Consider the following 57,250-nt stretch of genomic DNA (forward strand, 5'->3'; position numbering starts at 1 on the left):
GGCCGAACTGTTCGACCCCCGCTGGGCGAGCTACGAGGCATGGGCCAATCCCGACTGGCCCTTCCTGAAGCCCCTCGCCGCCGGCCTCAAGCCGACCTGGGAGTACAGCACCCCACTCCGCACCGAGCACGAGCGCCGATCCGCATTCGTCGAACTCGACGCCCTCGTCGCCGTCTGGCTCGGCATCACCGCCGATCAGCTCGTTTCGCGATCTTCAAGTCGCGCTACCCCCAGCTGCATGACTACGAGTCGGCGACCTACTACGACGCCAACGGCCCCAAGATAGCTGGCCCTCTACAAGGCCGAGGTGAGACCGCACACGCGCACTTCCAGTCCCGGCTGGACGCGGAGATCGCCGCCGGGCGCTGGACTCCGTCCGCCCGCGAAGCCGTACAGGCGTAGTCGGCGAGCCCTGCCGGACACAGGTCTGCCCCTGACACCTTCCAGGGGCAGACCCGACGCCCTATCGGACGGCGAAGCCGACGAACGCGGTCCAGGCGTCCGCATCGACCGCTAGGCCACGACGGGCTATGCCTTTGGAGTCTCGTACGTGGACGACGTCAGGGCAGACGGCGACCTCGACGCACTCGCCTCCATCGCCCGTGCTGTAACTGCTCTTGAACCAGGCCAGTTCGGGCTCAGAGTTCATGTCTCTCCCAGCAACTTCTCTACGTATGCCAGTGACTCAGCTGGAGTGAGGGCCTGCGCTCGGAGGATCCCGTAACGGGCCTCAAGCTCCCGGACCTTCGACTGCCCTGAGTACAGGCGGCTGTCGCCTTGCACCTCTGCATAGGCGATCCTCCGCCCTTCAGGTGTATCGATCAAGGTGAACGGGCCACCCAGCGCACCGTGATCTTCTCGGCTGACTGGCATGACCTGGATCTCGACGTTCCGCATATGGCCGATGAGCAGTACCTGCTCCAACTGGCCCCGCAGTACGTCCCTACCCCCGATAGGCCTCTGGAGCACGCACTCTTCCAGGACGAAGCTCACCAGCGGCGCGGGCTTGCGCGCGAAGATCTCCTGCCTCGCCAGACGTGCGCTCAGCCCTTGCTCGATCCGGTCCTCGTCGAGCAGGGGGCGGCGGACGGAGAACACCGCTCGGGCGTAATCCTCCGTCTGCAGCAGGCCCGGGACGGCGTACATCGCGTACACATGAAGCTCAACCGTCTCCCCCTCCAACCGCGCCGCATCCCGGAAGAACGCCGGATACTGCGCCCGCGCAACCTCCTCCTTCATCTCCTGGAGGACCCCACCCGCGTCCAGCACCTCATCCGCCTGGTCGATGAACCTCGGGGGCGGCACCCGGCGCCCCTGCTCATACGCGGCGATGGTCGACACGGAGTAGCCCGTCATCGACCCGAACTCGGCCCGTTCCAGCCCCGCCCGTACCCGAAACCTCTTCAACTGGCGCCCGAACACGCGCAGGATGCCAGAGCCCGCCCCTAGCTCGCGCTCGTCCCCCTCCGTCCCGGTCTCCTCCTCGGCCAATCCAGCCACCTCGCTCATGCTCCGCACCCGCCTCCCCGGCCAACGCGGCCCCGCGCCGACCGTCACGCACTGCCCCGCCTACACGCGTCGACCCATCACCTACAGCGACCGCCCGTGTGCACGTCGTATCTCGTCACGGTAAAACCGGCACGTCAGCGTGGACCACATGAACAACGAAACTTCCCCCACACTGGGGGCCGCACCGTGCCCGGTCCGCCGCGAGTTCGCGATGCGCTTCACCTCGTCCACGCGCGGCGCGCGCCTCGCCCGTCGCCTCATCTCGCACCGGCTGGACTCCTGGGGCCACCCGTACACCGGTGACGTCAACGAGACGCTGTCGCTGATCACTTCGGAGCTGTCCGCGAACGCCGTACGGCACGGGCACGTCGCCGGGCGGGACTTCCACGTACGGCTGTCCGAAACCGCCGGCAGCCCGCGCACCCTGCGCGTCGAGGTCACCGACACCCGAACCGAACGCGTACCGCTGCTCACCACCCAGGAGCCGCCCGGTGACGACGAGTCGGGACGGGGTCTGCTCATCGTGGCGCGGCTGGCGTCCCGTTGGGCGGTCGGGCCACGCGTCGACGGGCCCGGCAAGACCGTGTGGGCGGAGCTGTGGCTGCCCGGGGAGACGCCCGCCCCGTCTCCAGTCAGGCATTTTCCCGCCAACGCCTGACGGGTTTTCGGAAACACGGGCGCCCACTGTCAGACCCGCCGACTATCGTCGTCCGCTCACGCCTCCATCAGGCGCACACGGCAGATCGAGGGGACGCGCGCTGTGACCACCACGCCCGAGGAACGGACCGGGTACCGGATCTCCATCGTCGACGAGGATCCGTTGCGGGCGCGCAAGGAAGCGCGTGAACTGCTCGCCGGGATCGCCGACGTCGATCCCGGAGCGGCTCTGCACATTCCCCGGCGGGGCGCGGGCGCGGCGGCCGACGGGGCGCTCAAGGGCGGGATCACGGTCGACACCATCGGCGTGGTGATCAGCGCCGGGTCGCTGGTCGCCGCCGGGGTGCAGATCTGGCTGGCCCGGGTACCGCAGCGGACGATCATCGTGAAGCGGCCGGACGGGGCGACCCTGCACATCACCGGGAAGGAGGCCCGCGAGGACGACGCGCGGATCGAGCGGTTCCTCGCGGGCAGCGGTGAGACGGTCCGCCGCACGGACAGCGACGGCGACGGTGACGGGGTCGGCGACGTCCCGGCGGCGGGCTGAGCGGGCATGACCGACAACGACCGGTTCGCCATGCTCGTGGGCGTGTCGACGTACGACAGCGACGCGTACCGCGATCTGCCGCCCGTGCGCGCCGACCTGCACTACATGCGGGCGGTGCTGGAGAACACCGAGATCGGCATGTACAACGACTGTGCGATGGTCGCCGAGCCGACCCGCGCGGAGATGCTGCACGCCGTCGAGACGTTCCTGAACGCGCGGCAGCCCAGCGAGACCGCCCTGCTGTACTTCAGCGGGCACGGGGAGTTCTGCGAGGACGACAACCAGCTGTACTTCCTGACCCGGGACACCGACCCGGGCGATCTGCCGGGGACGGCGGTCCCGGCGGAGTTCCTGGAGCGGATGCTCCAGTCGTGCCGGGCCGCCTCGAAGCTGGTGCTGCTTGACTGCTGCTCCAGCGGCTCCGTCGTCCAGGGATGGACCGCGAAGGGCCCGGCGGATGAGCCCGCGCGGCCCGCGCCGAGCACGCTGCTGCGGCCGACGGGCGTGTACTTCATCACCGCGTCCGACGCCCTTCAGTCCGCGTCCGCGATGGCGCCGGACGGGTCGAGCCTCGGTACGTCCCGGTTCACCGGAGAGATCGTGGAAGGGCTGCGCAACGGGCGGATCAAGGAGGGCGGCTGGATCACGCCGGACGACCTCTTCGAGTACCTGACGGCGCAGATGAGGCGCGATGGCGTACCGGAGGAGCAGCGCCCCACCAAGTCCACGATCAGGGCCACGAACCAGCTGCCCTTCGCCCGATCGGTGGCCCGCCCCGTACACCTTCCGGCACTGCCGCGAGACGCGGCCGAGGCCGCCCAGCGGTCCCCCGCCCTGCTGAAGGCCCGGGAACTGGCCGCGCTCGACGCGCGGGACGGCATCGACTGGGAGCGGCTGCTGCGGTACTACGCGCACTGCCTCACCGCTCAGTCGGCGGCCGGCATGCGGCCCGACCGGGACAGCGGGCGCGGCTCGAAGTACTTCCTGCTGGGCCAGGGCGAGGAGACCATACAGTCCGGGCGGGGTTCCGCCTTTCCCGCTCCCGGCAATCTGCCCAAGCCACAGGGTGGGTCGACGGGTAAGGGCGGCGGTGGTGACGCGGGGGCGCAGCAGGAGTACTGGTACGGCTATCCGGCGATCACGCTGCCTGTGCGGGACGGCGGGGCCCGGGGGCGCCGTACGGCGGTGGAACTGGCGCCGCTGCTCATCCAGCAGATGGAACTGGCCCCGGACGAGGAGGGCCGGGACGTGCTCAGGCCCAGTGGCGTTCCCTCCCTGCACACGGGTGTCGTCTCGGAACTCCTGGACGCGGGCGACGCGGCCGACCTCGTCGCCCGCTGGCAGCCGTCCTGGCAGGAGGGCAACGACGCGCAGATGCTGCGCGCCGTACGTGAGTTGCTGGACGAGCTGGGGCTGCCGGAGCTGGAGCCGCTCGACCCGTCCGCGCTCAGCGAGCGGACGGTGATGCAGGCGCTGCGGCCCGGCGCGCACAACGCGGCCGTGTTGCTTGTGCCTTCGGGCGTGGAGGCCAAGGCCACCGAAGCCCTGGTGGACAACCTGTTGCAGATGTCGGCCCGGACCGGGCAGATCCCCGGCACCGCCCTGGACGCGCTGCTGAGCGGTGGCGAGGGCGGTGCGCGGGGCGCGTCCGTCGCCGTGGTGGCTCCGGGACCGTGCAACGAGAGCCAGGAGTCGGTCATCTCCTCGGCGATGACGCGGCCCCTGACGGTGGCGACCGGGCCGCCTGGCACGGGCAAGAGCGAGGTCGTCACGGCCGTCGTCACCACCTGTGTCGCCGCCGGGCAGTCCGTGCTGGTCGCCTCGACGAACAACGAGGCCGTGAACGTCGTCGCCGAACGCTGCGACGACATCGCTCCCGGGCTGCTGATGCGGACGGGCAACACCGAGGCACTGGTGCGGGAGGCGGCCAAGCTGGAGCGACTGCTGGGCGAGCCCGTCCAGGCTCCGCGCCGCGGATCGGCCACTGTGGGCGGGCAGTTGCGCAGTGCGCGCAAGACCGCCGACGGGTTGCGGGCGGAGGCCGCGCGACACGTCGGCGAGGAGGGGCGACTGCTGGAGCTGCTCCAGGACCGGGCGGAACGGGCGGAAGCGCTGGAGCTGCCGCTGCCGCTCTTGGAACGTGTCTGGGCGGCGGCCGGCGAGGACGGCACAGCCGCGCTGGGGCGCTGGGAGGACCGGGCGCGGAAGGTGGCCGGTGCCCCCTGGTGGCTGCTCGGCCCGTGGCGCCGGGGACGGGCGCTGGCCGCGCTCGTCTCGGCGGTGACCGATGACGCGGAGGAGAACCGACAGGGTCTTCCGAACCGACCGGATCTTTCGAACCTGCCGGACCGGCCGTCGTGGCCGGAGTGGGCGACCGGGCGGCCGGTGCCGGCGGAGCTGCTGGAGTCGCTGGCGGACACGGTGGCCGTGGAACGGGAGGTGCGTGCGCTCGCCCCCCGGAACACGGGATGGGACGAGGACGGGCTGCGACGGTCACGGCTGGAGGCGGCGGGCACGCTGTCCGAACTGTCGGCGGAGCTGTCGCGGGCGGTGTCCGCCGAGGCGCTGACGCGGGCGCGCGGGCTCATGCAGCAACGACTCCAGGCGCTGCGGAGCCGCTCGGGCTTTCAGCGCAGCCAGAAGAACCTGATGGCACACATCAAGGGATGGGCCGTCAGCACGCACTCCGTGCGACAACTGGAGCTGACCCCGAAGCTGTTCGACCTCGTCGTCATCGACGAGGCGAGCCAGTGCTCCATCCCCTCGGTGCTGCCGCTGCTGTTCCGGGCCCGCCGGGCGCTGATCATCGGCGACCCCATGCAGCTGGGGCACATCCCCGGCGTGTCACCTCAGCAGGAACAGCAGGCGCGGGTCCGGGCCGGGCTGAGCGCGGCGCAGTTGGAGGACCACCGACTCACCTACCACGTCTACTCCTCGTACCACGCGGCCGAGCAGCACGGTGACTCCGCGCTGCTCCTCGACGAGCACTACCGGTGCCATCCCCGGATCGCCGACGTCGTCAACGGCTACTGCTACGCGGGCCAGTTGCAGGTGCTCACCGACGTGCGGCGGCAGGTCCCGGCCCTCGACCCGGTGGGGGCGGCCGATCCGGCGCCGGCGCTGGGCTGGGTCGACGTACCGCGCGGCGCGTCGGCGCGGGGTGGCAACGGGCGGTCCTGGCGCAACACGGCGGAGGCGGAGGCGGTACGGCGGGTAGTGGACGAACTGCTGGCCCGGCTGCCACAGGACGCCACGGTGGGCGTGGTCACGCCCTTCCGGGCACAGAAGGAGGCGTTGGCGCGGGTGTGGCGCGACGACGACCGCGTCCGGGTCGGCACCGTGCACGCATTCCAGGGCGGACAGCGCGACGTGATGGTGCTGAGCCCGGTGGCCACGCACAACACGCCGCCGAGGACGACGCATTGGGTCGCGAGCCAGGTCAACCTGTGGAACGTGGCGGTGACCCGGGCCAAGTCCCAGCTGATCACCGTGGGCGCGCACGCGTTCTGGCAGGGGCAGAGCGGCCTGCCGACCCTGCTCGCGGGGCGCTCGACGCTCCTGGGGGCGGACGCGGACGAGGCCGACGGGCCGGTGGTGACGGCCACCCCGGCGACCGGGTTCCGCGAGGAACTCGCCGACCGGCTCCAGCAGTACCTGACCGAGCGCGGGATCACCGACCTGGAGCGGGCGGCGGTGGTCGGCGGCCACCCGGTGGACCTGCTGTTCACCGAGGCCGGGGAGAACACGGCGGTCCTGATCGACCTCGGCCCACCGCCCGGCATCGACCCGGCGCGGCACCTGCGGCTGACCCACACCCGAGGCGGCCTCCTGACCGGGCTGCCGTCCGGGGGCTACGGGGCGAAGGCGTGCCCGGTGGGCCGCACGGTGCGGGTTCCGGCGTGGCGGATCCTGGCGGGCGCCGAAGTACTGACGCCGCTGTTCGACTGAGCCCCGGGGGACACCACCGCCGGGGCGGTTCAGGTGCCGGGCAGGGACCGGACGACGTACGTCATGTGCTGGACGTTTCCCGCCCAGAGCCACTGGGTGTGGGTGCCGGTGCCCTCGCTGTCCGTCTCGGGCCCGTTCGCGCAGTCGCGCAACCAGGTCTCCCCGGCACTCGCGACCGCTGTCCGGAAGTCGGGCAGATCACGGATCCGGCGGGCGGCGGCCCGGATGCCCGCCGTACGGTCCGGCCCTCCGTTCAACACCTTGCACAGCACGAACGAGCGGTCGGTGGTGTAGCGGAGGACGCCCCAGGGCGGGCCTCCGGCCCCAGGCTCCGTGGCCAGGGCTTCGGGAGGCTGCACTCCGTAGTCGCCGTATCTGAGCCGCGAGAGGCCTTCCCGGTGGCCCGCCCGAATCTCGTGCCACATGTCCCAGTCGGCGCGGGGCTCCTCGTGCGGCTCACCGAACTGCATCATGTCGTCCGTGACGTGGGGGAATGCCCCGCCGAGTACGGCGACTGTCCGCCAGTTGTCGGCCACTGCCGCGAGAGCGTCCAGAGCGCGCAGCGCCTCCTTACCCGCGTCGGGGCGGCCGGGCAGAACGCTGCCCAGGTCCAGCAGCAGATCGACGGACACCTCCCGGCCGACCCGGTCCAGCAGTGCGCCGACGGCCTCGGCGACGGCACCGTCCCACTCCCCGGCATGCGGACACGCACACCGACCCCGCAGCCGCAGCGGCGGGCGGTCTCCACCGCGGCCGTCTGCTGGGCCTCACTGCGCTCGGGACCGGTCACCGGACGGAGCAGGGGGTTGATTGCGGTGCACTCGGCCAGGATCGCGGCGAGTGCCGGTATCTGTGCGGCCTCGGCGAACGAGGCATCGATCCAGCCCGGATGGCGCCGGTGCACCCCCCTCACCCGGCGCAGTTCCTTCTGCCAGTGGGCCTTCTTGAGCTGCTCCGGAGTCGTCCCCGGAGAGGGCGGGAGGCTCCAGAGGGGCGCGACCGCCGCCTGTATGTCGGGCCGGAGGCGCTCGTAAGCCATCCGGGCATGCTGCCGGACCGGCAGAACGGGAACGTAAAGCGGTTCGGACATCGCGGCTCCCCCTCGGTACTGCCCGCGCGCTTTCCGTTCCCCCCAGGGTCCGCGTACGTCACGGCCGTGAAAAGAGAGCCCTTTCAGTCCGAATGGCTGAAGTACGCAAGTACCTGGTAACGGTGTGACGCAAGTTGCACGCTTCGTGATGCTGTGTGGTCGGACTGCACCAAGTGGACGGCGCTCCTGGGGAACTGAGCGGCACTCAGGTCTGCCTCAGGGATACGTGCAGAGTGGGCGTTCACCGGCACACAAGCCCCCCATCTGGGCAGCAGATGTGCCGTCCGCATCGACCAGGCCGACCGACCGGCACGGCTTCTTGAAGTGGCAGCCGTGGATGAAGACGGTGGCCATCGTTCCATTGCTGCGTTCGCGCGCGACGAAGAAGACTCCAAGCGCAGCCGCTCGCCCCTCCGGCCGGCAGCCAGCTCCGTCGCTGAATGTGACGCCTCTTGCCGACGGGATCACGGGGCACTTCGGAACCTTCACCGTGTGGCTGAGGCGAGACAAGTGGAGCGTCGTACTGCCCTGTTCCGGAGCTGTAGCGGCTGTCGGAATTGCCATCGAGCATGTTTCCGGGTGCATCCCACTGACTGGCGTCCGAAGCCTTTGCGATCCAGCCCGTCCGCGGCAGCGCAGGACCTAGATCTATGACGTCGAACGAAGATCCACCTGCATCCACTCCGCTGGTGCCCTTCACGAAACCGTGACCTTCTCCGCCGGGAGCCCCCTCGGAACGTAGGCTGATGCTCGTGTCCGACCAGGTCTCTATTACGGCATAGCTTGAGCCGAAGTACACCGTGCCCAGCCCCTGGGCGTCACCGAAACCAGAACCGCGAATCGTGAACTTGGAGCGGCATTCATCGTTCCGGCTTCAATTCGCTGAATGTAGGCGACGGGAAGCTCGACAGCTTCTTGGTGGTGAACATCGCCGAGGTGCCGCTCGGCGGCGTATAGGTGCACGAGCCGTCGACCCGAGCCCGCCACGGCCAACGGGTCGGCGCGGTTCGCGACGACCGGCGACAGCCGATGAACTGCCGGTCATACCGGAGCAATCGCGCCGGGACCGTTGACGCGGAGACCGCATTGGGCTTCATAATCGGGCACTCGCTGTCATCGATGACACAAGTCAACGATGACACCCCGAGCCGACGACGCGGATGGTCGACCTAGGCCCGGGGTGCACTTTTCGGTCCGCCGCGCAGAAGCCGCAGTCACCGCTGCGCCGACGGCCGCGGGACAAGGAGACACCATGAGCTCTGTACGCGTATCCCGGAATGCCCGCATACGGATGATGGCGGCGGTGGCGACCGTCTGCGCCCTGTCCGCCGCGCCGCTCGCCCCCCAGGCCGTCGCCGCGGACACCCCGCCGTACACCGAGACCTACAGACCCCAGTTCCACTTCACCCCGCAGAAGAACTGGATGAACGATCCCAACGGCCTCGTCTACTACAAGGGCGAGTATCACCTCTTCTACCAGTACAACCCGAACGGCAATACCTGGGGCGACATGTCCTGGGGGCACGCGGTGAGCAAGGACCTCGTGCACTGGGAGGAGTTGCCGCTCGCCCTGTCGCACGACGACGAGGAGATGGTGTTCTCCGGCAGCGCGGTCGTCGACTGGAACAACACCACCGGCTTCGGCACGCAGAAGAACCCTCCCATGGTGGCGATCTACACCAGCGCCTACAAGAACGGGGGCAAGCAGGCCCAGTCACTCGCCTACAGCACCGACCGCGGCCGCACCTGGACCAAGTACCAGGACAATCCCGTGATCGACATCGGTTCCACCAACTTCCGTGATCCCAAGGTCCAGTGGTACGCGCCGACCAAGAGCTGGTTGATGACGGTGTCACTGTCCGCCGAGCACAAGGTGCAGTTCTACTCGTCCAAGAACCTCAAGGACTGGAAGCTGCAGAGCGAGTTCGGGCCGGCCGGCGCGACGGGCGGCGTGTGGGAGTGCCCGGACCTGTTCCCCTTGGCGGTCGACGGGGACAAGAAGAAGATCAAGTGGGTTCTGGTCGTCAACATCAACCCTGGTGGCATCGCGGGCGGTTCGGCCGCCCAGTACTTCGTCGGAGACTTCGACGGCAAGAAGTTCACCGCGGACGACAAGGGCACCTACACACCGCCCACCGGCAAGGTCGTGCAGGACTTCGAAGGCACCGGCTTCGGTACGTGGACGAGCACGGGCACCGCGTTCGGCCAGGGACCGGCAGCCGGGGCGGTGGACGGGCAGGGAACCGTCGACGGCTTCGACGGCAAGGGCCTCGCCAACAGTTTCCACGGCGGTGACGGCACCACCGGCATCCTCACCTCCCCCTCCTTCACCGTCGACAGCCCTTACCTGAACTTCAAGATCGGCGGCGGGCGGCATCCGCACGAAGCCGGAACCGTCATGGTCAGCACTCCGCCCGAGGGCACGGTCCTCACCGACTTCGAAGGCGGAACCTACGGCGACTGGACGGCGACCGGAGACGCCTTCGGCACCGCACCGGCCACCGGCACCCTCCCCGGCCAAGGACAGGTCTCCGGCTACCTGGGAGACGGTCTGGCCAACACCTTCCTGAACGGCGACTCCACCACCGGCACCCTCACGTCACCCGAGTTCACCATCGACAAGAAACACATCAACTTCCTCATCGGCGGCGGCAATCACCCGGCCGGCTCCGACAACCCGACCGCCGTCGAACTCCTCGTGGACGGCCAGGTCGTCCGCAGCGCCACCGGAAAAGACGCCGAGGCACTCAACTGGGCCTCCTGGGACGTCAGCGACCTCGCAGGCAAGAAAGCGCGGATCAAAATCGTCGACGACAACACCGGCGGCTGGGGCCACCTCAACGTCGACCACATCATGCTGTCCGACACCCAGGCCCAGCGCGTCTCCCAGGAGACCTCCGTCAACCTGATCGTCGACGGCCGAGTCGTCCGCAGCGCGACCGGCGCCGACAGCGAGACCCTGGACTGGGCCTCCTTCGACATGCGCCCGTACGCCGGCAAGAAGGCACAAGTCCAGATCGTCGACATGAACACCGGCGGCTGGGGCCACGTCCTGGCCGACCAGTTCACCGCCGCCGACAAGCCCGCCAAGTCCGTGGTACAGCGCGCCGACTGGGCCGACTACGGCAAGGACTACTACGCGGCGGTCTCCTGGGAGAACGCACCGGGCGGCAAGCGCTACATGATCGGCTGGATGAACAACTGGGACTACGGCCAGTCCATCCCCACCTCCCCGTGGCGCAGCGCGCAGAGCCTTCCGAGGGAGATGGCCCTGCGTACCGTGGACGGCCAAATCCGGCTGACCAGCAAGCCGGTGGGCAGCCTGGAGTCCCTCCGGGGGAAGCGCCCGGCGACGGCGTCCGGCATCACTGTCAAGAGCACCTCCAAGCCCCTGATCGGCCCCACGGCCAAGGGCAAGGCACTCGACATCGAGGCGACCTTCTCCCTCAAGGACGCCGAACGCTTCGGCCTGAAGGTGCGCACCGGAGCAGGCGGCGAGGAGACCGTCATCGGTTACGACACCACGACCCAGGAGTTGTACGTCGACCGCACCCGCTCCGGAGCCGGGGACTTCAACAGCACCTTCCCTGGCGTCCAGACCGCACCCCTGAAGGCAGAGAACGGCAAGGTCAAGCTGCGGATTCTGGTCGACTGGTCCTCCGTCGAGGTCTTCGGCGGCAACGGCGAGGCCGTGATCACCGACCAGATCTTCCCCGACCCCTCCAGCACCGGCGTCGGGGTCTTCGCCGAGGGTGGCACCGCCACCCTCGACGACATGCGGGCGTGGCAGCTGAAGTCCATCTGGCGGTGACGAGCCCGGGTCCGTGCGCCGGTTGCCGGAGCGGCTTCCGGCGCGCGGGCTCAGAAGTGAGCAGGACTTCCCAGCTACTCAGCGTCCCAGAACCCCGTCCTGACGACCTGCAGCCCTTCCCCCACCGCTGGAGCCCGCAGCCGACCTGCGGCCAAGGGAACGTCATTTCCGCGCCGCGCGGACTCGCTGCTCCGTCTCGCGAAGGCATACACATCAATCCGCTGAACGAACGGATCCCAAGAGAACGGGATCAGTCCGCCCGGCGGAATGCATGGAGCCAGCACCGCTTGCGGAAACTCATTCCGTCCCCCACCGCACGACGTCGAACGTTAGGAAATGGGGAACCAGGTCGAGAGGCGCTTGGCGATGAGCGGTACATCGATGTTGTCCTGCGCAACTTCCTCGACGAACGGGCCGGCAACGGAGACGGGTGGCGGGTCGGTACTGGCGCTGACGCCGTTGAACCGCAGGAAGACACGCATGGCGAGCCAAGCGGTGCGCTTGTTGCCGTCGATCAGCGCGTGATTACGGGCGACGGAGTGCAGAAGTGCCGCAGCCTTCTCGTGCAGCGTGGGATACAACTCGGCCCCGAACACGTTGGTCCGGGGCCGCTCGATCGCCGACACCAGAAGACCCATGTCACGCACGCTGTGCTCGGTACCGTTGACCGTGCGTGCGATGGCCAGGATCTCGTCGATCTGGATGTAACGCACGTCCGTCACTTCAGGTAGTCCAGGATCTCCGCATCGCTGTCCATGAGCTCGGCCAGAACGTCATCGACCTTCAGCTCGGCCCGGTTCTGGGCGTCACGGATGGCCTCAATGGCAAGTTCCTGCTTGCTGCGGCCCTCACGACGAGCCCGCTCGCTGAGCTTCGCGTCAAGGTCGTCGGGGAGCCGGAGTGTCATCGCCATACGGGAATGATACCAGGCAGGTATCAATGTGGCGCGGTCGGGCCACGTTCTCAACTCCGAGGATCGTGGGCCGGACAGTCGCTCGCACCGCAATTGCGGAGCTGCGGCAGAGACGTCCGCTTCGAGCGTCATCCGTGCGTCAAGAATCTCCGAAAGAGTCTCTGAAGGCGTCGCCGATGCAAACGTCTCGCTCACGAACCCGCAGGTCACGGGGCTCTCAAAGAGAGAGCCGTTCCGCTCGGACCGCTACAAATGTCGAGCAACCCACCCGAACAACAAAACCGCAGGTCAGACGCCCTTTACCGCAGGTTCCAGAATCGCCACGCACTCCACATGATGCGTCATCGGAAACAGATCGAACGCCCGCAACGTCCGCACCCGATACCCCCCATCCCGGAAGTACCCCAGATCCCGAGCCAACGCAGCCGGATCACAAGCCACATACGCGATCCGCCGCGCCCCGAGCGACGCCAGATGTTCCACCGTCTTCCGCCCCGCCCCGGCCCGCGGCGGATCCAGGACGATCAGGTCGACCTCCGTGATCCCCGTGCGCGGCAGCACGCTCTCGACCTTGCCCTGCTCGATGCGGACGCGGTCGAAGTCGGCGAGGTTGTGCCGCGCGTCCTCCACCGCCCGCTTGCCGGACTCGATGCCGAGGACCGCGCCCTGCTCGCCCACCCGGTCGGCGAGTGCGCCCGCGAAGAGGCCGACGCCGCAGTACAGGTCGAGGGCCATGTCGCCCTTGCGGGGCAGGAGGCCCTGCATGACGGCCGTCATCAGAGTGTCCGCCGCCTGCGGGTGGACCTGCCAGAAGCCGCCGTTGCCGACGCGGTAGGTCCGGCCGTCCGCGCGCTCGCGGACGAAGGGGCGGCCGTGGACGCGGTGGACGCCGCCGGAGCGCTCGTCCACGCGCAGCACCGACACCGGGCGGTCGAGCTCGACCAGCGGGAGGCGCGCGCCCGGCTTCGGCGTGAGGATCACCTGGCGGTCCTGCGAACCCGTCGCCGCGATCGCCTCGACGGAGTCCATGCCGGTCCACCCCCGCTTCTCGATGCCCAGCTCGCTGACCCCCTCCGCGGCGATCATGCAGTGGTCGATCGGCTCCACCTCGTGGGAGCGGTGCCGGCGCAGGCCGGCGCGGCCGTCGGCCGTGACCGCGTACTGGACGCGCGTACGCCAGGACGGGACCTGGCCCGCGGGCACCTTGTCGCCCTCGGCGGGCATCACCGTGCCGTCCCAGCCGGCCTCCTCCGGGGTGAGACCGGCGAGGTGCTGGAGCTGCTCGGCGATGACGTCGGCCTTCAGGCGCCGCTGCGCGCCCGGCTTGGCGTGCTGCCAGTCGCAGCCGCCGCAGCGGCCGGGGCCGGCGAACGGGCAGGGCACGTCGATCCGGTCCTTGGAGGCGTCCAGGATCTTCACCGCGTCCGCGCGCAGGAACCGGGCGCCCTGCTCGCCCTCCGTCACCCGCGCCACGACCCGCTCACCGGGCAGGGTGTGCCGGACGAACAGCACCTGGCCCTCGGACGTACGGGCGATGCAGTGGCCGCCGTGGGCGACGGGGCCGATCTCGACCTCGTACTCCTCCCCCACCAGCGACTTCCTCGGTTCTGCCTGCATGGTGGGGTGACTCCAAAACACGTGGGGGCAAGGGCCGAACGGAAACGGCCGGACAACAGCCCACCAGTCTACGTGGGTGTCACCCGGCCGCTTCACACGAGCCGTCATCTCACGACTTGTGCTCGTTGGACTCCTTCGACCGCACCTGTGCGGGCCCCCGCCGCACCGAACCCGGCGCACTCCACTCCGCCTGCCTGCGGGCCCGCCGCTTGGCCGCTTCGGAGGACTGGAGCTGGTACGGCACCGAGGTCACCATGATCCCCGGCGTGAACAGCAGCCGGCCCTTCAGCCGCAGGGCGCTCTGGTTGTGCAGCAGGTGCTCGTACCAGTGGCCGACGACGTACTCGGGGATGATCACGGACACCGCGTCCCGCGGCGACTCCTTGCGCAGTCCCTTGACGTACTCGATGATCGGCCGCGTGATCTCGCGGTAGGGCGAGTCCAGGACCTTCAGCGGTACGTCGATGCCGCGCCGCTCCCACTCCTCGCGCAGCGCCTTGGTCTCCGCCGGGTCGACGTTGACGCTCAGGGCCTCCAGGCTGTCCGAGCGCATCAGCTTGGCGTAGGCCAGGGCGCGCAGCGTCGGGCGGTGGATCTTGGAGATCAGGACGACGGAGTGGATGCGGGACGGCCGTACGCTGTCGTCGCTCGGGCCCTCGGGGGCGGCGATCTCCTCGGCGACGCGGTCGTAGTGCTTACGGATCGCCGTCATCGTCGCGTAGAAGATCACCATGCCGAGCAGGGCGACCCACGCACCGTGCGTGAACTTGGTGACGAGGACGACCACCAGCACGAGGCCGGTGAAGAAGGCGCCGAAGGCGTTGATGGCGCGCGAGCGGATCATGTGGCGGCGCTTGGCCTGGTCCTGCTCGGTGGCCAGGTGGCGATTCCAGTGCCGGACCATGCCGGTCTGGCTGAGCGTGAAGGACACGAACACGCCGACGATGTACAGCTGGATCAGGCGCGTGGAGTCGGCGCCGTAGACGCCCACGAGCAGTCCGGCGGCGCCCGCGAGGAGCACGATGCCGTTGGAGAAGGCGAGGCGGTCGCCGCGGGTGTGCAGCTGGCGCGGCAGGTAGCGGTCCTGGGCGAGGATCGAGCCGAGCAGCGGGAAGCCGTTGTAGGCGGTGTTCGCGGCGAGGAACAGCACGAGCGCGGTGGCCGCGGCCAGCACGATGAACAGGAAGCTGCCCTTGCCGAAAACGGCCTCGGCGACCTGGGAGATCACCGGGTTCTGCACGTAGTCCGCGCCGAGCGGGACACCGTTGTGGACGAGGTCGCGGGCCGGGTTCTCGGCCATGCGGACGTCGGTCGCGGCGGCCAGCGCGATGATGCCGCAGAACATGGTGACGGCGAGCAGCCCCATCATGGCGAGGGTGGTCGCGGCGTTCTTCGACTTGGGCTTGCGGAAGGCCGGGACGCCGTTGGAGATCGCCTCGACGCCGGTGAGGGCGGCGCAGCCGGAGGAGAAGGCGCGCAGCAGCAGGAAGACCAGGGCGAAGCCGGCCAGGCCCTGGTGCTCGGGCTTGATGGCGTAGTCCGCCGTCGGGGCCCGCATGGTGTCGTCCAGGACCAGTCCGCGGAAGGCACCCCAGGCGATCATGGTGAAGACACCCGCGACGAAGATGTACGTCGGGATCGCGAACAGCGAGCCCGATTCCCTCACCCCGCGCAGGTTCATCAGGGTCAGCAGCACGATCACGCCGATCGCGCAGAGCACCTTGTGCTCGACCACGAACGGGATCGCGGAGCCCAGGTTCTCGATGCCGGAGGAGATCGACACGGCGACGGTGAGGACGTAGTCGACAAGCAGCGCGCTGGCGACCGTCAGGCCGGCCTTGGGGCCGAGGTTGGTGTTCGCCACCTCGTAGTCGCCGCCACCGCTGGGGTAGGCGTGCACGTTCTGCCGGTACGACGCCACCACGGTGAACATCAGCACCACGACCGCGACCGCGATCCACGGACTGAAGTGGTACGCCGTCACACCCGCGATCGACAGGACCAGCAGCACCTCCCCCGGCGCGTACGCGACGGAGGACAGCGGGTCGGAGGCGAAGACGGGTAGTGCGATGCGCTTCGGCAGGAGTGTTTCCCCCAGCCGGTCACTGCGCAGTGCGCGCCCGATCAGGATCCGTTTGGGCACGTCGGTCAGTTTGGACACAACAGTGGATCGTAAGCGTTCGATTGCGGGCTCGCCCACCCGCCACCCCTCATCGGCGTTCCGTCTGCTCTCCGAGTGAATTCAGAGGCTGCTGCGGCTGCGGATTCGGCAGGTCACCCGGATCCCATGCCTATATGACTAAGCCCCGCCCGTCTCCCGGCCGTCGCCGCCTCTGGAGGTCCCATGCACCCCACCGCAGAACTGATCGGCGCCGCGGCCACACTCTTCGTCCTCGGAATCCTCACCGCGGCGAGCGTGCGGAGCATCAGCCGCCGCAAGAACGTCTCGCCGGACACTCCCTAGAGAGCCGGACACTCCCTGGAGATACGAGCCTGGCGCCCGCTCCAGTTCCGCCACCCCGGCCAGCAGTTCCTCCCGCCCGATGCTGTCCGTCCGGGTCGACGGGACCGTGCAGGCGTATGCCCCGGCCACCGTGCCGTGCAGGGCGCAGTGGTGGGGCGGGGCGCCCTGCAGCCAGGCGTGGAGGAACGCGGCGGCGAAGGCGTCGCCCGCGCCGTTGGAGTCGACGACCGGTGCCGGGGGCGGGGCGGCGGGTACGTGGGTCAGCTCGCCGTCGGCCAGCAGGTACGCGCCCTCCGCGCCGGCGGTGGCGACGACGGTCCGGGCCCGGCCCCGCTCGGTGATCCGCCGCATGGTCCGCTCCGGGTCGGCCAGTGCCGTGCAGGAGAGGAAGACCAGGTCGGCCTGGTGGGCGAAGGTCTCGTGGTAGAGGTCGGAGCCGTCCCAGTCGTGCAGGTCGGTCGAGATCGTGATGCCCGCCTCGCGCAGGACCGGCAGCGCGTGGGCGCACGGCTGGGTGATGACGACATGGGCGTGCCGGCTGACCGCGGCCAGTTCCCGCAGCACGGCCTCGGGCAGCCGGTCCGTCTCCGCCGAGCGCGTGGCGTCGTACAGCGACAGCCGTCTGCCGTCGGGGCCGACGAGGTTGACGGCGCGCTTGGTGCCGAGCGGCTGGGGGACGGCGGTCAGCGCGATGCCGCGGTCCCGGTGCAGGGCCCGGACCAGGTCGCCCTCGGGGTCGTCGCCCAGCATGTCGACGTGGTGCGTGCGCAGCCCCAGCGCGCTCGCGGCCAGCGCGACGAAGTCCCCGCTCTGGCCCGCGCGCGTCACGATCCCGGGCCGGATCATGTGGCTGTCTGCGAACGGCACGGGCAGCTCGGGCACGTGCACGATCGTGTCCACGCCCGCGCCGCCCAGGACGAGGACGTCGATCTCGGTACTCATGTCGGTTCCCTCCCCGCCGGGGCCCGGCAGGGCCCTCGGCAACCCCCTCGACTTTGCCGATACGTTGGACTCGGGCAGTCGAACGCGGCACCGCCCCCGGAAGGCATCATGGCGTGATTCCCCCGGCATGATGTTGCCTGGCGGCCCGCACTCAGGCCGCGACTGGTGCCTGGCGAGCCGAAAGAGAGACATGAGCAGGACATTGTTGACGGTCAGAGGGCCCGTAGGAAGCACGGTGTGACGCGATGCATATTGTGATCATGGGTTGCGGAAGGGTGGGCTCCGCCTTGGCCCAGAACCTGGAGCAACAGGGCCACACGGTCGCCGTGGTCGACCAGGACCCCACCGCCTTCCGCCGCCTGGGGTCCTCCTTCGGCGGCCGCCGGGTCACCGGGGTCGGCTTCGACCAGGACACCCTGCGCGAGGCGGGCATCGAGGAGGCCGGTGCCTTCGCCGCCGTCTCCAGCGGCGACAACTCCAACATCATCGCCGCGCGCGTGGCCCGCGAGATGTTCGGCATCGAGAACGTCGCCGCCCGCATCTACGACCCCCGCCGCGCCGAGGTCTACCAGCGCCTGGGGATCCCCACCGTCGCGACCGTCCGCTGGACGGCCGACCAGATGCTGCGCCGCCTGCTCCCCTCGGGCGCCGAGCCGCTGTGGCGCGACCCCACCGGGGGCGTCCAGCTCGCCGAGGTGCACACCTCCCCCGCCTGGGTCGGTCACAAGATCAGCCGGATCCAGGAGGAGACCGGCGTGCGCGTGGCGTTCCTGACCCGGCTCGGCGAGGCGGTCCTGCCCACCTCACAGACGGTGTTGCAGGAGGGTGATCTGGTGCACGTGATGATGCGCACCGACGAGGTCGACAAGGTCGAGGCTGTGTTCGCCAAGGGTCCCGAAGAGGAGGGCGGTCACTGATGAGGGTCGCCATTGCCGGTGCCGGCGCGGTCGGCCGCTCGATCGCGGGCGAGCTGCTGGAGAACGGCCACGAGGTCCTGCTGATCGACAAGGCACCGACCGCCATCTCGGTCGAACGGGTCCCGCAGGCCGAGTGGCTGCTGGCCGACGCCTGCGAGATCACGTCCCTGGACGAGGCGGCGCTCCAGCGCTGCAACGTCGTCATCGCCGCGACCGGCGACGACAAGGTGAACCTGGTCGTCTCGCTCCTCGCCAAGACGGAGTACGGCGTTCCGCGGGTGGTCGCCCGGGTGAACAACCCGAAGAACGAGTGGCTGTTCAACGAGTCCTGGGGCGTGGACGTCGCCGTCTCCACACCGCGTCTGATGTCGGCCCTGGTCGAGGAGGCGGTGAGCGTGGGCGACCTGGTCCGCCTGCTCCGCTTCAGCCACGGCGACGCCAACCTGGTCGAGCTGACCCTGCCGGAGGAGTCGGCCCTGGCCGGCACGCAGGTCGGGGACGTCGAGTGGCCCGAGGACACGTCCCTGGTCACGATCATCCGCGGCACGCGCGTCCTGACGCCCTCCCGGGAGGACTCCCTGGAGGCGGGCGACGAACTCCTCTTCGTGGCCGCGCAGGCCCGTGAGGAGCAGCTGGAGGACCTGCTGTCGGTACGCCGGGACAGCGCGGCGAGCTGAGCGGGTCCCCGCGGGGAACAAGCAGGAAGGGGCGTCCCGGATCTCCGGGACGCCCCTTCCGCTTGCTTCACCTCTCGGCCGACCGCGTCGGGCGGCGGATGGGCATAGGCCCTGGGGGTCTGAGGGCGGAGCCCCCAGGAAGTCCGGCACAAACGCCGGTCACTACTCGGCGGACCGAGCAGCAGCTCCCCGTTCCCTCTCCTCCGCGGCCTTCTCCTCCGCCTCCATCTCCGCGAACACGTCGATCGGCGCGGGCGCCTTCGCCAGGAAGACCCAGGTCAGCCACACGGCGAGCAGGAACGGCGGGATCTTCAGGGCGACCAGGACCCAGCCCAGCTGTGTCGTGTCGGCCCACCAGTACAGCGGGAAGAGGATCGCGCACTTGGCGAGCAGGATCGCGCCCCACGCGTAACTGGCCTTCGCGTACGCCTTCTTGCGACCGGGGTTCCGCGTGCGCCAGGAGAGGTTCTCCTTGAAGACCGGCCCGAGGATCAGCCCGATCAGCGGGACACCGCACAGGGTGGTGATGATGTAGGCGAGTCCCAGGCCCAGCGTGTAGAGCATGCCGGGCAGGTAGAAGTCCTTGGCGTTGCCGGTCATCATCGCGAAGACGACACCGAAGGCCACGCCGAAGACTCCGCTGAAGGCGTGCTTGACGGTGTCCTTCATCACCAGCCGGACCACGACCAGCACCAGCGACACGGCCAGCGCCGCGATCGCCGACAGGTGCAGATCCTTGTTGATCGTGTAGATGGTGACGAAGAGCAGGCCGGGCACCACCGTCTCGACCATGCCCCGCACGCCGCCGAACGCTTCGAACAGGGCGGCCTCGGTCACCGCCCGGGCGTCGTCCGCAGATGTCTCTTCGGTCGGCTTGTCGAGCGACGTCACCGGCTACTCCCGTCCGAGGGGTCTCAGTTCGTACTTGGGATTGAACAGCACCCGGCGGCCCCGGCTCATCGAGATCCGGCCCGATGCGATCAGCTTGCGCCCCGGTTCTATGCCCACGATGGAGCGCCTGCCGAGCCACACCACGTCCAGCGCGGCGGAGCCGTCGAACAGCTCGGCCTCCAGGGCCGGGACGCCGGCGCGCGGCCGCAGGGTGACCGTGCGCAAGGTACCAGTAACCGTCACTATCTGCCGGTCCTGGCAGTCTCCGATCCTGATACAGCCCGTGGTCTCGGTGTCCTCGCGCAGCTCCTCGGACTCCAGGTCCTCCTGTGACGAGGAGAGCCGGTCGAGCATGCGCCGGAACCGGCCCGCAGGCTTCTGCGAACGAGGAACAGCACTCATGTCTAGAGGGTACCGGGGGCGGCTGACAGCCATGTAGTCCCGGGGCTCCGCGGACCCCGAGGACCTCGCTGGACCTCACTTCTCGAACCGGTACCCCATCCCGGGCTCCGTGATGAAGTGCTTCGGGCGGGAGGGGTCCGCCTCCAGCTTCCGCCGCAGCTGCGCCATGTACACGCGCAGATAGTTGGTCTCCGTCCCGTACGACGGCCCCCACACCTCCTGGAGCAGCCGCTTCTGCCCGACCAGGCGGCCCCTGTTGCGGACGAGGACCTCCAGCAGGTGCCACTCCGTGGGGGTCAGCCGTACGTCCTTCCCGGCGCGGCCGACCTTCTTCGCGGCCAGGTCGACGGTGAACTCGCCGGTCTCCACGATCACGTCGTCGGCACCGTCCCCGGCCGGTTCGGCCCGGCGCACGGCGGCCCGCAGCCGGGCCAGCAGTTCGTCCATGCCGAAGGGCTTGGTGACGTAGTCGTCGGCGCCCGCGTCCAGCGCCTGGACCTTCTCGTCGGAGGAGTGCCGGGCGGACAGCACCAGGATCGGCACGCGGGTCCAGCCGCGCAGGCCCCTGATCACCTCGACGCCGTCCATGTCGGGCAGGCCGAGGTCGAGGACGACCACGTCGGGGTGGCGGGCGGCGGCGAGCCGGAGGGCGGTGGCGCCGTCGTGGGCGGCGTCGACCTCGTACGCGCGTGCCCTGAGGTTGATCACGAGGGCGCGCACCATCTGCGGCTCGTCGTCGACCACCAGCACACGGGTCATGAGGAGGCCTGCCTTTCCGGTTCTGCCGGGTGTTCCGCCACGTTGTCACCTTCCGGGCGAGGCCCCGCCGAGCGGAGGGTGAGGACCATGGTGAGCCCGCCGCCGGGGGTGTCCTCGGCGGCGAGCGTGCCGCCCATGGCCTCGGCGAAGCCGCGCGCCACCGCGAGCCCCAGTCCCACGCCGGCGCCGCGCGGGGCGTCGCCGTAGCGCTGGAAAGGCTCGAAGATGCGCTCCTTGGCCTCGTCGGGGACGCCCGGCCCCCGGTCGACCACCCGCACCTCCACCCGGTCGGCGAGCGCACTGGCGGCGACCAGCACGGGCGTGCCGGACGGACTGTACTTGACGGCGTTCTCGACGAGGTTGGCCATGGCCCGCTCCAGCAGCCCTGGATCCACGCCGACCATGGGCAGGGTCTCCGGGACGTCCAGGCCGACGCTGCCCTCGGGTACGCCGCCGAGCGCCATCGGCACCACCTCGTCGAGGTCGATCCCGCGGATCAGCGGGGTGACCGTGCCGGTCCGGAGCCGGGACATGTCGAGCAGGTTGCCGACGAGGTGGTCGAGGCGGTCGGCGCCCTCCTCGATGCCCGCCAGCAGCTCGGCCCGGTCCTCCTCGGACCACTCGACGTCCGCCGAGCGCAGGGAGGTCACCGCCGCCTTGATCCCGGCGAGCGGGGTGCGCAGGTCGTGGCTGACGGCGGCGAGCAGCGCCGTACGGATGCGGTTGCCCTCGGCGAGCGCGCGGGCCCGGTCGGCCTCCTCCCGGAGCCGTCGGCGGTCCAGGACGACGGCGGCCTGGGCGGCGAAGGCGGCCAGCACGCGGCGGTCCTCGGCGGGCAGGACGCGGCCGGTCAGCGCGAGCGCCATGTGGTCCCCGACCGGCATGTCCACATCCGCCTGGTCGGGCCGCTCGACGGGACGTCCCCGCCCGACGCGGCCGGCGCAGGTCCACGGCTCGACGTCGCCCGCCCTCTCCAGCAGGGCCGCCGACTCCATGCCGAAGGTCTCCCGGACCCGTTCCAGCAGGTCCTCCAGGCCGGTCTCGCCGCGCAGCACGTTGCCCGCGAGGAAGGACAGGATCTCGGACTCGGCCCGCAGCCGGGCCGCCTGGTGGGTGCGGCGGGCGGCGAGGTCGACCACGGAGGCCACCGCGACCCCGACGGCCACGAAGATCGCGATGGCGACGATGTTCTTCGGGTCGGCGATGGTCCACCGGTGCAGGGGCGGCGAGTAGAAGTAGTTCAGCAGCAGGGAGCCGACCGCCGCCGAGGCCAGCGCCGGGAACAGCCCGCCCAGCAGGGCCGCGGCCACGGTCAGCGCCAGGAACAGCAGCATGTCGTTGGCGAGGCCCAGGTCGACGGCGTGGAGCAGCGCCGCCAGGGCCGGCGGGCCGGCGACACCGGTCACCCAGCCCCACACCCGGCGTGAGCGCCCGAGACGCGCGCCCCGGGACACCGGCAGTCCGCGGCCCTTGGCGACTTCCTCGTGGGTGACGATGTGCACGTCGAGGCCGGAGCCGGACCGGCGGGCGACCGTCGCGCCCACGCCGGGCCCGAAGACGTACTGCCAGGTCTTGCGGCGCGAGGAGCCCAGCACGAGCTGGGTGGCGTCCACCCCGCGGGCGAAGGCGAGCAGCGCGTCGGGTATGTCGTCGCCGACCACGTGGTGGAACGTTCCGCCGAGGTCCTCGACGAGGGCCCGCTGCGTCACCAGTTCCTCGGGCGAGGCCGAGGTCAGCGCGTCGCTGCGGGCTATGTAGACGGCCAGCACCTCGCCGCCGGCCCCCCTGTCGGCCAGCCGTGCGGCCCGGCGGATGAGCGTCCGGCCCTCGGGGCCGCCGGTCAGGCCGACCACGATCCGCTCGCGCGAAGCCCGGATCCTCGCCCCCTGGTGCTCACCGCGGTACTGGGTGAGGTGGGCGTCGACCCGGTCGGCCATCCACAGCAGCGCCAGCTCGCGCAGGGCGGCCAGGTTGCCCGGGCGGAAGGAGTTCGACAGGGCCGCGTCGACCTTGTCAGGGGTGTAAATGTTGCCGTGCGCCAGCCGCCGCCGCAGCGCCTCGGGCGACACGTCGACCAGCTCGACCTCGTCGGCCCGCCGTACGACCTCGTCCGGCACGGTCTCCCGCTGCCGCACACCGGTGATCGACTCGACGACGTCACCGAGGGATTCCAGGTGCTGGATGCCGACGGTCGAGACGACGTCGATCCCGGCCGCGAGCAGTTCCTCCACGTCCTGCCAGCGCTTGGCGTTGCGGGAGCCGGGGGCGTTGGCGTGGGCCAGTTCGTCCACCAGGGCGACCTGCGGGCGGCGGGCGAGGACGGCGTCGAGGTCCATCTCGGGGAGGACGCCGCCGCGGTACTCCGGCCGCCGGCGCGGCACCTGCTCCAGGCCGTGCAGCAGCGCCTCGGTGCGCGGCCTGTCGTGGTGCTCGACGAAGGCGGCCACGCAGTCGGTGCCCCGCTCGATACGGCGGTGCGCCTCGGAGAGCATCGCGTACGTCTTGCCGACGCCCGGTGCCGCACCGAGGTGGATCCGAAGCTTGCCCCGTGCCATGGCCCCATTGTCTTCCGGTCCGCTGCCTGCGCGGCCTCGACCTTACGGCCGGGAAGAGCGGCACATCGGTGCCGGGCGCGTCGGCGGGGCCGTCTTTGACGAAACCCTGACGCGCCCGGCCGTTCAGCGGGTCACGCGGGGTTGTCGCCGTGGGTGAGGGTCTCCCAGGCGACGAAGAGGTTGTTGCTGCCGGCGGGGCGGCCGCGCAGGGTCAGCGTCTCGGTGTTGGTCATGGCGTGTCCGAGACGGTTGGCCAGGGCGTTGTGGCCCACCTCGGGGACCGGCCCGAGCCCGAGCTTCAGGGAGCCGCCGCACAGCCAGCCCGGGGCGGCGGCGCCGAGCTGGTACTTGGCGTGGAAGCCCAGCCCGTGCCGCAGTCGCTCGCCGACGTCGGTGCCGTAGAGGTCCTGCCCCTGGATCCGGCTGGTCTCGGCGACGTGCGAGACGGCCGAGAGGCCGTATCCGGTGTGCGTGAAGTCCCGGCAGGTCTCCTGGCTGAGGCCGTCCACGAAGGTCGACTGGCCCTGCCAGTACTTGACGATCTTCTCCCGGGTGTTCAGGTTCTGGCTCGGCACGGTCTTCGGCAGGTCGCCGTCGGAGGCCAGGTAGACGTAGGCGGCCGTGCGCGTACGGAACTTGGCCATGGCCTTGTCATACGACGCCTTGTCCTCCAGGAAGACGGAGATGCCGACGGCGGCCTCCATCATCGACAGCTCCCAGTTGCCGTTGGAGTTCGAGCCGTTGATCACCTCGGGCAGGTAGACGTTCCGGAGCATGGTGGCGAAGCGGCCGGAGTTGGCCCAGGTGCCGGTGTACGTGTACTTGATGATCTCGGCGGCCTTGGGCCAGGAGGAGCCGGCCCAGCCCGTCTGGAGGGGCGCGTTGCTGTTGGTGTGGTCCCGGATCACGGCGGACCAGGCGTCCATCAGCTCGATGGCCTTGCGCGCGTGCCGTTCGTCGCGGGTGACGTACCAGGCCAGGGCCTGGGTGTAGGCGGCGATCGCGTCCTCGCGTTCGTCGGTGCAGCCGTTGTTGGGGTTGGAGTACGAACCGCACTCGACGACCGCCCGGGGCTTGGGCGTGCGGTTCAGGTCGGCGTACTTGCTCGCCATCATCCGGTCGAAGGCGCCCTTCCAGGGCTGGGCGCCCGCGTTGACCTTGGAGCGGGTGAAGTCCAACTGGCCCTTGGAGACGGTGACTCCGGGGTGGACGAAGGTGGCGGGGGCGCTGGGAGCGGCGTCGGCGGGCCGGACGAGGGCACCGGCGACGAGGGCGGCCGCGGCCGCCAGGAGTGCGGTTCTGCGCATAACGTGGGGGGCCTTCCGTTCTCGTATGTGAACGTAAAGCGCCTTTATGAACAGACGCGTTGGACGGAGACGGTAGGTACGGACCAATGCCCCGTCAAGGCTCCCCGCACGAAGCACGAGAAAGGGCCGCACCCCCCGGGGGGCGCGGCCCTGTTGACTCTGTGGTGCTCAGCGGACCTCGGTGATCTCCGGTCCGCGCTGGAGCTGGCCCATTCCGCCGGCGAAACGGGAGCCCTCCTCCTCCTGCTGGATGCCCTCGGGGACCATCTGGGCGTCGTTGGGCAGCTTCAGGACGATCGGGTCGCGGGGCGCCATCGGGCCCTCGCCACGGACCACGACGGTGTCCCGGAAGATCTGCTCCAGCAGCCCGGCGGCCTGCGGCTGCACCGCGCCCTGACCCGAGATGACCCCGCGCAGGAACCAGCGGGGGCCGTCCACACCGACGAACCGCACGACCTGGAAGCCGCCGGTGCCGTCCGGCAGCTGCACCGGCACCTGGGCCCGCAGCTCCCAGCCCAGCGGACCCTCGACCTCGTCGACGATGCCGCCCTGCTGGGTGATGCCCGAGCCGATCTCCTCGCGCACCTCGCCCCAGATGCCCTCGCGCTTGGGCGCGGCGAAGGCCTGCAACTGGATGGCGCTGTCCCGCAGCACGACCGTCGCCGCCACGATCGCGTCACCCGCGACCTCGACCCGCAGCTCCATGCCGTCGACGCCCGGCACGAACAGACCGCCCAGGTCGACCCGGCCCTCGCCCGGGTCGCGCACCTCGGAGCTGTCCCAGGGCCCGTCGGGCCGCGGCGCCGGCTCGAGCCTCAGGCGCTCGTCCTCGCCGCCCGCCTCACTGTCGACACCGTCGACGACCTGCTCGGCCTCGCCGGCCGCGTCCTCGGCGGCATCCCTCTTCTTGCGACGTCCGAACACGTCACTGTCCTTCCCGGTCGGATACGACCGAAGCGTATCGATTCCCACCCGCCCGACCGCCCAGGGCGGCCTGACCGCTTGTGCCGCTCGTCCCGTCCACCGCGGCGTGTCCTCCGGTGGACCCGAAGCCCCCCTCGGCCCGCGCGGAGCCGGGAAGCTCCGCCACCTCCTGGAAGCGGACCCTCTCGACCTGCTGGACGACCAGTTGGGCAATCCGGTCGAAGCGCTCGAACCGCACGTCCTCGCGCGGGTCGAGATTCACCACGATCACCTTGATCTCCCCACGGTACCCGGCATCAACCGTCCCCGGGGCATTCACCAGGGCGATGCCGCAGCGGGCGGCCAGGCCGGACCGGGGGTGCACGAAGGCCGCGTACCCCTCCGGCAGCGCCACAGACACTCCCGTGGGCAGCACGGCCCGCTCGCCCGGCGCCAGCCGGCACGCCTCGGTGGTACGCAGATCGGCTCCCGCGTCCCCGGGGTGCGCATACGACGGAAGCGGTACGTCCGGATCGACGCGCCGGATCAGCACGTCCACGGGCGCACGACTCACGGAGCTCGTGGGGTTCACGGGAACGAGGGGGCTTTCCGGGCTCACGGGTTCACCTCGAAGGCGCGGGCGCGCCGGATCTGGTCCGGGTCGTTCATGGCCGCCTGGATCTCCTCCTGGCGGCCGTGGTCGACGAAGTGGTCGACCTTGACCTCGATGAAGAGCGCGTCGGCACGCACGGCGACGGGCCCGTCGGGGCCGCCGACGCGTCCGGTGGCGGTCGAGTAGATCTTCCGCCCGGCCACCGCCGTCACCTCCGCCTCCAGGTACAGCGTGGTGCCGACGGGCACGGGCATCACGAAGTCGGTCTCCAGCCGTCCGGTCACGGCGATGGTGCGCAACAGCCAGTTCAGCGAGCCGAGTGCCTCGTCCAGGGCGGAGGTGAGCACACCGCCGTGAGCGAGGCCCGGGGCGCCCTGATGGGCGGGCTGCACGGTGAACTCGGCCGTGATCGACACACCCTCGCCGGCCCGGGCCTCCAGGTGCAGCCCGTGCGGCTGCTCGCCGCCACAGCCGAAACACTGGCCGTAGTGCGCGCCGAGGGACTCACCGGGCGCCGGGGCATCCGGATGCCGCACCGGTCGTACGGCGTCGGCCGGAGGCTGAAGAGCACTGGAAGTACGACTCACAGCCGGAGACCTTACCCGCGCGTCGGCCCCTTCCCGACACCGTGTCAAGCTTGGCTCCATGCAGCTCTCCGCCGCCCCGTACGAAGAACGCCTGACCGCTCCCCGGTCCTGGTGGCTGATCTCGTTCCTGGTCGGGGTCTCCATGGCCCTGGTCCTGTTCCCGTTCGGCACGCTGCCGATGCTCGGCGGCCTGGCCGGCGGCACGGCGGTGGCGGCCGTCGCCGCGAGTTCGTACGGCTCGGTCCGCATCCGTGTGGTGGGCGATTCCCTGATCGCGGGCGAGGCGAAGATCCCGGTGGCGGCGCTGGGCGAGGCGGAGGTCCTGGACGCGGAGGAGACCCGCGCCTGGCGCACCCACAAGGCCGACCCGCGCGCCTTCATGCTGCTGCGCGCCTACATCCCCAGGGCCCTGCGCGTGGAGGTCACGGACCCGGAGGACCCGACTCCGTATCTGTACCTGTCCACGCGCGAGCCGGAGCGCCTGGCGGAGGCGCTGAGGGCGGCGAAGTCGGCGTAGCACACTTGCGCGGGCCGTCATCCGGAGGCTGATGACGGACGGCCCGCGAGTCCCGCCTCGGCGTCGCCTCAGCGTCCGTCGTCGCGCTTGTCGTCTCTCTCGTCGAGGCGGCCCAAGGGGTCTTCGGTGATCTCGCCCATCTCGAGGGCGTCCGCCGGACGCTCCAGGGCGGGGAGCGCCTCCACGTCCTCCCAGGGCACCTGGATCTTGCGCAGGTCCTCACGGATCCGGGCTGCGAGCTTTCTCGTCTCGCTGCGGTTCATGGCGGCCCCGACGGCGGCGCCGATGAGGAACGGCACCAGGTTCGGCATGCTGCGGACCATCCGCTTCATGATCCGCTGCCGCAGCTCGCGCTTCATGCGGCTGTTCAGCGCCGTGCTCAGCGTCGACGGCTTGGTCGCGTCGATCCCGCGCTCCCCCGACCAGGCGTCGAGGTACGCCGTGCTGCGCTGCTTGAGGCTGCCGGCGGGCCGTACGCCGTAGACCTCGTGGAGTTCGGCGATCAGCTTCAGCTCGATCGCCGCGACGCCGGTGATCTCGGCGGCCAGTTCTGTCGGCATCGCGGGCGGCACGGGAAGCATCGCCGCGGCGCCGATGCCGGCTCCGACCGTGGCCGTCGCCTTCGCCGCGCCCGCGACGAGTTTGTCCGCGAGCTCCTCCGGCCCGAGGCCCGGGAACTGCCGGCGCAGGGTCGCCAGGTCCCGTACGGGGACGCGCGGGGCCAGTTCGATGATCCGGTCGGCGAGGTGCGCGAGCCCCGCACGGGCCCGTTCGCCGCCCTTGCGAGCGCCTTCCCAGGCCCTCTCCCGGATCGCCCCCGCCCGTCGTCGGGCGACGGGTGCGGGGACGTCGACGGACGCCGGGAGGTCACCCCGGTCCGCTGCCGGTTCGAGCGAGGCCGCCCCCGTACCGGTTGAGCCTCGCTCGTCGTCACGTGCGCCGTGCGGGCCGTCGATCGGCCCTTCGTCCGCTTTCCGCTTGGAGAAGCGGCGCTTCCAGGGAGGGGTCGAGCCAGTCACGGCCGACCCGTCCTCAGTCGCAGTCGCGGCAGATCGGCTGACCGTTCTTCTCCCGGGCCAGCTGGCTGCGGTGGTGCACCAGGAAGCAGCTCATGCAGGTGAACTCGTCCTGCTGCTTCGGGAGCACTCGGACTGCCAGCTCCTCGTTCGAGAGATCGGCGCCGGGCAGCTCGAGGCCTTCCGCGGCCTCGAACTCGTCGACGTCCACTGCGGAGGCCGACTTGTCGTTCCTCCGAGCCTTCAGCTCTTCGAGGCTGTCCGAGTCAACGTCGTCATCGGTCTTGCGTGGAGTGTCGTAATCGGTTGCCATGTCGCTCTCCCCCTCTGGGTGTCTGCGGTGTCTCCAGCGCACGTAACGCGTGAGAGGCCGGACTTGTGCCCGACCTGAGGCGGAGATTTTGCCTCACATCAAGGTCTGTTACTCAATCGACACCCAACCGGACTCCTCATGAGTGATCGGCTTGGATGGCGATGGGGACCGTACACGGTCCGAATGCCGCACTACAAAGGCGTCTCACCGTGTACTTCCCGTGATCAAGACCCCCGAAAACCGGGATTTTCCCGGCTTTCCGACAGGGTGCATGATCACGGAGAGTAGACGGAGAGTAGATGGCCGGAAAAGCGCCTCTGTGATCGATCACACACAGGGCACTCGCGGTGCGATCTCGAAAATTCAGCGCAAAGCGAACATCCCCGTGTGTCGCCGAGTTGATCGGCGACATGATCTCAGACGGGCAGCGTGACTCGCATCACGAGCCCACCCCCTTCGCGCGGCTGTGCGTAGATGTGCCCGCCGTGCGCCCGGGCCACCGACCGGACGATCGACAGACCGAGTCCTACGCCCTTGTCGCTGCCCGTGCGCTCGGTGCGCAGCCGCCGGAACGGCTCGAAGAGATTGTCGATCTCGTACGCCGGTACGACCGGGCCCGTATTGGAGACGACCAGGACGGCCTGGCCGTGCTGGACGTCCGTGGTGACCTCGACCCAGCCGTCCTCGGCCACGTTGTACCGCACGGCGTTCTGCACCAGGTTGAGGGCGATCCGCTCCAGCAGCACGCCGTTGCCCTGGACGACGGCGGGCTTCTGCTCGCCCCGGATGCGCACGCCCTTGGCCTCGGCCTCGCCGTGCACCTGGTCGATGGCCTGCTCGGCGACCTCGGCGAGGTCCACCGGGCCCCGCTCGACGATCTGGTTGTCGCTGCGGGCGAGCAGCAGCAGGCCCTCGACGAGTTGCTCGCTGCGCTCGTTGGTGGCCAGCAGCGTCTTGCCGAGTTGCTGGAGTTCCACCGGCGCGCCCGGGTCGGACAGGTGGACCTCCAGGAGCGTCCGGTTGATCGCCAGCGGTGTTCTCAGCTCGTGCGAGGCGTTGCCCACGAAGCGCTGCTGGGCGGTGAAGGCGCGCTGCAGCCGCTCCAGCATGTCGTCGAAGGTGTCCGCCAGCTCCTTCAGCTCGTCGTCCGGGCCGTCCAGCTCGATCCGGCGGGACAGGTCGGAGCCCGCCACCGCGCGCGCGGTGCGGGTGATCCGGCCCAGCGGCGACAGGACCCGGCCGGCCATCGCGTAGCCGAAGGCGAAGGCGATGACCGCCAGGCCCAGCAGGGCCAGGAGCGAGCGACTGAGCAGGTTGTCCAGGGCGGCCTGACGCTGGTCGTTCACGCACTGGTTCATGGCGTGGTTGAACTCGCTGGGCGAGGCCTGGTCGGGCAGGTTGCAGATGTCGCTGGTGACCTTGCCCTCGACGATCTTGAACGGCAGCTCGCTGCCCACGTTCAGCGCCTGCGCGGCCAGCAGATAGATGATCGACAGCAGCAGGATGCCGGCGATCAGGAACATGCCGCCGTAGAGCAGCGTGAGCCTTATGCGGATGGTCGGACGCAGCCAGGGGAGCGGCGGAGCGGGCCGCCGGGGGTCCCAGGTCGGCTTCGGGGGCGCCTGGGGAGGCGCGGGAGTCGCTGCCACGGCGTATCAGATCCGGTAGCCGGAGCCGGGGACGGTGACGATGACGGGCGGCTCGCCGAGCTTGCGGCGCAGGGTCATGACCGTCACGCGGACGACGTTCGTGAACGGGTCGGTGTTCTCGTCCCAGGCCTTCTCCAGCAGTTGCTCCGCCGAGACGACGGCGCCCTCGCTGCGCATCAGCACCTCCAGGACGGCGAACTCCTTGGGCGCGAGCTGGACCTCCTTGCCGTCGCGGAAGACCTCGCGGCGGTTGGGGTCGAGCTTGATGCCGGAGCGCTCCAGGACCGGCGGCAGGGGCACGCTGGTGCGCCGGCCGAGGGCCCGCACGCGCGCGATGAGCTCACTGAACGCGAACGGCTTGGGCAGATAGTCGTCGGCGCCGATCTCCAGGCCCTCCACCCGGTCGCTGACGTCACCGGAGGCCGTGAGCATCAGCACGCGCGTGGGCATGCCGAGCTCGACGATCTTGCGGCAGACGTCATCGCCGTGCACGAGCGGGAGGTCACGGTCGAGGACGACCACGTCGTAGTCGTTGACGCCGATGCGCTCGAGGGCGGCCGCGCCGTCGTACACGACGTCGACGGCCATGGCCTCCCGGCGCAGCCCGGTGGCCACCGCATCGGCGAGCAGTTGCTCGTCCTCGACGACGAGTACGCGCACGTCCCTGGTCCTTCCTGATGTCCACCCGCGTAGCGCCGCACAGGCGCAGCCGGGCAGGGGTGTCTTCGACGGTCTGTTGGTGTTGCCCTCCATCCTGCCCTTTTCGGCCATAAGTCGGAGGTAAGGCGGGTGAGGGTGCGGGGCCCGATGCGGAATACGAGATTTTCTCCCGCGGTTAGGTTTCCACGGAAGGGAGCTTGGGGAGGACGGCTTTACATCCCACGATCACGCTCTGCTGGCACCGCACCACCGTGCGGTGCGCCTCAACCCGCTTCCGCAGGGCGGGCGTGGGTGTCCGGCACCGTCGCCGCCCAGCTGAGCGGCGCTGGGCATCCACCGGAGACGTGATCGTCCCTTCCGAACGGCACACCCCCGTGCCAACGACCCACGACCCAGGACGAGGGGGCGCAGCATGGACGCATTCACCGCAGGACTTCTGCAGCGCATAAGGGCGACCGAGTCCGATCTGTCCCGGGCTCGCGACGAGGGCGACGACTTCCTCGTCGAGGTGGAGCAGGGCGAGCTCGACGACCTGCGCCGCCTCGCGGCCGAGCACGGTGTGGAGGTCGGCGCGACGAGCGTCTGATCAGGCCGTACGGAGCGGGCCCCGGCGAATCCAGCGCCGGGGCCCGTCTTCGTCGTTCCGGGGGTCAGTCGTGCCAGGCGCCGAAGTCCTCCAGGAGGCGCTGGAGGGGCTCGAAGACGCCCGGGGTAGCCGCGACTGTCAGATCCCCTGACGGGCGCTCTCCGGGGCGTCCACCGGTCAGCGCGCCCGCCTCCCGGGCGATCAGGTCGCCCGCCGCGAGGTCCCAGGCGTGCAGGCCGCGCTCGTAGTAGCCGTCGAGACGTCCGGCGGCCAGGTCGCACAGGTCCACCGCGGCCGAACCGCCGCGCCGGATGTCGCGCAGCAGCGGGATCAGCCGCCGGGCGACCTCGGCCTGGTGGGCGCGGACCCCGGCCACGTAGTTGAAGCCCGTCGAGACCAGGGCCTGGTCCAGGGGCGGCGCGGGGCGGCAGGCCAGCCTGCGCTCTCCGTCCCAGGCGCCGGTGGCCCAGGCTCCGCCGCCGAGCACCGCGTGGAAGGTCTCGCCGCGCATCGGGGCCGCGACGACTCCGACGACGGTCTCGCCGTCCTGCTCGGCGGCGATGGAGACGGACCAGGTGGGCAGCCCGTACAGGTAGTTGACCGTGCCGTCGAGCGGGTCGATGACCCAGCGGACGCCGCTCGTGCCCTCCGTGGCGGCGCCCTCCTCGCCGAGGATGCCGTCGTCCGGGCGGCGCTCGGCGATCAGGCCGGTGATGAGCTTCTCGGCCGCGATGTCCATCTCCGTGACGACGTCGATGGGGCTGGACTTGGTCGCGGCCACCGCGAGGTCGGCCGGGCGTCCGTCCCGCAGCAGCGCGCCCGCGCGCCGGGCGGCCTCCTGGGCGAGAGCGAGCAGGTCCTTGTGCAGGGGGTCGGTCACGGGGCTCCTCACGCGTAGGTGCTGTCGGCGCCCGCGGCGGCGGGGCGGGGGGCGCGGGCCGGGCAGCAGCCGACCGGGCAGAGGTGGTGGCTCGCCCCGAGGGAGCCCAGCGCGCAGGGCGTGACCTCCTGCCCGCGCTCGACGGCGGCGCGCTCCACGACGAGTTCGCGGACCGCGGCGGCGAACCTCGGGTCGGCGCCGACGGTGGCCGAGCGGCGCATCGGCAGCCCCAGCTCCTCCGCCTTGGCCCTGGCCTCCGTGTCGAGGTCGTAGAGGACCTCCATGTGGTCGGAGACGAAGCCGATGGGGGCGATCACCATGGCCGGGACACCGGCCGCGTGCCGCTCCTCGAGGTGGTCGCAGATGTCGGGCTCCAGCCAGGGGATGTGCGGGGCGCCGGAGCGGGACTGGTAGACGAGCTGCCAGGGGTGGTCGACGCCGGTGCGCTCGCGGACGGCGTCCGCGATCAGCTGCGCCACGTCCAGGTGCTGCCTGACGTACGCGCCACCGTCTCCGTGGTCCTCGACGGGCCCGGAGGTGTCGGCGGAGGCCGTCGGGATCGAGTGCGTCGAGAAGGCGATGTGCGCCCCGTCCCGGACGTCCTCGGGCAGCTCGGCGAGGGAGCGGATCACCCCGTCGATCATGGGCTCGAGGAAGCCGGGGTGGTTGAAGTAGTGCCGCAGCTTGTCGACCTTCGGCAGCTCCAGCCCCTCGGCCTGCACGGCCGCGAGCGCGTCGGCGAGGTTCTCGCGGTACTGGCGGCAGCCCGAGTACGAGGCGTAGGCGCTGGTGGCGAGGACCAGGATGCGGCGGCGGCCGTCGCGGACCATCTCGCGCAGCGTGTCCGTCAGATACGGCGCCCAGTTGCGGTTGCCCCAGTAGACCGGCAGGTCCAGGCCGTGGTCGGCGAAGTCCTTGCGCAGGGCGTCCAGAAGGGCCCGGTTCTGGTCGTTGATGGGGCTGACCCCGCCGAAGAGGAAGTAGTGCTGCCCGACTTCCTTGAGGCGTTCCTTGGGGATGCCGCGCCCCCGCGTCACGTTCTCCAGGAACGGGACCACGTCGTCCGGGCCTTCCGGGCCGCCGAAGGAGAGCAGGAGCAGGGCGTCGTAGGGGCTGACATCGCGCGCGTCTGGCATGAGTCGATCCTGCCACCCTGCACTGACAGCCGGGAAACGGCGGGGTGACGCCTGCGCGGCGGCCGGACCGAAAGTGAGCCTTGGCGGGTGCGTCGGGCGCACGCCGAGGCGTAATCTGTGTCGACTGCCTTCGCAGCTTACTGAGCCTTCCGGAGACCCCTTGCCCAGCCCCTACCGCGCCCTGTTCGCCGCTCCCGGCAGCAAGAGCTTCTCCGCCGCGGGATTCCTCGGCCGTATTCCGGTCTCGATGATGGGCATCGGCGTCGTCACGATGGTCTCCCAGCTCACCGGGCGGTACGGCCTGGCCGGTGCCCTGTCGGCCACCGTCGCGCTGGCGGCGGCGGTGGCCGGACCGCAGGTCTCACGGCTGGTGGACCAGTACGGACAGCGCCGGGTGCTGCGGCCGGCGACGCTGATCTCGCTGACCGCGGCGGCCCTCCTGCTGTTCGCGGCGCACTACGGATGGCCGGACTGGGTGCTGTTCGTGGCGTGCGCCGGCGTCGGCTGCGTGCCGAGCGTCGGCGCGATGATCCGGGCCCGCTGGGCGGCGCTGTACCGGGGCACGCCGCAGCTGCACACCGCGTACTCCTTCGAGTCCGTGGTGGACGAGGTGTGCTTCATCTTCGGGCCGATCATCTCCATCGGCCTGTCCACGGCCTGGTTCCCGGAGGCCGGTCCGCTGCTCGCCGCCTGTTTCCTGGCCGTGGGCGTCTTCTGGCTGACCGCGCAGCGCGCCACGGAGCCGGAGCCGCATCCGCGCGAGCAGCGCGGTTCGGGCACGGCCATGCGCTCGCGGGGCCTTCAGGTCCTGGTGGCCACCTTCGCGGCGACGGGGGCGATCTTCGGAGCGGTCGACGTGGTCACCGTGGCCTTCGCCGACGAGGAGGGGAACAAGGCCGCCGCGAGCATCGTCCTCGCGCTGTACGCGGCTGGTTCCTGTGTGGCGGGCATGGTCTTCGGACTGCTGCACTTCGCCGGGGCGCCGGAACGCCGGTGGTTGCTGGGCGTGTGTGCCATGGCCGTGAGTATGATCCCCCTCCTACTGGTCGGAAACTTGCCGTTTCTGGCCGTGGCGCTGTTCGTTGCGGGACTGTCCATCGCTCCGACGATGATCACGACGATGTCCCTCATCGAAGAGCACGTACCACGTGCGCAGCTCACCGAGGGCATGACCTGGGTGAGCACCGGGCTCGCGGTGGGGGTCGCACTCGGCTCCTCCGCGGCCGGCTGGGTGATCGACGCGGCCGGAGCACGTGCCGGGTACGGGGTTCCGGCGGTGGCCGGGGCCGTCGCGGTCGCGGTGGGTTTCCTCGGATTCCGTCGGCTCAAGCGGCCGGCTACGGGTCGGGGAGGCTCCGTTGAGCAGCACGGCGAACGGAAAGAACGGCACGTGGCGTAACTGGGGCGGCAACGTCTCCGCGCGGCCCGCGCGGGAGGTCACCCCGGCCTCCGTCGACGAGCTGGCCGCCGCCGTGCGGCGAGCCGCCGAGGACGGTCTGAAGGTGAAGGCCGTCGGCAGCGGGCATTCCTTCACGTCCATAGCCGCGACGGACGGTGTGTTGATCCGCCCTCAACTGTTGACCGGCATACGCGACATCGATCGCGAGGCCATGACCGTCACGGTGGAGTCCGGCACCCCGCTCAAGAGGCTCAACGTGGCTCTGGCGCGCGAGGGTCTGTCGCTGACGAACATGGGCGACATCATGGAGCAGACGGTCTCCGGGGCCACCAGTACCGGCACGCACGGCACGGGCCGCGACTCCGGCTCGATCGCCGCCCAGATCAAGGGCCTGGAACTGGTCACCGCCGACGGCTCGGTCCTCACCTGCTCCGAGAAGGAGAACCCGGAGGTCTTCGCGGCCGCACGCATCGGCCTCGGCGCCCTGGGCATCGTCACCGCGATCACCTTCGCCGTGGAGCCGGTCTTCCTGCTCACGGCCCGCGAGGAACCGATGCCGTTCGACCGGGTCCTCGCCGACTTCGAGGAACTCTGGGCGGAGAACGAGCACTTCGAGTTCTACTGGTTCCCGCACACCGGGAACACCAACACCAAGCGCAACAACCGCAGCGCGGGTCCTGAGAAGCCGGTGCCGCAGCTCCAGAGCTGGTTCGAGGACGAGTTCCTCTCCAACGGGGTCTTCCAGGTGGCCAACTGGGTCGGCCGCGCGGTGCCCGCCACGATCCCCGCGATCGCCCAGATCTCCAGCAAGGCCCTGTCCGCGCGGACTTACACCGACATCCCTTACAAGGTCTTCACGTCTCCGCGCCGAGTGCGCTTCGTGGAGATGGAGTACGCCGTTCCACGCGCGGCCGTCGTCGAGACGCTGCGCGAGCTGAAGACGATGGTCGACCGCTCCGGCCTGAAGGTCAGCTTCCCCGTGGAGGTGCGCACCGCCCCGGCGGACGACATCGCCCTGTCCACCGCCTCGGGCCGGGACACCGCCTACATCGCCGTCCACATGTTCCAGGGCACGCCCTATCAGCGGTACTTCACCGCGGCGGAGCGGATCTTCACCGCCCATGAAGGGCGTCCGCACTGGGGCAAGGTGCACACCAGGGACGCCGAGTACTTCTCCCGGGTGTATCCGCGCTTCGCAGAGTTCGCGGCGCTGCGGGACCGGCTCGATCCTGATCGGCGGTTCCAGAACGACTACTTGCGGAGGGTTCTGGGAGCGTAGGGGACGCGCCGGGGGGTGGCCTTCACCACGTTCAAGATCACGGAAAGCGGGCATCGGGCGGCCGAGTCCGCCCCCTTGCCAGAAGTTGGACGGCGCGCCAATCCACGCACGTGGCCCGAATGGAGTACTGTTGCGAGCCCTGGGTCCGGTCTCCCGCCAGGGGGTACGGGGCCTTTAAGGACCGCCGGGAGGGGGCTAGTTGCACAGGGTGACAGAGTTCGTCACTTAGCGTTGCGAATAGGTAACCGTGCCATAACGGCGATCCAGGGCCCGCGCCCGACACGCCGGGCAACTCGGCAAGGTTGTGGCAGGCTGCACCCGGGCAGGCCACACTCGACTAGCGGAAGCAGCGACGCACGTGACGTCGGCAGGCACCACCCGGGAGGTCCCCATGCCCGAACTGCGTGTCGTGGCCGTCTCGAATGACGGCACACGGCTGGTGCTGAAGGCTGCGGACAGCACGGAGTACACGCTTCCCATCGACGAACGGCTCCGCGCCGCCGTGCGCGGCGACCGTCCTCGCCTCGGCCAGATCGAGATCGAGGTGGAGAGCCACCTCCGCCCCCGCGACATCCAGGCGCGTATACGTGCCGGCGCGACCGCGGAAGAGGTCGCGCAGATGGCAGGCATCCCCGTCGACCGGGTCCGCCGCTTCGAGGGTCCCGTGCTCGCCGAGCGTGCGTTCATGGCCGAGCGGGCCCGCAAGACGCCGGTCCGCCGTCCCGGCGAGAACTCCGGTCCGCCGCTGGGCGAGGCCGTGGCCGAGCGGCTGCTGCTGCGCGGTGCCGAGAAGGACACCGTGCAGTGGGACTCGTGGCGTCGCGACGACGGCACGTGGGAAGTCCTGCTGGTCTACCGCGTCGCGAGCGAACCGCACTCGGCGAGCTGGACGTACGACCCGCCCCGGCGGCTCGTCCAGGCCGTCGACGACGAGGCGCGCATGCTCATCGGCGAGACCGACGACCTGGCCGCGCCCGAGCCCAGCTTCCCGTTCGTGCCACGGATCGCCCGGCTCCCGCGCGACCGGCCGCTGGACCGTTCCGCCGACCGGGAGCGGCCCAGCCTTCCGGCGGCGGCGTCCGAGCCGGTGGAGGAGAGCACGGGTGAACGGGACTCGCTGACCAGCCTGCTGGAGGCGGTGCCGAGCTTCCGCGGCGACCTGGTGGTGCCCGAGCGCCCCGCGCCGGAGCCCGAGGAGGAGCCCGTCGCCGAAGCCGAGGAGGAGGAGCCCCCGGCTCCTGCGGCCTCGGCCGGTTCCGCCTACGCGGACGTCCTCATGCCGCGCTCCGTCGGCAGCCATCGTGACCGGCTCATCGGCGCCACCGACCGCCAGGCCGAGGCCGACGGCGTCCGGCCGGGCCGCAGAGCCGCCGTCCCGAGCTGGGACGAGATCGTGTTCGGGACGCGGCGCAAGAAGCAGGAGTAGCCGGATCGGCTGCACGAGGACGAGGGCCGCGCCTTCCGGGCGCGGCCCTCGCTCTCGTACCGGGCACCGAGGACCGGCACCCGCCGGGTTACCGAGGAAGGTTCCCGCCGGGTTACCGAGGAAGGCGCCCGGGCCGGGTTACGGAGGACGGCTCCCGCCGGGTCAACAAGGACGGCTCCCGCCGGCTTACTGGGGATCCGGTCCCACGGCCACCGGCCGGTCCGGGTCCGAGGACCACTCCGACCACGAGCCCACGTACAGCTCCGCCGGAATGCCCGCGACCGCCAGCGCCAGCACCTCATGGGCCGCGGACACCCCCGACCCGCAGTACACGCCGACCCGCGCGTCCTCGGTCACGCCAAGCCCCTTGAAACGCGCGCGCAGTTCCTCGGCCGGGAGGAAGCACCCGTCCGCCCCCACGTTCTCCGTAGTGGGCGCCGACACCGCTCCCGGGATGTGCCCGGCCACCGGATCGATCGGCTCCACTTCGCCCCGGTACCGCTCCCCCGCCCGCGCGTCCAGCAGCACCCCGGACCGTGCCAGCACCGCGGCGGCGTCGGCGTCGAGCAGGCCGGCCGCTCCCGGCTCGGGCACGAAGTCGCCCTCGGCCGGAGTCGGCACGGTCTTCTCCAACGGCCCCTCCCAGGCCGGCAACCCTCCGTCGAGGACTCGCACGTCCGGGTGACCCGTCCAGCGCAGCAGCCACCACGCCCGGGCCGCCGCCCAGCCCTGGCCGCCGTCGTAGACGACCACCGGCGTCCCGGACGACACGCCCGCCCGGCGCATCGCGGCACCGAAGCGCGCGAGGTCGGGCAGCGGATGCCTGCCACCCTTCCCCGGCGCCGAGGCCAACTCCTGGTCCAGGTCGACGAAGACGGCCCCCGGAAGGTGCCCTTCCTCGTACGCGGCCCGGCCGTCGTACGGCGGCTCACCGGTCGCCTTGGCCATGGTGAGCTGCCAGCGGACATCGAGCAGGACGGGCGGGTGGGCGCCCGCCAGCTCGCTCGCGAGATCGGATGCGGAGATGATGGCGTTCATGGCTCCATCCTCGCGCACAGGGGTGGCCGAGCCGTCCGGCTCCGGCTACTGTGCTCGGCCGGAGCGGGACGCTCACGCACTGTACGAGAACAGGCACATGCCGTACGGGAACAAACTCATGCCGTACGGGAACAAGCGCGTGCTGTACAGCTGAACGACGGGTGCCGACAAGCGCGCCGCACGGGGCAGCGCACCGCACATCAGGCATTCTCCCGGACAGGGGCCGCCCCGCAGGGCGTTCCCCCGTGGGCTGCGGACAGCGCGCCCACCGCGAGGCCGAGAAGAGAGTGACGATGACCGACGCACGGGAGTCCGCCGGCCCGAACGGCGCAAGACCCGCTCGGCACGCGCCCGGCACACCCTGCTGGGTGAGCCTGATGGTGCACGGGCCGACCGCGACCCAGGAGTTCTACGGAGCGCTGTTCGGCTGGGAGTTCCAGCCGGGCCCCAAGCAACTCGGCCCGTACGTACGGGCACTGCTCGACGGACACGAGGTGGCCGGCATCGGCCAACTGCCGCCGGACCGTCATCTGCCCATCGCGTGGACCCCCTACTTCGCCTCGGAGAACGTGGACCTGACCGTGGAGACGGTGCGCAGCTGCGGCGGCACGATCGGCGTGGGCCCGCTGGACGCCGACGACGCGGGCCGCCTGGCGATCTGTTCCGATCCCTCGGGTGCGGTCTTCGGCATCTGGCAGGCCGCCGCACACCTCGGCACGGCCGTCTCGGGCGCCCCCGGCACGCCCGCCTGGAACGAGCTGCTGACCTTCGAGTCGGCGAGCGTCGCCAAGTTCTACCGGTCGGTGTTCGGCTACCAGGAGGAGCCGGTGGTGTCCGCCGACTTCGACTACGTCACCCTGCACCTCGGAGGCCGGCCCGTCGCCGGCATCCACGGGCTGGGGCAGGCCCTGCCCCGTGACCGGGGCCCGCACTGGGTGACGTACTTCCAGGTCGGCGACGTCGACGACGCCTTGGACCACCTGGTGCATCTGGGCGGGCAGGTCCTCAAGCCGGCCCATGACACGACACACGGCCGGGTGGCGATGGTGGCGGACCCGGAGGGGGCGCGGTTCGCGCTGGTGCGACGGCAGCGCTGACGCTCTGCCGACCTGCCGGGGGTGAAGGGCACCGCCCGGTGGTCAGGAGGACGACACCGGCAGCACGTCCGGGGACAGGGCCGCCGCGCGGGCCGTCGCCGAGGTCATGCGGCGCCTGTGGTGGCGGCGGCACAGGACCTCGTAGCCGACCTCGTCGGCGGAGTGGGTGACGTCTCCGACGACCACCTGTGCGCCCTCGACGACCATGACACCGCCTATCGTGCGGGCGTTGTGCGTGGCCCGGGCGCCGCACCAGCACAGGGCCTCGACCTGCAGCACCTCGACCCGGTCGGCCAGTTCCACCAGCCGCTGGGAGCCGGGGAACAGCTTGGAGCGGAAGTCGGTCGTGATGCCGAAGGCGTACACGTCGAGGCCCAGGTCGTCGACCACCCGCGCGAGTTGGTCGATCTGCTCCGGCGCCAGGAACTGCGCCTCGTCGGCGATCACGTAGTCCGCGCGGCCGCCCTGGGAGAGGTGGTCGACGAGGTAGGCGTAGAGGTCCTGGCCGTCCTCGACCTCCACCGCGTCCGTGACCAGGCCGAGGCGCGAGGACAGTTTGCCCTCGCCGGCGCGGTCGTCACGCGAGAAGATCATGCCCTGCAGGCCGCGCGCCGAGCGGTTGTGCTCGATCTGGAGAGCCAGCGTCGACTTCCCGCAGTCCATCGTTCCGGAGAAGAACACCAGCTCGGGCATGTCGAGTTGAGCACCTTTCGGCGAGAGAGGTCAGGCGTGAGAGAGCGGGGCGATGCTTCAGGAGCGTACTTCGAGCAGCGGGACCAACTGCTCGGCGGGGGTCATCGAACCGTGGTTGCCGACCATCGCCGACTCCTTCGGCTCCCGCTCGGAGGCGATGAGCAGGACGTCGTCGCGCGCAGCGGCGACCACGTCGCCGATCCGGCCGTACACCCGTTCGTCGATCTTCGGGCCGAACCAGCCCGCCGCGATGGCCTCGTCGCGTGAGGCCACCCAGAACTGCTCGCCGAGCACCTCGCGCCAGCAGGTCAGGACGTCGCCGGCGGCACCGGGCACCGCGTAGACGTGCCGGGCGCGGCCCTCGCCGCCGAGCAGGGCGACTCCGGCGCTCAGCTCCCAGTCCTCGTCGAAGTCGATGCGGTGCTCTTCGTCGAAGGGCACGTCGATCATGCCGTGGTCGGCGGTGACGTAGAGGGCGCTGCGCGGCGGCAGTTGCTCGGCCAGGCGCTGGACCAGGCGGTCGGCGTACATGAGCTGGCCGCGCCAGGTGTCGGAGTCGACTCCGAAGCGGTGACCGGCGCCGTCGACCTCGGCGAAGTACGTGTAGACCAGGGAACGGTCGCCCGCGGCCAGTTGCTCGGCCGCCAGATCCATACGGTCCTCGCCGGTCAGCCGCCCGAGGAACGTTCCGCCACTGAGCGCGACCCTGGTCAGCGGGGTGTTCTCGAACGTCGGGGAGGACACCTGCGCGGCATGCACCCCCGCCTTGTGGGCCAGCTGGAAGACCGTCGGGTACGGCTGCCAGGGGCCGGGCGGGGTCCACGGCTGCCAGCGCAGCTGGTTCATCAGCTCGCCGGTGTCCGGGTTGCGCACGGTGTAGCCGGGCAGACCGTGCACGCCGGGCGGCAGGCCGGTGCCGACCGAGGCCAGGGAGGTGGCCGTGGTCGCCGGGTAGCCGGCGGTGAGCGGACGTCCGGTGCCACCGCGCGAGGTGGCGAGCAGGGACGTCATGAAGGGGGCGTCCTCGGGGTGCGCCCTGAGCTGCTCCCAGCCGAGGCCGTCGATCAGGAACACGCAGTTCCGGTCGGCGGGGGTCAGCTCGGAGATCGCGGCGCTCATGCCCGGTACGCCGAGGCCTGCGGCCAGCGTGGGCAGCAGGTCGGCGAGGGAGCCACTGCCGTACTCGGGGGCCGGGGCGGAGGTGACGGTGAGCGGTTCGGGGTGCTGGTCCCAGGCCGTCTGGTGTGCCATCAGCGAGCGGTGTCCGCGGTCGCCTCGGAGAGCGCCTGCGCGAAGGCGAGCGCCTGGCGCACGGTCTCCGGTCCGTCCCCCGCCTCGCTGACGCGCAGGCTGAGGTCGTCCGCCGTCGAGTTGCCCGTGTAGCCGTGGTCCGCCTCGCAGTTGGGGTCGCCGCAGGCGGCCGGCTCCAGGTCGATGCGGGAGACGGCGCCCCAGCCGATGGTGAGGACGACCTCGCGGGGCAGGGTGCCCGGCGCGTAGGACTCGGGGTTGGCGACCACGCGGCTGACCACGATCGACGAGATCCGGCTCAGCTTCACGGACTCCGTCGACGTCGTGGCGTACGGCGTCGGGGAGGTGCTGTCGGCGGACTGTTCGTCGGTGTGGCTGACGATGAAGCGGTGGTCCGTGAGGACGAGCACCGTCACATGCCGCCGTACCTCGTTCTGGTCGAACGTCGTCTCCTGGTGGACCAGGTACGACCGGACGGGCTCGCCGCCCACGGCGGCTTCCACCGCCTCGGCCACGAGGGCCGGGTAGTAGCCGCTGCGCTCGATCGCCGCCCGCAGCCCCTGGGTCGTCGTACTGGTCTTGGCCATGACGCCCATCCTACGGGGGACCACTGACTGCGAGGCACCGCTCGCCCCCTGCCAGTACCGGGGAGAGCGTCCGCGGTCAGTACGCGGGGAGGGTCCGCGGGCCGAGGTCGTCTCGGGCGGGCGGTGGTGCGAGGCGGACGGAGGCGCCCAGGACGCTCAGGCCGTGAGAGGCGACGATGACCGGCTCCAGGGTGACCGCGACGACCTCGGGGTGGTCGTCGACCAGCCGGGACACCCTCAGCAGCAGCTCCTCCAGGGCACGGGTGTCGGCCGGTGCGGAGCCGCGCCAGCCGAACAGCAGGGGTGCGGTGCGGATCGAGCGCACCAGCGAGGTCGCCTCCTTGTCCGTGACCGGGATCAGCCGGTGTGCCGTGTCCCCGAGCAGCTGCGAGACGGCCCCGGCCAGGCCGAACGAGAGCACGGCTCCGGCCGCGGGGTCGATGACGGCCCGGACGACGACGTCCACGCCCCGCGGCGCCATCCGCTGCACGACGGGGCGCAGCTCCTCCGGTGCTCCGAACAGCTCGGTCAACTCGGTGTACGACCTGAGCAGTTGGTCCTCGTCCGCGAGATCGAGGCGTACGCCGCCCAGGTCGGCGCGGTGCCGCAGGTGCGGGGCGGTGGCCTTGAGGGCGACGGGATAGCCGAGGGTGCGGGCGGCCTCGGCGGCGGCGCCGGGGGTCGGGGCGGGCAGGGCCCGGTGGACGTGGATGCCGTAGTGGCCGAGCAGGTCGCAGGTCTCGTCCGTGCCGAGCGTGAGTCCCTGCCCGCGCGCGAGGAGCCCGTCGATCAGCGCGGCGGCGCCCTTCTCGTCGATGTCCTCGTACTCGGGCACCTTGCCGGGGTCGGCGGCGCCGCGCCGCCACTGCGCGTAGCCGACGGCCTGCGCCAGGGCGCGGACGGCACGCTCGGCGGCGGGGTAGGCCGGAATGAGGTGCTCGCCCTCGGGAGCCTCGGCGGTGGGGAGTCGTTCTTCGGTGGGTGTCGGGCGAAGGGCGATGTGGGGAGCATGGTCCGTCCCGGCCTGCGGTGCCGTGCTCGCCGCCGCCGACAGGGCCTCCGCCAGGCCGCCGAGCTCCACGTGCACCACCAGGACCGGCTTGGCCGGAGCGGCGGCCGCCGCCGAGCGCAGCGCCTGCGCGAGGGCCGCGTCCGCGACCGAGCCCTCCCCCACCGCCGGTATGGCGGTGACGACGACCGCGTCGCACTCGTCGTCGGCCAGCGCGCGCGACAGGGCCGCGTGGAAGTCCCCGGCGGAGGCGGCCGTGGTCAGGTCCTGCGGGGAGTGCGGGCGCAGGCCCTCGGCGAGGCACGCGTCGTACGTGAGCAGGCCGAGCGACTCGGAGTTGCCGAGGATCGCCACCCGGGGCCCGGCCGGCAGCGGCTGGCGGGCGAGGAGCAGCCCGGCGTCCACCAGCTCGGTGATGGTGTCGACCCGGATGACGCCGGCCTGCCGCAGCAACGCGGAGACCGTCGCGTGCGGCAGCCGGGTCGCCCGTACGGCGTGCCCCTGGGGCGCGGCCGCGTGCCGGGCGCCCTGGACCACGACCAGGGGCTTCGCCGCCGCCGTCCGGCGGGCGAGGCGGGTGAACTTGCGGGGGTTGCCGATGGACTCCAGGTACATGAGGACGACGTCGGTGTCCGGGTCCTCGTACCAGTACTGGAGGACGTCGTTGCCGGAGACGTCGGCCCGGTTGCCCGAGGAGACGAAGGTGGAGACGCCGGTCACGCCCGTGACGCCGCCGCCGCGCCGGTGCAACCGGGACAGCAGGGCGATGCCGATGGCGCCGGACTGGGCGAACAGGCCGATCCGGCCCGGGCGCGGCGTCTCGGGCGCGAGGGAGGCGTTGAGCCGCACCCGCGGCGAGGTGTTGATGATGCCGAAGGCGTTGGGCCCGATGATCCGCATGCCGTACGTGCGCGCCTGCCGCACGAGCTCGCGCTGGCGTTCGCGCCCCTCGGTGCCGCTCTCGGCGTATCCGGCGGAGACGACGACCAGCCCCTGCACGCCGTGTTCGCCGCACTCGGTGACGACCTCGGGCACGTGGTCGGCCGGCACGGCGACGACCGCGAGGTCGACCGGGCCGTCGATGTCCCGCACCGAGCGGTGGGCGGGGACCCCGTCGAGCTCCTTCTGTCCCTCGGGCAGTGCCTTGTTCACGGCGTAGAGGCGGCCGGTGTACCCGGCGTCGCGGATGTTGCCGAGGACGCTGCGGCCCACGCCGCCCGGGGTACGCCCCGCTCCGATGACGGCGACCGAGCCGGGCGCGAGCAGCCGCTGCACGGAGCGGGCCTCGGCGCGGTGCTCGCGCGCGTACTGCACGGCGAGGGAGCGGTCGGTGGGTTCGAGGTCGAACTCCAGACGGACGACGCCGTCCTCGAAGCTGCGCTTCTGGGTGTACCCGGCGTCCGTGAACACCTTGATCATCTTGTTGTTGGCGGGCAGCACCTCGGCGGCGAAGCGGCGGATGCCGCGCTCGCGGGCGACGGCGGCGATGTGCTCGAGGAGGGCGGAGGCGACGCCCCGGCCCTGATGGGCGTCCTGTACGAGGAAGGCGACCTCGGCTTCGTCGGCGGGTGCGGACGCGGGCGTTCCGTCCGCGCCGATCCGGTCGTAGCGTACGGTGGCGATGAACTCGCCGCCGACTGTGGCCGCGAGTCCCACCCGGTCCACAAAGTCGTGGTGCGTGAAGCGGTGGACGTCCTTGGCGGACAGGCGAGGGTACGGCGCGAAGAAGCGGTAGTACTTCGACTCGTCGGAGACCTGCTCGTAGAAGCTGACCAGGCGCTCGGCGTCATCAACGGTGATGGGCCGGATGCGCGCGGTGCCACCGTCGCGCAGCACCACGTCGGCTTCCCAGTGGGCGGGATACTCGTGCCGGTCCGGCGAGGTCTGCATGGGCCCCAGAGTACGTCTGGCGTCTGACAACGGCGCGAGGCAGTCTGTGGAGGGCGTCAGTCGGGTCGAGGCCGCGATCCGACGGCACCCCGGGCGGTACACCAGGACCGCTCCGGCGCAGCTTCACGTATGGGAAACTGGTCTAGACAACCCTGAAAACCGAAGGGCAGCAACACATGGCTGAGCGCCGCGTCAACGTCGGCTGGGCCGAGGGCCTCCACGCCCGCCCCGCCTCCATCTTCGTCCGAGCCGCCACGGCCGCAGGCGTCCCGGTGACGATCGCCAAGGCAGACGGCAACCCCGTCAACGCGGCCTCCATGCTGGCCGTCCTCGGCCTCGGTGCCCAGGGCGGCGAGGAGATCGTCCTCGCCTCCGACGCCGAGGGTGCGGACGCCGCCCTGGACCGGCTGGCGAAGCTGGTCTCCGAGGGTCTCGAGGAACTGCCCGAGACCGTCTGAGCATTCTTTCGCGCCTGATCCGGTACCCCCGGCCCGGCGCAACCAGAAGGGCTCGTCCGAATTCATCGGGCGAGCCCTTCGCCATTCCCGGCCACGGCCCGCCATTTCCGGTCACGGGCGGCCGCGTATTTCCCGTTCCCGGGCAACAGAAATAATCCCCCGCGAATTACCTTCTCTTTGTATACGGCTCTCGTGTTAATGCCGCAGGCTCGCCGTGTTTACGGGATGTTGCGAGTTCCTCACACGCTCGGCCCGCTCCCCGGCGGAGCCGAAACGCAGCCGGTGCGCGGCCGTCGCGCGCTCGGTGTGCAGCGCCGTGACCGCCCGCGCGCGCTCACTGTCCCCGCGCGCCACCGCGTCCACGATCGCGCCGTGCTCGGTCCAGGACTCCACGGGCCCGGCCGGCGCCTCGACGGTGTACATCCAGGCGATCTTGTGGCGGAGCTGGGTCAGCATCGAGGTCAGCGCGGGGCTGCCGGAGGCCTGTGCGAGCGTCTCGTGGAACCAGCCGCCCAGGGAGCGCAGGTCGTCGCTGTTGCCCCGGCGGGCGCGCTCCTGGCCGAGCCTGACCAGGCCGCGCAGGACCTTCAGATGGGCCTCGGTGCGGCGCTGGGCGGCGCGGGCCGCGCCGAGCGGCTCCAGCAGCAACCGCATCTCCAGCAGGTCGGCGGCCTCCTGCTCGGTGGGTTCGGCGACGCACGCGCCCGCGTGCCGCCGGGTGACCACGAAGCCCTCGGCCTCCAGGGTGCGCAGGGCCTCCCGGACGGGGACGCGCGAGACACCGTAGCGGCGGGCGAGGAGTTCCTCGGTCAGCCGGCCGCCGCGTTCGTAGACACCCGCGACGATGTCGTCCCGGATGGCCGTGCACACCGAGTGCGCCGGAATGCGCATGACCGACCTCCGTTTAATCCCCGTGAAACGTCGACGAGTGACACGTGTTCCGTGACTCTATTGCAATGAGCCGGAATTTCCGACGGCGGACCGGAATCCAGGGATATTTTTTGGACAGCCGGGCGTCACAAACGCCGAAAGCCCCGGCTCGGGGAGCCGGGGCCTCGGGAAGCGGAGTGGTACGCCGTCAGATGCTCACGCCGTGCGAGCGGAGGTAGGCGACCGGGTCGATGTCCGAGCCGTACTCGGGGCTCGTACGGGCCTCGAAGTGCAGGTGCGCACCGGTGACGTTGCCGGTCGCGCCGGACAGGCCGATCTGCTGGCCGGGGGTGACCTTCTGGCCCACCGAGACGCTGATGGACGACAGGTGGCCGTACTGGGTGTACGTGCCGTCGTTCATCTTGATCACGATCTGGTTGCCGTAGGAGCCGCCCCAGCCGGCCTCGACGACCTCGCCCATGCCGACCGCGTGGACGGAGGTGCCGCTGGCGGCGTGGAAGTCGACACCGGTGTGGCTGCCGGAGGACCACAGGCCGCTGCTGGCCTGGTAGGCGGTGGAGACGTACGAGCCGGAGATCGGGGGCACGAACGTGTTGAGGCGCTTGCGCTCGGCCTCGCGGGCGGCGCGCTCCTTGGCCTCGCGGGCCTTCTCGGCGGCCTCCTTGGCCTCCTTGGCCGCCTCGGCGGCCCGCTCGCGGGCGGCCTCCTCGGCCTTCTTCTTGGCGGCGGCCTCCTCGGCGGCCTGCTTCTGGGCGGCGGCCTGGGCGTCGATCTGCTGGGCCACGGTGTCGCCCATGGTGACGACGGGGGTGAGGCCGGTCTGCTCGACGGCGGGCTCTGCGGCGAAGGCCGGGGCGGCCACGGTGCCGATGACACCGGTGGTGGCGAGGGCCGCGACGCCCGCCGCGCGGGCGGTGCCGCGCTGCATCCGGCTGGGACGACGGTGCTTCCCGGTGGCGCGGGTGAACGCCATGGAGTGCCTGGTCCTTTCCTTCCTTCTCGCCTACCGGGTTAGCTGACGGGTTCGGAGCAGGAAGGTCTCCTACGGACCCCCTCGCGGCTCGCGCGGGCGTCCGATTCACCCCAGGGACTGCGGTGGGTCCCCGGCTCCCCTGGCTCGCGCCGTACGGGGACTCGGCGATGACTGTCCGGTGCCGCGGGTGCGGCGCACTGCCTGACGAACAGCCCGGACGAACCTAAGCGGGGCCACTTTCAATTCCCAAACGGATCCCGGTTTTTGTAGCGCATCCCACAGGGCAGACAGGCAACCTCCGCACCAATTCGGGCATAAAGGAGCCCTGGTGCCTTAGAAGACAACCAGGGCCCCTGCGCGCGTGTGCTCCTACTCGGCGGCGACGACCGAGACTTCGCCGATGCCCAGGGCCTCGACCGGGCCCTTGATCTGCGCCGCGTCACCGACGAGCACGGTCACCAGCCGGTCCACCGGGAAGGCGCTGACGGCCGCCGCGGTGGCCTCCACGGTGCCGGTCGCGGCGAGCTGCCGGTACAGCGTGGCCTGGAAGTCGTCGGGCAGGTGCTGCTCGACCTGGTCGGCCAGCGTGCTCGCGACGGCCGCCGCCGTCTCGTACTTCAGCGGCGCCACGCCGACCAGGTTCTGCACGGCGACGTCCCGCTCGGCGTCGGTCAGCCCCTCGGCGGCGAGCGTGCGCAGCACCGTCCAGAGGTCCTGGAGGGCGGGGCCGGTGTTGGGCGTGTCCACGGAGCCGCTGATGGCGAGCATCGCGGCACCGGTCCCGTCCGGGGCGGACCTGAGGACCTGGCCGAACGCCCGCACCCCGTAGGTGTAGCCCTTCTCCTCGCGCAGCACGCGGTCCAGGCGGGAGGTGAGGGTGCCGCCGAGGCAGTACGTGCCGAGCACCTGCGCGGGCCACACGCGGTCGTGCCGGTCCGGGCCGATCCGGCCGATCAGCAGCTGCGTCTGTACGGCGCCGGGGCGGTCCACGATGACGACCCTGCCCGTGTCGTCGGCCGTCACCGGCGGCACCGGGCGCGGCTCGGCCGCGGAGCCGGTCCAGGCGCCCAGCGTGTCGCCGAGCAGGGCGTCGAGGTCGATGCCGGTGAGGTCGCCGACGACCACGACCGTGGCCGTGGCGGGCCTGACGTGCCTCTCGTAGAAGGCGCGTACGGCCGCGGAGTCGATCGCTACGACCGTCTCCTCGGTGCCCTGGCGGGGCCGCGACATGCGCGAGTCCGACGGGAACAGCTCCTTGGAGAGCTCCTTGGCGGCACGGCGGGCGGGGTTGGCCAGCTCGTGCGGGATCTCGTCGAGGCGGTTGCGGACCAGCCGCTCGACCTCGCTGTCCGCGAACGCGGGGGCCCTCAGGGCGTCGGCGACCAGGCCGAGCCCCTTGGCGAGCCGGGAGGCCGGCACCTCCAGGCTGAGCCGGACGCCGGGGTGGTCGGCGTGCGCGTCGAGGGTGGCGCCGGCGCGCTCCAGCTCGGCGGCGAAGTCCTCGGCGGAGTGCTTGTCGGTGCCCTCGGAGAAGGCCCGGGCCATGATCGTGGCCACGCCGTCGAGGCCGGCCGGCTCGGCGTCCAGGGGCGCGTCCAGCAGTACCTCCACGGCGACGACCTGCTGGCCGGGGCGGTGGCAGCGCAGGACCGTCAGGCCGTTGCCGAGCGTGCCGCGCTCGGGGGCCGGGAAGGCCCACGGCTTGGCGTCGCCCGCCTGCGGCTGGGGGTGGAAGTCCATCGTGGCGAGCTCGGTCACTTGGCCGCCTCCTCGTTCTCGTTCAGGGCCGCGGCTGCGGTGTCGTCGGTGGTGTCGGCGTCCTCGGCGGTCTCCGCGTCGCCCGTCTCGCCGGCGACGGGCTCGTAGACGAGCACCGCGCGGTTGTCGGGCCGCAGGCGGGCCTTGGCGACCTCCTGGACCTCCTCGGCCGTCACCTCCAGCACGCGCTGCACGGCGGTCAGGGCGAGCTGCGGGTCGCCGAACAGGACGGCGTACCGGCACAGTTCGTCGGCGCGGCCGGCGACCGTGCCCAGCCGGTCCAGCCACTCGCGCTCCAGCTGGGCCTGGGCGCGCTCCATCTCCTCGGCCGTGGGGCCCTCCTCGGCGAACCGGGCGAGCTCCTCGTCGATGGCGGACTCGATGACCGGGACCTCCACGTCACCGGACGTCTTCACGTCCAGCCACCCCAGGGAGGGCGCCCCGGCGAGCCGCAGCAGGCCGAAGCCGGCCGCCACGGCCGTACGGTCGCGCCGTACGAGGCGGTTGTACAGGCGGGAGGACTCGCCGCCGCCGAGGACCGTGAGGGCTAGGTCGGCCGCGTCGCACGCGCGCGTGCCGTCCTGCGGCAGCCGGTAGGCGGCCATCAGGGCGCGCGCCGGGACCTCCTCCTCGACGACCTCGCGCAGCTGCTCGCCGATGGTCTCCGGCAGCGCGCCGTCGCGGGGCGCGGGCTTGCCGTCGTGGCCGGGGATGGAGCCGAAGTACTTCTCGATCCAGGCCAGGGTCTGCTCCGGGTCGATGTCGCCGACCACGGAGAGCACGGCGTTGTTCGGCGCGTAGTAGGTGCGGAAGAACGCGCGTGCGTCCTCCAGGGTGGCGGCGTCCAGGTCGGCCATCGAGCCGATCGGCGTGTGGTGGTAGGGGTGGCCCGCCGGGTAGGCGAGGGCGGTCAGCTTCTCGAAGGCGGTGCCGTAGGGGACGTTGTCGTAGCGCTGCCGGCGCTCGTTCTTGACGACGTCCCGCTGGTTTTCCATCGACTCGTCGTCGAGCGCGGCCAGCAGGGAGCCCATGCGGTCGGCCTCCAGCCAGAGGGCGAGCTCCAGCTGGTGGGCGGGCATGGTCTCGAAGTAGTTGGTCCGCTCGAAGCTGGTGGTGCCGTTCAGCGAGCCGCCCGCGCCCTGGACGAGCTCGAAGTGGCCGTTGCCCTTGACCTGGGCGGAACCCTGGAACATCAGGTGCTCGAAAAGGTGAGCCAGGCCGGTACGCCCCTTGACTTCGTGGCGCGAGCCGACGTCGTACCAGAGGCACACCGCCGCGACCGGGGTCAGGTGGTCCTCGGAGAGCACCACGCGCAGGCCGTTGGCCAGGCGGTGCTCGGTCGCTGTCAGGCCCCCGGAGCCTGCCTGGGCTGTGGCCGTGTGACCCATGGGCATGTACGTCCCTTCGATCGCGGCGCGGTCGCTCGAACCGCGGTTTTCCTGGCGAGTCCTGCCACTGTATGCAAGCGTGCGGGGCCCTGGTGAAGTTCCCGGGGGGCGTACGCGGAGAGCGTGAGAGGGAAGCGGCCGGGGCGGTGCGCGGTGGTGACGGCGGGCCGGTCCCGGGGCCGGGAGAAGACCGGCGGAAGACCCTGAAGCCGCCGGTCCGGCCGGGCGGCCCGCGGCAGCCCTCCGGCAGCGTCCGGTCCCCCGCCCGGGCCGGGCGGGCGGCACCCTCGGGCCGGGTACGAACCCCCTGCCGGGGAGGCCGTAGACCGGGTACGAACCCCTGCCGGGGAGGCCGTAGACCGGGTCCTGGTCCCGGTTGTCAGTGCGGCGGTCCACAATGGTCGGCGTCAGATCTCGTTCAACGCTTCAGCAAGGAGCCGGCAGCGATGGCCCGCCGCAGCACGAAGACCCCGCCGCCCGACGACTCGTACGAGGAGAGAATCCTCGACATCGACGTCGTCGACGAGATGCAGGGCTCCTTCCTCGAGTACGCGTACTCGGTCATCTACTCCCGCGCCCTGCCCGACGCGCGCGACGGTCTCAAGCCGGTGCACCGCCGCATCGTCTACCAGATGAACGAGATGGGTCTGCGCCCCGAGCGCGGGTACGTCAAGTGCGCCCGCGTCGTCGGCGAGGTGATGGGCAAGCTGCACCCGCACGGCGACGCGTCGATCTACGACGCCCTCGTGCGCATGGCGCAGCCCTTCTCGATGCGTGTCCCCCTGGTCGACGGCCACGGCAACTTCGGCTCGCTGGGCAACGACGACCCGCCGGCCGCCATGCGGTACACCGAGTGCCGGATGGCCGAGGCCACGAGCCTCATGACGGAGTCCATCGATGAGGACACCGTCGACTTCAACCCGAACTACGACGGCCAGGAGCGGGAACCGGTGGCGCTGCCCGCCGCCTTCCCGAACCTCCTGGTCAACGGCGCCTCGGGCATCGCGGTCGGTATGGCCACGAACATGCCGCCGCACAACCTGCGCGAGGTGATCGCCGCCGCCCGCCACCTGATCAGGTACCCGAACGCCGATCTCGACGCCCTGATGAAGCACGTCCCGGGCCCCGACCTGCCCACCGGCGGCCGTATCGTCGGCCTGTCCGGCATCCGGGACGCGTACGAGACGGGCCGCGGCTCGTTCAAGATGCGCGCCACGGTGTCCGTGGAGCCCGTGACGGCCCGCCGCAAGGGCCTCGTGGTCACCGAGCTGCCCTTCACGGTCGGCCCGGAGAAGGTGATCGCCAAGATCAAGGACCTGGTGGGCTCGAAGAAGCTCCAGGGCATCGCCGACGTCAAGGACCTCACCGACCGCGAGCACGGGCTGCGCCTGGTCATCGAGATCAAGAACGGCTTCGTGCCGGAGGCGGTCCTGGAGCAGCTGTACAAGCTGACGCCGATGGAGGAGTCCTTCGGCATCAACAACGTCGCCCTGGTCGACGGCCAGCCGCTCACGCTGGGTCTGAAGGAGCTGCTGGAGGTCTATCTCGACCACCGCTTCACGGTCGTGCGGCGGCGTTCGGAGTTCCGCCGCACGAAGAAGCGGGACCGGCTGCACCTGGTCGAAGGCCTGCTGACGGCCCTGCTGGACATCGACGAGGTCATCCGCCTCATCCGCTCCAGCGAGAACTCCGCGCAGGCGAAGCAGCGCCTGATGGAGCAGTTCTCGTTGAGCGAGGTGCAGACGCAGTACATCCTCGACACGCCGCTGCGCCGCCTGACCAAGTACGACCGCATCGAGCTGGAGACCGAGAAGGAACGGCTCAACGCGGAGATCGAGGAACTGACCCGGATCCTCGACTCGGACACGGAGCTGCGCAAGCTCGTCTCCACCGAACTGGCCACGGTCGCCAAGAAGTTCGGCACCGACCGGCGGACGGTCCTGCTGGAGTCGGGTGGCGCCACGGTCGCCACGGTGCCGCTCCAGGTGGCCGACGACCCGTGCCGGGTGCTGCTGTCCTCGACCGGTCTGCTGGCCCGCACGGCGAACGGCGAACCGTTCCCGGAGTACTCCGGCGCCAAGCGGGTGAAGCACGACGTGATCGTCTCGGCGGTGCCCGCCACCGCCCGCGGCGAGGTGGGCGCGGTCACCTCGGCGGGCAGGCTGCTGCGGCTGAACGTGATCGACCTGCCCCAGCTCCCGGAGTCGATGCCGACGCCCAACCTCGCGGGAGGCGCCCCGCTGGCGGAGTTCGTCTCCCTGGAGGACGACGAGACGGTGGTCTGCCTGACGACGTTCGACGAGTCGTCGCCCGGCCTGGCGCTCGGCACGGCACAGGGCGTCGTCAAGCGCGTGGTGCCGGACTACCCGGCCAACAAGGAAGAGCTCGAGGTGATCACCCTCAAGGAGGGCGACCGGATCGTCGGCGCGGTCGAGCTGCGCACCGGCGAGGAGGATCTGGTCTTCATCACCGACGACGCCCAGTTGCTGCGCTTCCAGGCGTCCCAGGTGCGGCCGCAGGGCCGCCCGGCCGGCGGTGTGGCCGGCATCAAGCTCACCGAGGGCGCGAAGGTCATCTCGTTCACGGCGGTGGACCCGGCGGTGGACGCCGTGGTCTTCACCGTCGCCGGCTCGCGGGGCACGCTGGACGACTCCGTGCAGACGACGGCCAAGATGACCCCGTTCGACCAGTACCCGCGCAAGGGCCGCGCCACCGGTGGCGTCCGCTGCCAGCGGTTCCTGAAGGGCGAGGACTGCCTGTCCCTGGCCTGGGCGGGCCCGGCCCCGGCGCTCGCCGCGCAGAAGAACGGCACCCCGGCCGACCTCCCGGAGATGGACCCGCGGCGTGACGGCTCGGGTGTGTCCCTGGCGAAGACGGTGGCCGTGGTGGCGGGGCCGGTCTAGACGCCTCCGGTGGAGGGCTCAGGCAGGCTCTGCCTCTGCCGGGTCCTCCTCCGGGTTCTGTACGTACCTGAGGACGCCCCACATGCCGCGCTCGTCGGCGTGCGGGGCGTCGCTCCTGCACGCGCCGAGTTCCTTGTCGAGGGCGGGGGTGTCGATGCCGGAGCCGATGAGGACCAGCTGGGTGAGGCGTGCGCCACCGGCCGGCCAGGGCTCCGGGTAGAAGCGCAGGAAGCGACCGACGGCATGGACGGCGTAGCGGTTCCGCACGTCGTAGGGCCCGAAGTCGACATAGCCCTTGATCCGGTACAGCCCGTCGGGACGGCTGTCGAGGAACTCCATGAGACGGCGCGGGTCCAGGGGCTCCTCCGAGACGAACGACAGGCTGTCGTAGGCGCTGTGCAGGTGCTCGGCGTGGTCGTCCGCGCCGTGCTCGTGCAGGTCGTCGAAGGACAGCTGCCCGATGCGTTCCTCGCTCGGCCGGCAGTCGAAGAGGAACTCGGGGTCGATCCGGCCGTAGGAGGCCGGGACGACGGCGGCGCGGTCGACGAGGGAGCGGACCAGCCCGAGGACGCGTTCGCCGTCCGCCGCCCGGTCGAGCTTGTTGACCACGACGAGATCGGCCAGCGCGAGATGCCGGTCGATCTCCGGGTGCCTGGACCGGGTGTCGTCGAACTCGGCGGCGTCCACGACCTCGACGAGCCCGCCGTACACGATCCCCGGATGCTCGCTGGTGAGCACCATCCGCACGAGTTCCTGCGGCTCGGCCAGCCCGCTCGCCTCGATGACGATGACGTCGATGCCGAGGGAGGGTTCCGCCAGCCGTTCCAGGTACTGGTCCAGCTCGCTCGCGTCGACGGCACAGCACAGACAGCCGTTGCCGAGCGAGACCGTCGAGTCGCCGAGCGCTCCCGCCACGGCCATCGCGTCGATCTCGATGGCCCCGAAGTCGTTGACGATGGCGCCGATACGGCTGCCGCCGCTGCGGTGGAGGAGGTGGTTGAGCAGTGTGGTCTTCCCCGAGCCGAGGAATCCGGCCAGGACGACGACCGGGATCTGCTGCGGTTCCGGGCTCGGCAGGCTCACCGTGCGACCTCTCTCACGCCGACGCGTGCACCGGCTCACGTTCCCGGCACACGTATGAGGATGGGATGCCGCCCCAGGATACGAGCCGTCGGAATCGCGGCGAAGTGAACGATTGTTAGCAGCACTCGCGGGGCAGACGTTGGGCATGGCGCCGGTTTGTGCGACCCTCGCTTCCCTCCGTGCGCCTCCTCTCCGCCTCCCCGCCGATCAGAGCCGCTCGGCACTCTGGGAGACGGCAAGCGCCGCCCACCGCTCGCCGGTCCCCTCCAGTCGACCCGCGTACCGACGACCGGCGGACGGCCGCCTGAATCGGGGGTTGACATGGGCACACGGAAAATGAGCTTTCGGGGGCTGGGTGCCACCGCCTCGGCAGGGATCGTCCTGGCGGCGGGCGCCGCCGTCGCCATGGCCGCACAGCGGCCGGCGTTCCATGCGTTGCGCACCCGGATCGAGCACCTCGAGGAGGCCGCACAGTCACAGCGCCGGGCCAACTTCGCCCACCAGCAGCGGCTGCACTGGGAGTTGCTGAGCAAGGCGATGGACGATCCGGAGCTGGCCGAGGTGCTGGACGTGTACGACGGGACCGTCTCGCCCAGGAAACTCCGCCAGTTCCTCTTCGCCAACGCCCTCTACACGAACGCCCTGTGCTATCACCGCATGGGCAACATGAGCCGGGAGGAGTTCTTCGGCTTCGCCCGGAGCATGCTGCAGAACGCCGTCTTCAGGGAGTACTGGTACGCCTCCCGCCCGCATCGGGCGACCCTCGCCGACTCGTCCGAGGAGGCCAGGCTCGGACGCATGGTCGACGACCTTCTCGTGCAGTTGGAGGAGGCGGACACCGACCAGTGGTGGGTGGTCGGGGAGCCGCCGGGCGAGTAGGGGGGCTCCTGGTGGAGATCCATCAGAAGCCCCCTGGCGCCGGGCCTCGGCCGTAAGCGCCGCACCTTCCGGATCACTCTCTTGAACGCATCACACGGCTGGGGGGTAACGAACCCATAAACCGGCGCGTTTCCCCAGATGCCAACAAGGTTGACTACTGCGCATCCCGCGAACCGGGTCGACCACCGCCGAACCGCCGCTCCACGCCGCCCGGTTGTCGAGGCCGCGGCCCCACAGGGCCGCATCGCACCGCAGGCTACAGTGCGCACCAAGCCTCGAGATCAAAAGGAACGCCAGAACAGTGAGCCACATCATCCGTCGGATTGGCACCCCTCCCAGCCAGCGGGGAAGTGCGACTGGTGCCAATTGTCCCGATATCTTCGAGCTGTCCGACGGCAGGTTCGCTGTAATCGGCACCGATCTCACCGAGGAGCTCGACGGAAAGCTCCCCGGCGACGCGTCCAGAGCGGACTACGAGCGCATCGTCGTGGTCACGCGCAAGACCCTCATCGACGCCAAGGCCGATATTCCTGACGCCTGATCTCGTCGGCGCCCGCCGGATCGGCGCCCGCCGGATCGGTGCCCGCCGGGTCGGTGCCCGCCGGGTCGGTGCCCGTCGGGTCGGTGCCCGTCGGGTCCGCGGACCTACCTGTCGCTCCCGCGGGTCGGGCACCCGTCGAGCCGGCCCTGCGGCTCGGGTCCGGCACCTCCTGGTGCCGGACCCTCCGTGTTCCTGCGGCGCCGCCCGTCAGGCGGGCACGGGAGTCGGCGCCTCCGGTCCCACATAGCGCGCCACCGGCCTGATGATCTTCGTGTCCTCCGCCTGTTCCAGAATGTTGGCGCTCCAGCCGACGACGCGCGCGGCGGCGAACGTCGGCGTGAACATCTCGCGGGGCAGGCCGCAGAGTTCCATGACCACGCCCGCGTAGTACTCCACGTTGGTGTGGAGTTCACGGCCGGGCTTCAGCTCCGCCAGGATCGCCTCGACGTGCCGTTCGACCTCCACGGCGAAGTCCACCCGCGGACCGCCGAACCCCTGGGCGACCTCGCGCAGCATCCGCGACCTGGGGTCCTCCGTGCGGTAGATCGCGTGCCCGAAGCCCATGATGCGCTCACCGGCGAGCACCCGTTGCCGCACCCAGGAGTCGATTCGCTCCGGGGTGCCGATCGCGTCCAGGGTGTCCAGCGCCCGACTGGGCGCTCCCCCGTGCAACGGCCCCGACAGGGCTGCCACCGCACCGGCGAGGCACGCCGCCACGTCCGCACCCGTCGACGCGATGACCCGAGCCGTGAAGGTTGATGCATTGAATCCGTGATCAATAGTTGAGATCAGGTATTGCTCGATCGCCCGTGCGTGCCGCTCGGTCGGCACCGAACCGGTC

Annotated in this window: 49 protein-coding genes, 2 pseudogenes and 1 riboswitch (1 of these 52 only partly in view); of the genes and pseudogenes, 16 read left to right on the forward strand and 35 right to left on the reverse strand. The window is 70.8% G+C overall.

Going from position 1 to position 57,250, the window contains the following annotated elements; genetic code table 11:
* Positions 1-463: 463 nt before the first annotated feature.
* Positions 464-649 (reverse strand): DUF397 domain-containing protein, encoded by a 186-nt coding sequence (locus ACZ3I3_RS13865; RefSeq protein WP_467364774.1) that lies wholly within the window; start codon positions 647-649, stop codon positions 464-466.
* Positions 646-1,509 (reverse strand): helix-turn-helix domain-containing protein, encoded by an 864-nt coding sequence (locus ACZ3I3_RS13870; protein WP_467364776.1) that lies wholly within the window; start codon positions 1,507-1,509, stop codon positions 646-648. The genes ACZ3I3_RS13865 and ACZ3I3_RS13870 overlap by 4 nt, the downstream gene beginning before the upstream one ends.
* Before the next feature lie 148 nt (positions 1,510-1,657).
* Between ACZ3I3_RS13870 and ACZ3I3_RS13875 the strand changes: the two genes are divergently transcribed.
* The 3 genes from ACZ3I3_RS13875 (at position 1,658) to ACZ3I3_RS13885 (ending at position 6,661) form a co-directional block, all read left to right on the forward strand.
* On the forward strand, positions 1,658-2,167 hold the full coding sequence (locus ACZ3I3_RS13875; protein ID WP_467364778.1) for an ATP-binding protein: 510 nt from the start codon (positions 1,658-1,660) through the stop codon (positions 2,165-2,167).
* Between the two features lie 102 nt (positions 2,168-2,269).
* Positions 2,270-2,713, forward strand: a complete 444-nt coding sequence (locus ACZ3I3_RS13880) for an effector-associated constant component EACC1 (RefSeq protein ID WP_467364780.1) — start codon at positions 2,270-2,272, stop codon at positions 2,711-2,713.
* Positions 2,714-2,719: 6 nt separating this feature from the next.
* The gene (locus ACZ3I3_RS13885) at positions 2,720-6,661 is read left to right on the forward strand and encodes a caspase, EACC1-associated type (protein WP_467364782.1); all 3,942 of its coding nucleotides are present in this window, start codon (positions 2,720-2,722) and stop codon (positions 6,659-6,661) included.
* Between the two features lie 29 nt (positions 6,662-6,690).
* Here ACZ3I3_RS13885 and ACZ3I3_RS13890 read toward each other — a convergent pair whose 3' ends face one another.
* From ACZ3I3_RS13890 to ACZ3I3_RS13900, 3 genes and pseudogenes are all read right to left on the reverse strand, one after another.
* Positions 6,691-7,293 (reverse strand): beta family protein, encoded by a 603-nt coding sequence (locus tag ACZ3I3_RS13890; protein WP_467364784.1) that lies wholly within the window; start codon positions 7,291-7,293, stop codon positions 6,691-6,693.
* A 119-nt stretch (positions 7,294-7,412) separates the two neighbouring features.
* A pseudogene (locus ACZ3I3_RS13895) lies at positions 7,413-7,751 on the reverse strand (beta family protein); the annotation flags it as partial.
* Positions 7,752-7,992: 241 nt separating this feature from the next.
* Complete coding sequence (locus ACZ3I3_RS13900) at positions 7,993-8,592, reverse strand: hypothetical protein (RefSeq protein ID WP_467364989.1); 600 nt, start codon at positions 8,590-8,592, stop codon at positions 7,993-7,995.
* A 411-nt stretch (positions 8,593-9,003) separates the two neighbouring features.
* On the opposite strand from ACZ3I3_RS13900, the gene ACZ3I3_RS13905 reads away from it, so the two are divergent.
* Positions 9,004-11,562 (forward strand): GH32 C-terminal domain-containing protein, encoded by a 2,559-nt coding sequence (locus ACZ3I3_RS13905; protein ID WP_467364786.1) that lies wholly within the window; start codon positions 9,004-9,006, stop codon positions 11,560-11,562.
* Positions 11,563-11,891: 329 nt separating this feature from the next.
* Here ACZ3I3_RS13905 and ACZ3I3_RS13910 read toward each other — a convergent pair whose 3' ends face one another.
* The 5 genes and pseudogenes from ACZ3I3_RS13910 to ACZ3I3_RS13930 all read right to left on the reverse strand — a co-directional run.
* Entirely contained in the window at positions 11,892-12,284 is a 393-nt protein-coding gene (locus ACZ3I3_RS13910) for a type II toxin-antitoxin system death-on-curing family toxin (protein ID WP_467364788.1), read from the reverse strand.
* On the reverse strand, positions 12,281-12,475 hold the full coding sequence (locus ACZ3I3_RS13915; protein ID WP_272588068.1) for a ribbon-helix-helix protein, CopG family: 195 nt from the start codon (positions 12,473-12,475) through the stop codon (positions 12,281-12,283). Before ACZ3I3_RS13915 ends, ACZ3I3_RS13910 begins: the two co-directional genes overlap by 4 nt.
* Positions 12,476-12,763: 288 nt before the next feature.
* Positions 12,764-14,092 carry a class I SAM-dependent RNA methyltransferase gene (locus tag ACZ3I3_RS13920; protein WP_467364791.1) on the reverse strand — a complete coding sequence of 443 codons (1,329 nt, stop codon included), beginning with the start codon at positions 14,090-14,092 and terminating at the stop codon, positions 12,764-12,766.
* A 109-nt stretch (positions 14,093-14,201) separates the two neighbouring features.
* Positions 14,202-16,253: an APC family permease gene (locus ACZ3I3_RS13925; protein ID WP_467364792.1), complete on the reverse strand. Its 2,052-nt coding sequence runs from the start codon at positions 16,251-16,253 to the stop codon at positions 14,202-14,204.
* A 342-nt stretch (positions 16,254-16,595) separates the two neighbouring features.
* Positions 16,596-17,498: pseudogene (locus ACZ3I3_RS13930) on the reverse strand (PfkB family carbohydrate kinase); the annotation flags it as partial.
* Between the two features lie 245 nt (positions 17,499-17,743).
* Between ACZ3I3_RS13930 and ACZ3I3_RS13935 the strand changes: the two are divergent.
* A complete protein-coding gene (locus tag ACZ3I3_RS13935; RefSeq protein WP_399416023.1) occupies positions 17,744-18,415 on the forward strand; it encodes a potassium channel family protein in 672 nt (223 codons plus the stop codon).
* Positions 18,415-19,092 (forward strand): potassium channel family protein, encoded by a 678-nt coding sequence (locus tag ACZ3I3_RS13940; protein WP_010035052.1) that lies wholly within the window; start codon positions 18,415-18,417, stop codon positions 19,090-19,092. The genes ACZ3I3_RS13935 and ACZ3I3_RS13940 overlap by 1 nt, the downstream gene beginning before the upstream one ends.
* A gap of 162 nt (positions 19,093-19,254) precedes the next feature.
* On the opposite strand, the gene ACZ3I3_RS13945 is transcribed toward ACZ3I3_RS13940, so the two are convergent.
* From ACZ3I3_RS13945 to ACZ3I3_RS13980, 8 genes are all read right to left on the reverse strand, one after another.
* Positions 19,255-19,983, reverse strand: coding sequence for a DUF3159 domain-containing protein (locus ACZ3I3_RS13945; protein ID WP_399416022.1), 729 nt, complete (start codon positions 19,981-19,983; stop codon positions 19,255-19,257).
* A 3-nt stretch (positions 19,984-19,986) separates the two neighbouring features.
* A complete protein-coding gene (locus ACZ3I3_RS13950; protein WP_078602751.1) occupies positions 19,987-20,385 on the reverse strand; it encodes an OB-fold nucleic acid binding domain-containing protein in 399 nt (132 codons plus the stop codon).
* A 75-nt stretch (positions 20,386-20,460) separates the two neighbouring features.
* A complete protein-coding gene (locus tag ACZ3I3_RS13955; protein WP_467364797.1) occupies positions 20,461-21,144 on the reverse strand; it encodes a response regulator in 684 nt (227 codons plus the stop codon).
* Positions 21,141-23,699, reverse strand: a complete 2,559-nt coding sequence (locus ACZ3I3_RS13960) for an ATP-binding protein (protein WP_467364799.1) — start codon at positions 23,697-23,699, stop codon at positions 21,141-21,143. Before ACZ3I3_RS13960 ends, ACZ3I3_RS13955 begins: the two co-directional genes overlap by 4 nt.
* A gap of 131 nt (positions 23,700-23,830) precedes the next feature.
* A complete protein-coding gene (locus ACZ3I3_RS13965; protein WP_467364801.1) occupies positions 23,831-25,006 on the reverse strand; it encodes an alginate lyase family protein in 1,176 nt (391 codons plus the stop codon).
* 168 nt (positions 25,007-25,174) lie between these two features.
* A complete protein-coding gene (locus ACZ3I3_RS13970) occupies positions 25,175-25,930 on the reverse strand; it encodes a DUF3710 domain-containing protein (RefSeq protein ID WP_356923493.1) in 756 nt (251 codons plus the stop codon).
* A 1-nt stretch (position 25,931) separates the two neighbouring features.
* Entirely contained in the window at positions 25,932-26,468 is a 537-nt protein-coding gene (dut, locus tag ACZ3I3_RS13975; RefSeq protein ID WP_467364803.1) for a dUTP diphosphatase, read from the reverse strand.
* Between the two features lie 56 nt (positions 26,469-26,524).
* Positions 26,525-27,109, reverse strand: coding sequence for a PaaI family thioesterase (locus tag ACZ3I3_RS13980; RefSeq protein WP_467364804.1), 585 nt, complete (start codon positions 27,107-27,109; stop codon positions 26,525-26,527).
* A gap of 58 nt (positions 27,110-27,167) precedes the next feature.
* Between ACZ3I3_RS13980 and ACZ3I3_RS13985 the strand changes: the two genes are divergently transcribed.
* The gene (locus ACZ3I3_RS13985; protein WP_467364806.1) at positions 27,168-27,626 is read left to right on the forward strand and encodes a DUF3093 domain-containing protein; all 459 of its coding nucleotides are present in this window, start codon (positions 27,168-27,170) and stop codon (positions 27,624-27,626) included.
* A 68-nt stretch (positions 27,627-27,694) separates the two neighbouring features.
* On the opposite strand, the gene ACZ3I3_RS13990 is transcribed toward ACZ3I3_RS13985, so the two are convergent.
* The 4 genes from ACZ3I3_RS13990 to ACZ3I3_RS14005 form a co-directional block, all read right to left on the reverse strand.
* On the reverse strand, positions 27,695-28,645 hold the full coding sequence (locus tag ACZ3I3_RS13990; protein ID WP_467364808.1) for a hypothetical protein: 951 nt from the start codon (positions 28,643-28,645) through the stop codon (positions 27,695-27,697).
* Between the two features lie 13 nt (positions 28,646-28,658).
* Positions 28,659-28,955, reverse strand: coding sequence for a DUF4193 domain-containing protein (locus ACZ3I3_RS13995; protein ID WP_003993510.1), 297 nt, complete (start codon positions 28,953-28,955; stop codon positions 28,659-28,661).
* Between the two features lie 416 nt (positions 28,956-29,371).
* A complete protein-coding gene (locus ACZ3I3_RS14000) occupies positions 29,372-30,604 on the reverse strand; it encodes a sensor histidine kinase (RefSeq protein ID WP_467364810.1) in 1,233 nt (410 codons plus the stop codon).
* 6 nt (positions 30,605-30,610) lie between these two features.
* Positions 30,611-31,264 (reverse strand): response regulator transcription factor, encoded by a 654-nt coding sequence (locus tag ACZ3I3_RS14005; protein ID WP_016432179.1) that lies wholly within the window; start codon positions 31,262-31,264, stop codon positions 30,611-30,613.
* 412 nt (positions 31,265-31,676) lie between these two features.
* On the opposite strand from ACZ3I3_RS14005, the gene ACZ3I3_RS14010 reads away from it, so the two are divergent.
* Positions 31,677-31,850, forward strand: a complete 174-nt coding sequence (locus ACZ3I3_RS14010; protein ID WP_010035018.1) for a hypothetical protein — start codon at positions 31,677-31,679, stop codon at positions 31,848-31,850.
* A gap of 64 nt (positions 31,851-31,914) precedes the next feature.
* Here the strand turns inward: ACZ3I3_RS14010 and ACZ3I3_RS14015 are convergent, their stop codons facing one another.
* Both ACZ3I3_RS14015 and ACZ3I3_RS14020 read right to left on the reverse strand, forming a co-directional pair.
* On the reverse strand, positions 31,915-32,730 hold the full coding sequence (locus ACZ3I3_RS14015; protein ID WP_467364813.1) for an inositol monophosphatase family protein: 816 nt from the start codon (positions 32,728-32,730) through the stop codon (positions 31,915-31,917).
* Between the two features lie 8 nt (positions 32,731-32,738).
* Positions 32,739-33,866 carry a ferrochelatase gene (locus ACZ3I3_RS14020; RefSeq protein ID WP_467364815.1) on the reverse strand — a complete coding sequence of 376 codons (1,128 nt, stop codon included), beginning with the start codon at positions 33,864-33,866 and terminating at the stop codon, positions 32,739-32,741.
* A gap of 160 nt (positions 33,867-34,026) precedes the next feature.
* On the opposite strand from ACZ3I3_RS14020, the gene ACZ3I3_RS14025 reads away from it, so the two are divergent.
* The 3 genes from ACZ3I3_RS14025 to sepH all read left to right on the forward strand — a co-directional run bounded on the left by ACZ3I3_RS14025 (position 34,027) and on the right by sepH (position 37,970).
* Positions 34,027-35,265, forward strand: coding sequence for an MFS transporter (locus tag ACZ3I3_RS14025; protein ID WP_467364817.1), 1,239 nt, complete (start codon positions 34,027-34,029; stop codon positions 35,263-35,265).
* Positions 35,225-36,544 carry a D-arabinono-1,4-lactone oxidase gene (locus ACZ3I3_RS14030; RefSeq protein ID WP_467364818.1) on the forward strand — a complete coding sequence of 440 codons (1,320 nt, stop codon included), beginning with the start codon at positions 35,225-35,227 and terminating at the stop codon, positions 36,542-36,544. The genes ACZ3I3_RS14025 and ACZ3I3_RS14030 overlap by 41 nt, the downstream gene beginning before the upstream one ends.
* A gap of 391 nt (positions 36,545-36,935) precedes the next feature.
* A complete protein-coding gene (gene sepH / locus ACZ3I3_RS14035) occupies positions 36,936-37,970 on the forward strand; it encodes a septation protein SepH (protein WP_467364820.1) in 1,035 nt (344 codons plus the stop codon).
* Positions 37,971-38,156: 186 nt separating this feature from the next.
* On the opposite strand, the gene ACZ3I3_RS14040 is transcribed toward sepH, so the two are convergent.
* Positions 38,157-39,008, reverse strand: coding sequence for a sulfurtransferase (locus ACZ3I3_RS14040; RefSeq protein WP_467364822.1), 852 nt, complete (start codon positions 39,006-39,008; stop codon positions 38,157-38,159).
* Between the two features lie 293 nt (positions 39,009-39,301).
* Between ACZ3I3_RS14040 and ACZ3I3_RS14045 the strand changes: the two genes are divergently transcribed.
* The gene (locus ACZ3I3_RS14045) at positions 39,302-40,105 is read left to right on the forward strand and encodes a VOC family protein (RefSeq protein ID WP_467364824.1); all 804 of its coding nucleotides are present in this window, start codon (positions 39,302-39,304) and stop codon (positions 40,103-40,105) included.
* 42 nt (positions 40,106-40,147) lie between these two features.
* Here ACZ3I3_RS14045 and ACZ3I3_RS14050 read toward each other — a convergent pair whose 3' ends face one another.
* The 4 genes from ACZ3I3_RS14050 to ACZ3I3_RS14065 form a co-directional block, all read right to left on the reverse strand.
* Positions 40,148-40,798, reverse strand: coding sequence for a thymidine kinase (locus ACZ3I3_RS14050; RefSeq protein ID WP_010034989.1), 651 nt, complete (start codon positions 40,796-40,798; stop codon positions 40,148-40,150).
* Positions 40,799-40,855: 57 nt separating this feature from the next.
* Positions 40,856-42,049 carry an alkaline phosphatase family protein gene (locus ACZ3I3_RS14055; protein ID WP_467364826.1) on the reverse strand — a complete coding sequence of 398 codons (1,194 nt, stop codon included), beginning with the start codon at positions 42,047-42,049 and terminating at the stop codon, positions 40,856-40,858.
* Positions 42,049-42,636, reverse strand: a complete 588-nt coding sequence (locus ACZ3I3_RS14060) for a DUF5998 family protein (RefSeq protein WP_467364828.1) — start codon at positions 42,634-42,636, stop codon at positions 42,049-42,051. Before ACZ3I3_RS14060 ends, ACZ3I3_RS14055 begins: the two co-directional genes overlap by 1 nt.
* A gap of 76 nt (positions 42,637-42,712) precedes the next feature.
* Entirely contained in the window at positions 42,713-45,535 is a 2,823-nt protein-coding gene (locus tag ACZ3I3_RS14065) for a bifunctional acetate--CoA ligase family protein/GNAT family N-acetyltransferase (RefSeq protein WP_467364830.1), read from the reverse strand.
* 176 nt (positions 45,536-45,711) lie between these two features.
* On the opposite strand from ACZ3I3_RS14065, the gene ACZ3I3_RS14070 reads away from it, so the two are divergent.
* Positions 45,712-45,993, forward strand: coding sequence for an HPr family phosphocarrier protein (locus ACZ3I3_RS14070; RefSeq protein WP_003993478.1), 282 nt, complete (start codon positions 45,712-45,714; stop codon positions 45,991-45,993).
* Between the two features lie 195 nt (positions 45,994-46,188).
* On the opposite strand, the gene ACZ3I3_RS14075 is transcribed toward ACZ3I3_RS14070, so the two are convergent.
* The 4 genes from ACZ3I3_RS14075 to ACZ3I3_RS14090 form a co-directional block, all read right to left on the reverse strand.
* Positions 46,189-46,884 (reverse strand): GntR family transcriptional regulator, encoded by a 696-nt coding sequence (locus ACZ3I3_RS14075; RefSeq protein WP_086559469.1) that lies wholly within the window; start codon positions 46,882-46,884, stop codon positions 46,189-46,191.
* Positions 46,885-47,071: 187 nt separating this feature from the next.
* Positions 47,072-47,857 (reverse strand): M23 family metallopeptidase, encoded by a 786-nt coding sequence (locus tag ACZ3I3_RS14080; RefSeq protein ID WP_356923508.1) that lies wholly within the window; start codon positions 47,855-47,857, stop codon positions 47,072-47,074.
* 13 nt (positions 47,858-47,870) lie between these two features.
* A riboswitch (cyclic di-AMP (ydaO/yuaA leader) is annotated at positions 47,871-48,034 on the reverse strand.
* 192 nt (positions 48,035-48,226) lie between these two features.
* Entirely contained in the window at positions 48,227-49,615 is a 1,389-nt protein-coding gene (locus ACZ3I3_RS14085; RefSeq protein ID WP_467364833.1) for a M16 family metallopeptidase, read from the reverse strand.
* Positions 49,612-51,009: a M16 family metallopeptidase gene (locus ACZ3I3_RS14090; RefSeq protein ID WP_467364835.1), complete on the reverse strand. Its 1,398-nt coding sequence runs from the start codon at positions 51,007-51,009 to the stop codon at positions 49,612-49,614. The genes ACZ3I3_RS14085 and ACZ3I3_RS14090 overlap by 4 nt, the downstream gene beginning before the upstream one ends.
* Positions 51,010-51,449: 440 nt before the next feature.
* On the opposite strand from ACZ3I3_RS14090, the gene ACZ3I3_RS14095 reads away from it, so the two are divergent.
* Positions 51,450-53,906: a DNA gyrase/topoisomerase IV subunit A gene (locus ACZ3I3_RS14095; RefSeq protein WP_467364837.1), complete on the forward strand. Its 2,457-nt coding sequence runs from the start codon at positions 51,450-51,452 to the stop codon at positions 53,904-53,906.
* Between the two features lie 18 nt (positions 53,907-53,924).
* Here ACZ3I3_RS14095 and ACZ3I3_RS14100 read toward each other — a convergent pair whose 3' ends face one another.
* A complete protein-coding gene (locus ACZ3I3_RS14100) occupies positions 53,925-54,989 on the reverse strand; it encodes a CobW family GTP-binding protein (RefSeq protein ID WP_467364839.1) in 1,065 nt (354 codons plus the stop codon).
* 321 nt (positions 54,990-55,310) lie between these two features.
* Between ACZ3I3_RS14100 and ACZ3I3_RS14105 the strand changes: the two genes are divergently transcribed.
* Both ACZ3I3_RS14105 and ACZ3I3_RS14110 read left to right on the forward strand, forming a co-directional pair.
* Positions 55,311-55,868 (forward strand): DUF6082 family protein, encoded by a 558-nt coding sequence (locus tag ACZ3I3_RS14105; protein WP_467364841.1) that lies wholly within the window; start codon positions 55,311-55,313, stop codon positions 55,866-55,868.
* A gap of 301 nt (positions 55,869-56,169) precedes the next feature.
* Positions 56,170-56,409 carry a hypothetical protein gene (locus tag ACZ3I3_RS14110; RefSeq protein ID WP_467364843.1) on the forward strand — a complete coding sequence of 80 codons (240 nt, stop codon included), beginning with the start codon at positions 56,170-56,172 and terminating at the stop codon, positions 56,407-56,409.
* A gap of 207 nt (positions 56,410-56,616) precedes the next feature.
* Here ACZ3I3_RS14110 and ACZ3I3_RS14115 read toward each other — a convergent pair whose 3' ends face one another.
* Positions 56,617-57,250 carry the 3' portion of a citrate synthase/methylcitrate synthase gene (locus tag ACZ3I3_RS14115; protein ID WP_467364844.1) on the reverse strand. It continues 527 nt past the right edge of the window, so only the last 634 of its 1,161 coding nucleotides appear in the window; its start codon lies off the right edge, out of view; it ends in the stop codon at positions 56,617-56,619.

The organism is Streptomyces sp. NPDC016851 (assembly GCF_055562795.1).

Bases quoted from the DNA above. Each gene is read 5' to 3' on its own strand.
- ACZ3I3_RS13865 (WP_467364774.1), bottom strand. From the start codon at position 649: ATGAACTCTGAGCCCGAACTGGCCTGGTTCAAGAGCAGTTACAGCACG.
- ACZ3I3_RS13870 (WP_467364776.1), bottom strand. From the start codon at position 1,509: ATGAGCGAGGTGGCTGGATTGGCCGAGGAGGAGACCGGGACGGAGGGG.
- ACZ3I3_RS13875 (WP_467364778.1), top strand. From the start codon at position 1,658: ATGAACAACGAAACTTCCCCCACACTGGGGGCCGCACCGTGCCCGGTC.
- ACZ3I3_RS13885 (WP_467364782.1), top strand. From the start codon at position 2,720: ATGACCGACAACGACCGGTTCGCCATGCTCGTGGGCGTGTCGACGTAC.
- ACZ3I3_RS13905 (WP_467364786.1), top strand. From the start codon at position 9,004: ATGAGCTCTGTACGCGTATCCCGGAATGCCCGCATACGGATGATGGCG.
- ACZ3I3_RS13915 (WP_272588068.1), bottom strand. From the start codon at position 12,475: ATGGCGATGACACTCCGGCTCCCCGACGACCTTGACGCGAAGCTCAGC.
- ACZ3I3_RS13920 (WP_467364791.1), bottom strand. From the start codon at position 14,092: ATGCAGGCAGAACCGAGGAAGTCGCTGGTGGGGGAGGAGTACGAGGTC.
- ACZ3I3_RS13935 (WP_399416023.1), top strand. From the start codon at position 17,744: ATGCATATTGTGATCATGGGTTGCGGAAGGGTGGGCTCCGCCTTGGCC.
- ACZ3I3_RS13940 (WP_010035052.1), top strand. From the start codon at position 18,415: ATGAGGGTCGCCATTGCCGGTGCCGGCGCGGTCGGCCGCTCGATCGCG.
- ACZ3I3_RS13950 (WP_078602751.1), bottom strand. From the start codon at position 20,385: ATGAGTGCTGTTCCTCGTTCGCAGAAGCCTGCGGGCCGGTTCCGGCGC.
- ACZ3I3_RS13955 (WP_467364797.1), bottom strand. From the start codon at position 21,144: ATGACCCGTGTGCTGGTGGTCGACGACGAGCCGCAGATGGTGCGCGCC.
- ACZ3I3_RS13960 (WP_467364799.1), bottom strand. From the start codon at position 23,699: ATGGCACGGGGCAAGCTTCGGATCCACCTCGGTGCGGCACCGGGCGTC.
- ACZ3I3_RS13965 (WP_467364801.1), bottom strand. From the start codon at position 25,006: ATGCGCAGAACCGCACTCCTGGCGGCCGCGGCCGCCCTCGTCGCCGGT.
- ACZ3I3_RS13985 (WP_467364806.1), top strand. From the start codon at position 27,168: ATGCAGCTCTCCGCCGCCCCGTACGAAGAACGCCTGACCGCTCCCCGG.
- ACZ3I3_RS13995 (WP_003993510.1), bottom strand. From the start codon at position 28,955: ATGGCAACCGATTACGACACTCCACGCAAGACCGATGACGACGTTGAC.
- ACZ3I3_RS14010 (WP_010035018.1), top strand. From the start codon at position 31,677: ATGGACGCATTCACCGCAGGACTTCTGCAGCGCATAAGGGCGACCGAG.
- ACZ3I3_RS14020 (WP_467364815.1), bottom strand. From the start codon at position 33,866: ATGCCAGACGCGCGCGATGTCAGCCCCTACGACGCCCTGCTCCTGCTC.
- sepH (WP_467364820.1), top strand. From the start codon at position 36,936: ATGCCCGAACTGCGTGTCGTGGCCGTCTCGAATGACGGCACACGGCTG.
- ACZ3I3_RS14040 (WP_467364822.1), bottom strand. From the start codon at position 39,008: ATGAACGCCATCATCTCCGCATCCGATCTCGCGAGCGAGCTGGCGGGC.
- ACZ3I3_RS14045 (WP_467364824.1), top strand. From the start codon at position 39,302: ATGACCGACGCACGGGAGTCCGCCGGCCCGAACGGCGCAAGACCCGCT.
- ACZ3I3_RS14050 (WP_010034989.1), bottom strand. From the start codon at position 40,798: ATGCCCGAGCTGGTGTTCTTCTCCGGAACGATGGACTGCGGGAAGTCG.
- ACZ3I3_RS14055 (WP_467364826.1), bottom strand. From the start codon at position 42,049: ATGGCACACCAGACGGCCTGGGACCAGCACCCCGAACCGCTCACCGTC.
- ACZ3I3_RS14060 (WP_467364828.1), bottom strand. From the start codon at position 42,636: ATGGCCAAGACCAGTACGACGACCCAGGGGCTGCGGGCGGCGATCGAG.
- ACZ3I3_RS14065 (WP_467364830.1), bottom strand. From the start codon at position 45,535: ATGCAGACCTCGCCGGACCGGCACGAGTATCCCGCCCACTGGGAAGCC.
- ACZ3I3_RS14070 (WP_003993478.1), top strand. From the start codon at position 45,712: ATGGCTGAGCGCCGCGTCAACGTCGGCTGGGCCGAGGGCCTCCACGCC.
- ACZ3I3_RS14075 (WP_086559469.1), bottom strand. From the start codon at position 46,884: ATGCGCATTCCGGCGCACTCGGTGTGCACGGCCATCCGGGACGACATC.
- ACZ3I3_RS14080 (WP_356923508.1), bottom strand. From the start codon at position 47,857: ATGGCGTTCACCCGCGCCACCGGGAAGCACCGTCGTCCCAGCCGGATG.
- ACZ3I3_RS14090 (WP_467364835.1), bottom strand. From the start codon at position 51,009: ATGCCCATGGGTCACACGGCCACAGCCCAGGCAGGCTCCGGGGGCCTG.
- ACZ3I3_RS14095 (WP_467364837.1), top strand. From the start codon at position 51,450: ATGGCCCGCCGCAGCACGAAGACCCCGCCGCCCGACGACTCGTACGAG.
- ACZ3I3_RS14105 (WP_467364841.1), top strand. From the start codon at position 55,311: ATGGGCACACGGAAAATGAGCTTTCGGGGGCTGGGTGCCACCGCCTCG.